The following is a 53973-nucleotide window of genomic DNA, read 5'->3' as shown; positions in this document are numbered from 1 at the left end:
TCGCTCCGATCTTCGTAGCATTGGCCAGAGTCGATTTAAGCGCTTCGACGACGTCGGTCGCAACCGGACGGCTCAGTCCGTGAGCGTGATCCGGACCGGCTGGCCAGGGCGTAGCTGGCTCGCCCGGTCCACGTCGGCGTCCAGCAGCACGGCGACCACCGGGTAGCCGCCGGTCGTCGGGTGATCGGCCAGGAACACCACGGGCTCGCCGCCCGGTGGCAGCTGGATGGCGCCCCGGGTCAGGCCCTCGCTGGGAATGCTCCCGGCGGCCGCGTCGACCGCGACGGTGTTCCCGGTCAGGCGCATGCCGATCCGGTCGGTCCGGGTGCCGACGACCCAGCCGTCTCGCTGGAGCGCGCGGGGATCGACGAGGAACCGGTCGCGGGGGCCCCGGATCGCGCGCAGGGTCACCGGTCCGCTGGGTGGTGGGGCGACCGGCGCCAGGTCGGTCACCGGCCAGGCCGAGGGCTCCGGGCCGACGGGGAGCACGGTGCCCTCGGTCAGCGGGTCCGGGCCGATGCCGGACAGGGTGTCGCGGCTGCGGGAGCCGAGAATCGGGGGCACGTCGATGCCGCCGCGAACCGCCAGGTAGGTGCGCAGGCCGCTGGGCGGCGAGCCGAGCCGCAGCCGCTGGCCGGCTCGCAGGGTGAACAGCGAATGGTGGCCCACCGGGGTGCCGTCCACGGTGGCGGGCGCCGGTGCTCCGGTGACCGCCATCCAGACCTGGCGCAGGGCCCGCACGGTGAGGCCGCCGAGGAGGCTCTCCACGGCCGCCGCGTCGTCGGGGTTGGCCACCAGGCGGTTGGCGAGGGTGAGGGCGGCCCGGTCCGCCGCGCCCGAGCGGCCGACGCCGACCGCGGCGAACCCGGGCCGGCCGAGGTCCTGAATCGTCGCCAGCGGTCCCGGCGCGAGCACCTCGATCACGCCGCCACCTCGAACTGGACCCGGTCGCCCGGCTGGAGCAGGGCGGGTGGCTCGCGGTCGAGGTCCCACAGCGGCGCCGACGTCGTCCCGATCAGCTGCCAGCCGCCGGGCGACGGGCGGGGATAGACCGCGCTGTATCGCCCGGCCAGCGCCACGGACCCGGCCGGCACCGACGTGCGCGGCTCGTCGCGGCGGGGCACGGCCAGGGCCGGGTCGCCGCCGACCAGATAGGCGAACCCGGGCGCGAACCCGCCGAACGCCACCTCCCAGGTGCCGCTCGTGTGCCGCCGGACCACCTCGTCCGGTGTCAGCCCGGTCAGCCGCGCGACCTCCGCGAGGTCCGGCCCGTCGTAACGCACCGCGATCCGGGCGAGCCGTGCCGCCTGCACACTGGTCTCCCCGTCGAACCGCAGGCCGGCGAGCTGCCGGCGGACCTCGGACGGATCGGTCCGGGTGTCGAGCGTGAGCAGGACGGTCTGCGCGGCGGGCGTGGCGTCCAGCAATCCGTCGACCTGGGCACGGCAGGCCCGGGCGAGCGCGGCGGGCGGGACCGCGCCGGACTCGAGGTCCACCAGCAGCGCCCGATCGCCGTAACGGAGCACCCTCACGACCACCAGCCTATGGATTGTTCAACAATTCAACAAGGGTAGGGTATCGCTCGTGGAGTCCGTGCTGGCCGCCCTCGCCGCAACCCGCGTCGCCGCCGCCTCGTCGACCGCCGACCGGGTCGCCGGCGCGATCCGGGAGCAGATCGCCGCGGGCCGGCTCGCTCCCGGCGCCCGGCTGCCGGAGCAGGCCTTCGCCGAGGCGCTCAAGGTCTCCCGCAACACGATCCGGGAGTCGTTCGGGCAGTTGGTCAGCGAGCGGATCCTGGTCCGCGAGCAGCATCGCGGGGTCTTCGTGGCGATCCCCGGCCCCGGCGACGTCCGCGACGTCTATCGGGCCCGCCGGCTGATCGAGCCGGCCGCGATCCGCTCCGGCGACCTGGCCGGCGACCCGGCGGCGACCGCCCGCGTCGCCGCCGCCGTCGCACGGGGCCGGGGCGCCGCGGCCGCCGGGGACTGGTCCGCCGTCGCCGACGCGAATCAGGAGTTCCACCGGGCCGTGGTCGCGCTGGCCGGCAGTGCCCGCCTCGACCGGCAGATGGACCTGCTGCTCGCCGAGATGCGGCTGATCTTCCACCGGATGGGCGCGGTCCGCGAGTTCCACGAGCCCTACCTGCACGAGAACACCCGGATCGCCGACCGGCTCACGGCCGGTCGGCGCGCGGAGGCCGCCGACGAACTGGCGGCCTACCTGGCCGCGGCCGAAAATCAGATCGCTGCCCGGCTCCCCGTCGATAAGCTCGCCGGACAGTGACCGTCGGGGGGTGTGGATGGTGCGGCAGCGCATGAGTTCGCAGCGGGCGCCCGATCGCGGGCCGGCCCGGCCCACCCTGGGCGTCGACGTCGGCGGCGTGATCGTCAGGCTGGCCGGGCGGGACGAGGACACCTCGTTCTTCGGCACCCGCCCGCTGGAGACCCCCGAGGTCGACGGCGTGTTCGAGACGCTCGCCGCGCTGACCGCGGCGCCGTTCGCCGGCCGCGTCCACATCGTCTCCAAGGCCGGCCCGAAGGTCGCCGCCAACACCCGCGCCTGGCTGGTCCACCACGACTTCTTCGCGCGCACCGGCATCCCCGAGGCGAACGTGCACTTCGTCCGCGAGCGCCGGGACAAGGCCCCGGTGTGCGAGCGGCTCGGCGTCACCCACTTCGTCGACGACCACCTGGCCGTGCTGGCCCATCTCGACTCGGTCGAGCACCGCTACCTGTTCCTGGGCGGCGCCGACGAGCCGCCTCCGCCGGTGATCCCGCCGTGGGCGACCGTCGTTCACACCTGGGGAGAGCTGGCCGGGGCATTCCACGGCCGATCGGCTCAGAACGGCAGCACGCCTCGCTCGTCCTGAAGCGTCCCGGTCGGGCCGTCCGGGCCGAGCGTGGCCAGCCGCACCACGACCGCCGCGCTCTCCGCCGCCGGCCGTCCGATGCCGAACGCGGCGGTCATGTCGGTGGCGGTGGGGCCCGGCTCCACCGCGTTGAACCTGATGCCCGGCTGGGACTTGGCGTACTGGATGGTGAGCATGGTCGCCGCCGCCTTCGAGGCCGCGTAGAGCGCGAGCGGCAAGCCGGACTCCGGCCGTTCCGGGTTGGTCACCGCCCAGAACGAACCCATGCTGCTGGACACGGTGACCACGGCCGGGTTCGCCGACTTGCGCAGCAGCGGCAGGGCCGCCTCGGTGACGCGGACCAGTCCCACCGCGTTCACGTCGAAGGCGCGCAGGGCCGCCGGACCGCTGGGCGCCTCGTCCGCCAGGATGCCGGCGTTGTTCACCAGAACGTCGAGCCGGTCCTGCTCGGCACCGATCGCCGCCAGCGCGTCGGCCACCGAGGCGTCGTCGGTCACGTCGAGCTGCACGAAACGGGCGCCCAGGGTCGCCGCGGCCCGCTCGCCGCGCTCGGGGTCGCGTGATCCGACGTACACGGTGTGACCCCGTGCCAGAAGTTGCCGGGCGGTCTCGAAACCGATGCCCTTGTTGGCGCCGGTGATCAGGGTGACGGTCATCGTCGGATGTCTCCTGTCGCGTGATGGGCCCCGTTCGAGCCACGTCACGGACGTTAGAAGCGGCCCGTGGCCGGAACCAGAGCACTGCGGTGCCAGGGGTATCTCAGGGCCCCCGCTGTGCCCCGGGCGGAGATCTACGCTGGGCTGGTGGCGGAGACGACGAATGCGCTCGGGGCGTACCTGCGGGCCCGGCGCGAGCTGGTGACGCCGGCGCAGGCCGGTATTCCGGATGGGGGCGTGCGGCGCGTGCCGGGACTGCGGCGCGAAGAGGTCGCCATGCTCGCCGGGATCAGCGCCGACTACTACCTGCGGCTGGAGCGGGGCCGCAATCGCCATCCGTCGGTGCAGGTGCTGGAGTCGATCGCCCGCGTGCTGCGCCTCGACGAGGAGCACTTCGCCCATCTGCTGGCGCTGGCGTGCGAGGCTCCGCGGCGGCACCGGCGCCGGCCGCGCAGTGCGACCCCGCCGCCCGGGGCCCTGAAGCTGATGGAGTCCCTCGTCCAGCCCGCCTTCATCGAGGATCGGTACTTCGACGTGCTGGCCTCGAACAGCCTGGCCAGGGCTCTGTCGCCGGGCCTGGCGGCGGGCGGCAACCAGCTGCGGGACCTGTTCCTCGACCCGGCCGAGCAGGCACTGCTCCCGGAGTGGGAGGCCGTCACCGAGTGCTTCGTCGCCAACCTGCGCCAGGCCGTGGGCAACGATGTCGACGATCCCCGATTCATCGAGCTGACCGGTGAGTTGTCCCTGGCCAGCCCTCGTTTCCGCGAGCTCTGGGGCCGCCATGAGGTGCACGGGCAGCGCGGCGGCCCGATCCGGCTCGACCATCCGCAGGTCGGTGAGTTGTCGCTGAACCGCGAACGCTTGCGCATCGACGGCACCGACACCCTGATGCTCGTCGTCTACCACGCCGAGGCCGGCAGCAGCGACGCGGAGAAACTGGCGCTGCTGGCCTCCCTCGCCGTCAGGGCGGCGGCTCCGGGCGTACCGAAAACCGGAGTTGATCTTCAAGGCCTCGCGTGACATGGCGTCGTTTCCGTGCCAGTGTTACCCATCGGTAACTTACGGATGGAGGCGGCATGACGGTGGCGACAGATTCCCCCGAGCCGGCGGTGGTGGAGCCGGCCCTCGCGCGCCGGGCGTGGCGGGCGGCCGAGCCCCTGCACGGCATGATCTACTTCGTGCCCGAGGCGCACGAGCGGTACGCGGCGCTCGGCCTCTCCACCCGGGCCGGCTATTTCGCCTCACGGGCGGCGGCCCTGGGCCCGGTCGGCGCCGAGCCGGTCACCGCCGCCTTCTTCAACTTCAACCCGCGCCTCGTCGCCGGGGCGTTGCCCGCCGCCTGGGACCGCACGACGCCGGCCGAGGTCCTGGCCGCCCGGCTGGCGGCGGCGGACGCGGCCCTGACCCGCGCCCTCGGTGACGCGGTGCACGGCCCGGAGGTGGCCGAGGCCGCCGGGCTGGCCCGCCGCGCCGCGGAGTCCGCCGCCGGCCGCCCGCAGGGCCGCGTCCTGTTCGCCGCCCACGCCGCCCTGCCCTGGCCGGAGCAGCCGCATCTGGTCCTCTGGCAGGCCCAGACGGCGCTCCGCGAGTTCCGTGGCGACGCGCACGTCGCGGCCCTGCTGCTGGCCGGCCTGACCGGGCTGGAGGCGCTGGTCCTGCACGCCGCCTCCGGCGAGGTGCCCGAGCGTTTCCTGCGCCGCAGCCGCGGCTGGAGCGAGGAGCAGTGGGCCGGGGCCGTCGACGACCTGCGCCGCCGTGGGCTGATCGAGGGCGACGAACCGGTGCTGAGCGAGGCAGGACGAACGCAGCGCGACGAGATCGAGGCGGCCACCGACCGGCTCGCCGCACCCGCGTACGCGGTCCTCGGCACCGAGGGCTGCGCCCGCCTGACCGAGCTGGCCCGGCCGCTGAGCCGGGCGATCGTCGCGGCGGGACTGCTCAACCTGGACAACGGCGCTCGATGACTGTTCGCCCGGTGTCCGCGGGCCACCGGGCGGCCTAGCGTCGACGGTGACCGGCTTCCCGATTCAGCCCTGGGAGGTGCCTCATGCGAATGTCGGTCGGCAAAACTCTGATCACGGCGGTCCTCTGCGTGGCGCTCACCGCCTGCGGCGCCGGTCCCGCCGCCGAGCGGGCCATGACGGGTCCGGTGGCGGCCCGGGCGGCGGCTCCCTACTGCGGGATCACCTGGGGCAGCGGCGACAAGGCCGCCGGTGTCCTCAGCACGGCGCAACTGCTCACCGCGGAGACCGGCCGGCACGACTGCTGGGACCGGGTGGTCTTCGAGTTCGGCGGCAGCGCACTCGGCTACGCGGTGCGTTACAGCGACCAGGTGCCGACCGAGGGGCAGGGCGTGGATCTGGTGCCCTACACCGCGGGCGGGGCGTTCCTCTGGGTCACCCTGCGCGCGCCGGCGTCGACGTTCGGCGCCGTCGCCGGTCAGCACGTCGCGACCGTCGTCTCCTACGACACCCTGCGGGACGTCGTCTTCGGCGGCACCTCGGAGGGGTACACGACCTTCGCGGTCGGGGTGCGTGCCCGGCTTCCGTTCCGGGTGCTGACGCTGGCCGGTCCGGGCAGTCACTCCCGCGTCGTGGTGGACGTGGCGCACTTCTGGTGATCGTTCCCGTGTGAAGGCGCGATGAACGGGTAGGCGATCGGCGTGACCGACCGCATCACCGACATCTGGGGGACCGGCACGCCGCATGCCAGGGGCACGGCGTGGCCGGTCCGGGTGGATCAGCATCTGGACGAGGGGATCACCGAGGACCAGGTCGATCGCTGGGTGCCGAGCGCCTGCGTGCTGTGCAGCAACGGCTGCGGCTGCGACATCGCGGTCAAGGACGGCCGGATGGTCGGCGTCCGCGGCCGGGCCGGTGACGCGGTCAACCACGGGCGGCTCGGGCCGAAGGGGCTTTACGGCAGCACCGCGTGGTCGCGTTCGGCCGACCGGCTGACCCGGCCGATGATCCGCGAGGGCGGTGAGCTGACCGAGTGCGACTGGCCGGCCGCGATGGGCCGGGTCGTCGAGGTGTCGCGGCGGCTGATGCGGGAGAAGGGGCCGCTGTCGCACGGCTTCTACACCAGCGGCCAGTTGTTCCTGGAGGAGTACTACACGCTCGCGGTGATCGGCAAGGCCGGGCTGGGGACGCCGCACATGGACGGCAACACCCGGCTGTGCACGGCGACCGCCGCGGCCGCGCTGAAGGAGTCGTTCGGCGCCGACGGGCAGCCCGGCTGCTACGCCGACATCGAGCAGTGCGACACCATTTTTCTGTACGGCCACAACCTCGCCGAGACACAGACCGTCCTGTGGAGCAGGGTCCTGGACCGCACCCGCGGCCCCCACCCGCCCGTGCTGGTCTGCGTCGACCCGCGCCGCACCCGGGTCGCCGAGGAGGCGCTCCGGACCGGTGGCGTACACCTGACCCCGCGCGTCGGCACCAACCTGGCACTGATGAACGGGCTCGCCCGGGAGCTGTTCGAGCACGGCTGGATCGACGAGAAGTGGGTGGCCGGGCACACCCTCGGCGTCGACGAGTTGCGGGCGATCGTCGACGCGTACACCCCGGACCGGGTCGCCGAGATCTGCGGGGTCGCGCCCGACGACCTGCGCCGGGCCGCGCGGATCTTCGGGACCGCCGAGCGCGTGCTCTCCACCGTGCTGCAGGGCTTCTACCAGTCCCATCAGGCCACCGCGGCGGCCGTGGCGGTGAACAACCTGCACCTGCTGCGCGGCATGATCGGCCGGCCGGGCGCCGGGATCCTGCAGATGAACGGGCAGCCGACCGCGCAGAACAACCGGGAGTGCGGCGCCGACGGCGACCTGCCCGGCTTCCGCAACTGGGACGACGAGCGGCACATCCAGCAGCTGGCCGAACTCTGGAACGTCGACCCGCTGAAGATCCCGCACTGGGCCGACCCGACGCACGCCATGCAGATCATGAGCTACGCCGAGGAGGGCTCGATCGGCTTCCTGTGGATCTCCGCGACCAACCCGGCGGTGTCCATGCCGGAGTCCGCCCGGATCCGCCGGATCCTCGCCGATGATCGGTGCTTCGTGGTGGTCCAGGACCTGTTCCTGACCGAGACCGCCCGGCTCGCCGACGTGGTGCTGCCGGCCGCGGGCTGGGGCGAGAAGACCGGCACCTTCACCAACGCCGACCGCACCGTGCACCTGTCCGAGAAGGCCGTCGACCCGCCCGGCGAGGCGCGCAGCGACCTGGACATCTTCCTGGCCTACGCGGACGCCATGGACTTCCGGGACCGGGACGGCGCCCCGCTGATCAAGTGGCGGACGCCGGAGGAGGCGTTCGACGCGTGGCGGGCGGCCAGCAAGGGCCGGCCGTGCGACTACAGCGGACTGTCGTACGAGAAGCTGCGCGGCCCGACCGGGATCCGCTGGCCGAACGGCGCCGAACGCCTGTACACCGACGGGGTCTTCCCGTCCGCCACCGAGTACTGCGAGACGTACGGTCATGACCTGGTCACCGGGGCCACGGTCACCCAGCTGGAGCACAAGGCGCTGCGCCCGGACGGCCGCGCGTTCCTCAAGGGCGCCGACCAGACCCCGCCGCACGAGCCGGTCAGCGACGAGTATCCGCTGCTATACACGACCGGGCGGACCGTCTACCAGTTCCACACCCGGACCAAGACCGGCCGGGCCGAGCCGCTGCGCCGGGCCGCGCCGGGCATGTGGGTGGAGCTGTCCGCGGCCGACGCGGAGCGGCTCGGGATCGCCCAGGGCGACCTGGTGCGGGTCGAGTCGCCGCGCGGCTGGATCGAGGCGCCGGCCCGGATCGGGCAGGTGCCGCCGGGGACGGTGTTCGCGCCGTTCCACTACGGCGGCGCGGACCGGCAGGCGAACGAGCTGACCATGACGGTGTGGGACCCGGTCTCCAAGCAACCCTGCTTCAAGACCGCCGCGTGCCGGGTCCGCAAGGCCGGAGGCCGGGGATGAACCTGGTCATCTATCTCGGACTGGCGCGCCACGCCGAGCAGACCCTCGCGGAGTCGTTGCGGACCGTGGGGGAGGGCCACGCCCAGCATCCCGACGTGCTGTTCACCTGCCGGACGCTGGCCGGGATGAGCGAGGAGCACGTCCGGCGGCTGAGCCCGATCGTGGACCGGTACGGCGCCTCGTCCGCCGGGGACGTGCGGGAACCGGAGCGGCTGCACGCCGGTGGGCTGGCCCAGGTGCGCAGCGGGCCGGTCGGCCTGCTGCGCGACCTGCAGGACCTGCACGTGCTCGGCACCCTGGCGCAGACCACCTGGACGGCGGTGTACCAGGCGGCCCAGGCCCTGCGGGACACCGAACTGATCGAGCTGTGCCGGCACGCGTCCGGCCACAACTCGCGGCAACTGTCCTGGCTCAACACCCGCCTGAAGGCGGCCGCGCCACAGTCGCTGATCGCCTCCTGACCGCCGTCGCCCCGGCCGCCGGGAAGCCGTGCGCGCGGGCGGCGACCACGATCACCAGCACCGGGACCAGCATCAGCGCCACACTGCCCGGCAGGGCGCCCGCACCCAGGGTGTCGAGCAGGATGCCGCCGACGATCCCGCCGGCCGCCATCGCGACGTTCCAGAGCGTGACCAGCATCGCCTGCACCGCGTCGGCGGCCTCCCGGCCGGCGTCCGCCGCGGCCGTCTGGAGCAGCGTCGGCACCCCGCCCCAGCCGAGACCCCACAGCACCGCCGCCGGGTAGACCAGGACGCCGCTGCCGAGCAGCACCGCGGCGCCGCCGACCAGCAGGACGCTCGCGACACTCAGTGCCCGCAGCCGCCGGTCGATCTGGGCGCCGGTGAGCCAGATGCTGCACAGGGAGGCGACGCCGAACGCGAGCAGCACCAGGTCGGTGGCGTCGCCGAGGCCGAGGTGGCCGAGGAGCGGGGCGATGTAGGCGTACAGAATGGTGTGCGCCAGCACGAAGACCAGGGTCACGACCAGGACCGGGACGACCCCGGGCAGGCCGAGCGCCTGGCGGGCCGGGGCCGGGACGGTGCCATGCCGGCCCGCGAAGTCCGGTACGGCCACGGCGATCCAGCCGAGCAGCACGACAGTCAGGACGGTCATCGCCAGGAACGCGGCACGCCAGCCCAGCGTCTGCCCGAGGAAGGTGCCGGCCGGAACGCCGAGCGACAGCGCGACCGGGATCCCGGCCATCGCGACGGCGACGGCCTTGCCTTGCAGGTGCGGCGGAGCCAGCCGGCGGGCGTATCCGGCCAGCAACGCCCAGGCGAGCCCGGCCGCCACCCCGGCGACGAATCGGGCCACCATGGTGACCGGATAGGCGGACGAGACCGCGGTGACCGTGTTGGCCAGGGCGAACGCGGCCATCGCGGTGAGCAGCAGCCGCTTGCGGCGCCACCCGGCGGTGGCGGCGGTCAGCGGGATGGCGGTCAGCGCGGTGCCGAGCGCGTAGATCGTCACCGCCTGGCCGGTGGCGGACTCGCTGACGCCGAGACTGTCGCTCATCGCGGGCAGGACACCGGCCGGCAGGGTCTCGGTCAGGCTGGTCACGAAGACCGCGGTGGCCAGCGCCAGCAGCGCGGGCATCGGGAGACTCTTCATGCCCGTATGCTCAAACCCTCACATACATGTGAAGGTCAACGCTGCCCGGGATGAGGTGGGCCACATGCGCATCGGTGAGCTGTCCGCTCGCACCGGCACGTCACGGCGGCTGCTGCGATATTACGAGGAGCAGGGACTCATCGTCTCCCAGCGCTGCGCGAACGGGTACCGCTCCTATGACGACCGGCTCGCCGATCGGGTGCTCCAGATCCGCGGCCTGCTCGACGCCGGCCTGCCCACCCGAGTGATCAAGCAGATCCTGCCGTGCCTCGACAAGCCGCGCGCCATCGTCTTCGCCGACGCCACCCCGGAGATCATCGAGACGCTCGGGCAGGAGCTCGACCGGATGGACCGCCGCATCGACACCCTGACCCGCAACCGCGACGCGGTGGCCGAGTACCTCCAGGAGGTCCGCGCTCAGAGCCGGTCGGCGTAGGCCTGGACGGCGGCGGCGAGCCACTCCGGCAGGTCCGGGTCCACGGCGGCCACCATGGCCCGCTGCTCCGGGTTGCCCACGATCAGGTCGCCGAGCGCGTGATAGGCCGCGGCGTCGGCCGGCCACACCGCCCGGACCTGCCGGTAATGCTCGGCGGTCAGGGCTTGCGCCGCGGGCTCGGTCGGCGTGACCCCGCCGGCCCGGGCCCGCGCCATCCGGGTCAGCAGTTCGCGGCCCTGCTCGGCGGCCTGTTCCTGCTGTTCCCGGGTCCAGTCGTGGGCGGCGACCTGGTCGGCGGCCCGATCGCCGTATCGGGCGCGCAGGCCGTCGCCGAGGCGCCGGCGGGCCCGCGCCAGCCCGCGCAGGAAGTCCTCCGACTGTTCGCCGGCCAGGTTGGCGATCGTCCGGTCCACGGTGTCGATGATCTCGTCGAGGCGCTCGCGTTCGGCCACCAGCTGGGCCCGGTGGTCGCGTAGCGCCGTCACCTCGTCCCCGTCGCCGGCGATCGTCGCGGCGATGGCGGCCAGGGACAGGCCCAGACCGCGCAGCAGCAGGATGCGTTGCAGGCGGAACAGCTGCGGGCGGTCGTACCAGCGGTAGCCGTTCGCGGCCACCCGGGCCGGTGTCAGCAGCCCGATCTCGTCGTAGTGGCGCAGGGTCCGCGAGGTGACCCCGGCCATCCGGGCCACCTGGTTGATCGAGTACGCCACGCCGGAAGTCAACGCTGGACCTTGCCGTTACGTCAACTTCTACGCTCCCCGGCATGGAGATCTTCACCATCGCCCATGCCCGGATCTTCGACGGCCGAGAGGTCGTCCCCGCCACCCACCTGCGGGTCGAGAACGGGCTGGTGGCGGCGATCGGGGACGCGTCGATCGCCCGCCCCGGCGACGTGCTGGTGGACGGCAGCGGCGGCACCGTCCTTCCCGGACTGATCGACGCCCACGTGCACCTGCTGCCGGGCTGCACGCGGCTCGCCCCGCTGTTCGGCGTGACCACGCTGATCGACCAGTTCAGCAAGCCGGACGTGATCGAGAAGGAGCGGGCCGCCGGTCCGGTCAGGGCGGATTTCCGTACGTCGGGCGTCGGCGCCACCGCACCCGGCGGGCATCCGACGATCGCGTACGCACCCATCCCGTACCTGACTGGGCCGGACGCGGCTTCGCCGTTCGTCGAGGCGCGGCTGGCCGAGGGCGCCACCCACGTCAAAATGATCTACGACGACGGCTCCGGCGCGATGCTCGACATCCCCAGCCTGGACCCGGCGACCATCGACGCGCTGGTGACCGCCGCGCATCGGCACGGGCTACCGGTGGTGGCGCACGTGTCGACCGCCGCCGGGGCGGTGCACGTCACCCGGCACGGCGTCGACGTCCTGGCCCACGTGCCGTTCGACCGGATGCGCGACGCCGAGGTGCGCGAGGTGGCCCGGTCCGGTGTCGCGGTGATCGCGACCCTGGACATCGTCGACGGCTTCCCGGGGCCGGACGGGCTGCTGCCGTTGCTGGCCGACCCCGGGCTCGCCGACCGCCTCACGCCTCGCTGGCGGCGCGTGCTGCGGGCACAGTCCCGCCGGTGGATGCCGCCGTTCGTCCCGGACGGCGCCGCGGCGAGGGAGAACGTGCTCGCCCTGCTGGAGTCCGGCGTCCGGATCCTGGCCGGCACCGACGCCCCCAACCCGGGACTGGTGCACGGGGCGAGCCTGCACCGGGAACTGGCCCACCTGGTCCACGCCGGCCTGCGCCCGGCCGAGGCCCTGGCCGCCGCCACCAGCCTCCCTGCCGAGGTGTTCGGCCTGGCCGATCGCGGCTGCCTGCGACCGGGCGCCCGCGCCGACCTCGTCCTGGTCGACGGGGACCCGACCACGGTGATCGAGCAGAGCCGGTCGGTGCGGCACACCTGGATCGGCGGCCGCCCGGTCGTGCCCGGCCGGTACCCGGGCAGCCCGGCCGAACGGAACGGCATCGCCTGGCTGCGCGCCTCGACGGACGCCATCACGGCGGCCATCCGTGAGCGGTGGCCGCAGATCCCGGCCCCGGAGCAGGTCGTCCGCGAGGACGGCGAGATCGTCGGCCGCCTGGTGCCGACGGCGGGCGGCTGGCAGGCCGAGACGGTGTTCGGGGCGCCGCTGGGCGACCCCCAGTCCAAGGACGACGCTCGGCGCCTGCTGCTCACGATCGGCCTGAGCGTGCTGGCCGAGCCCTGGTGGATCCGCACGCCCGATGGCGGACCGTGGCGTGAGGCGTCCCTGGTCGAGGTCCGTTCCGACCGGATCCGCCTGCGCTGGACCGATCACACGGTCGCGTCGTACGACCCCCGCGACCTCGACTTCACCACCCGCCCACCGGCAGTGATACAAGATCATCGTGCGTACGCTGCGTTGCCACCGGAGAGTTCCGCTGCCCCCGCTGGATGACGGGGACGACACGAGCCGGTCACTCTGACCGATCCGGCCGGCCGATGAGGAGGTTCGGAGTGGTCGGCACCCGGGGCAGCCGCCTGTTGGTCCGCACCGCCCGGCACCTCCTCGAAGCCGACCTCGCCCTACCCCGAGACGCGGCGGCGTAGCTCCGCGACCCCGTCCCCGGACAGGTCGTCGAGGGCGGGCCGGCGGCCGGTCAGGGCCAGCATCACCGCCTCGCCCGTGCCGCGGACCAGCGGACCGTCACCCCAGGTCCAGCCCAGGTCGGTCGCCTCCCAGCGCAGCCCGAGCGGCCTGCGCCGCGGCACGAAACCGATCGCGCGACCGCCCACCAGGAAGTCCAGCGACGCCCGCAATCGCTCCGGCCGAAGCTCATGGGGCAGCCCCAGCGGCCGGCGGATGTCCTGCCCGTGCACCTGGAGATCGGTGAGCTGCCCCGGATACCCCACGATCGGCGGCCGGAACGGGCTCTCCGCGTGCGCCCGCAGCATCGCGGCGAGCTCGCCGGCCGGGCGGGCCGCCATCCGGGTGGCCAGCATGGCATTGGCCCTGTGCAGCCGGAAGCCGCTGCGGATCAGGATCGGCAGCGCGGACGACTTGGCCGCGGCGACCGCGGCGACCAGGTGACCCACCACCTCCTTGACCGTCCAGGCGCCGCACAGGCTGGGCGTGCGCAACTGCTCGGCGGTCAGCGACTCGACGAGGCCGGCCATCCGGCGGCGCTCGTCGGCGATCATCTCCCTGATCTCCACAGCGGCACGGTACTTGATCTGGAGCGCGCTCCAGGTCCTACGGTCGTCATCGAGACCGGAACTGCGGGGAGATGGACAGTGGAATATCGGGACTTCGGGCGGCTCGGCCGGATCAGCGCGCTCACCCTCGGCGGGGGCGGCATCGGCGGGGTGTGGGGGAGCACCGACCGGGCCGAGGCGACGGCGACGGTGTACGCCGCGATCGACGACGGGATCACCATGCTCGACCTCGCGCCCAGCTACGGCGCGGGCGCGGAGGCCGAGCAGCTGGTCGGCGCGGCGCTGCGCAAACGGCCCGCGCCGGACGTGGCGATCACCTCGAAGGTGCAGCTCGCCGACGACGAGCAGGGCGACGTCGCCGGCCGGATCCGGCGCAGCCTGCACGACAGTCTCACCCGGCTGGGGCGTGACCATCTGGACCTGCTGCTGCTCCACACGCATCTGCGGCCGGACGCGGTCCCGCCGACGCCGTGGACGACGACCTGGAGTGCGTACCGGGACGAGATCGTGCCCGAGTTCGAGCGGCTGCGCGCCGAGGGCCTGGTACGCGGCTGGGGGATCACCGCGGTGGTGCATCCGGACGTCCTGTTCGCCGCGTTCCGGGAGACGCACCGGCCGGACGCGGCCCAGGTCATCGTCAACGCGATGGACCTCGACGGCGGCAACTCGGCGTTCCACGGCACCCCGCCGGCCGGCGACGCCATCGTGCGGGCGGCGAACGCCCACGACGTCGCGGTGATCGGCATCCGTGCCGTGGCGGCCGGGGCGCTGACCTCGACCCTGGACCGGGTGCTCCCGGCGGACGATCCGGTGGCCGGCGACTTCGTCCGGGCGGAACCGTTCCGCAAGCTCGCGGCCGACCTGGGCCAGACGCCGGCCGCGCTCGCCCACCGCTACGCGCTGAGTGTCCCCGGCGTCGCGACCGTGGTCCTGGGCGTGAAGAACCGCACCGAGCTCGCCGAGTGCGTGACCGCCGAGGCGCTCGGGCCGCTGACCGCCGAGGAACTGGCCGCGATCAGCGCCATCCGGTGAGGCGCCACGGCTCACCGACCGTGTACGCCTCCGCCTCACCGGAAACCACGAGGACGGCACCGGAATCCGTTCGCACGTGCAGCGCTCCGGTGTCGTCGACCAGAGCCTCCTCGACGGTCCGGTCGTGCAGGGCGAGGGCCGCGGTCAGCCAGGCCACGTCGTCGTCCGCGGTGCCACTGACCTCGCCGATCGTCCAGGTGGCGTCGATGTACAGCCGCGCCTCGACGGCCGGCGTGGGCCGGTTGTCGCAGAAGACGAGGACCGGCCAGGCCCCGCGATACCCGATCTCCGCCACGAACGTGCCGGCCAGCCGTTCCACCTCCACGCGGGCAGTCTATTTCTCGCCGGGGTGCACCAGGGGGTTCGTCCCGGCGAGCCAGCCGCGAACCGTGGCGGCGTGCTCGTCCACCGTGGGCGGCGCGGCCGGTGGCGGCAACGATCCCGACGAATACCGGACCGGGTGCCGAATCTGCCCGTCGACCAGCGGCGCAAGGCCGAGCGACGCGGCCCGGTCGATCGCCTGCCCGATGTCCCGCACCACCCCGGCGGCAACCCCGGCCGCGGTCAGCCGTTCCTCCCACACCGCCGCGGAAGCCCCCGCCAGCGCTTCCTCCAGCAGGGCGACGAGCGCCTCCCGGTGCGCCACCCGCGACGGATTGTCCCGGAATCGGGCATCCCCGGCCAGCGACGGAATGCCGAGCACCTCGCAGAGCCGGGCGAACTGCCGGTCGTTCCCACAGGCCACCGCGATCGGCACGTCCGCACACCGCAACGTCTCGTAGGGCGCGATCGACGGATGCCGGTTACCCATCCGCCCCGGCGCCACCCCGGTCGCCAGATATCCGGAAGCCTGATTCACCAGCCCGCCCAGCAGACTGGACATCAGGTCGACCTGCACATGGTCCCCGAGACCGGTTTCCCGCCGCCGATGCAATGCCGCCAGGATGCCGATCGTCGCGTCCTTCGCGGTCAGCACGTCGACCAGGGCCACACCGACCTTGAGCGGCTCGCCGCCGGCCTCCCCGGTGATGCTCATCAGCCCACCGACGGCCTGCACCAGAAAGTCGTATCCGGGCAGATCCGCCTCCGCCCCGAACCCGGTGACCGAGCAATACACCACGCCCGGATTGACCGCCGCCACCGATTCATAATCCAGGCCGAAACGAGTCAACTTCAGGTTCTGTACGACCACATCGGCGCGTTCCGCCAGCGCGAACGCCGTCGCCCGGTCCCCGGGGTCGAAGAAGTCCAGCGCGATGCTGTACTTGCTGCGGTTCAACCCTTCGAAATACGACGACGAGCGCGCACCCCAGGGCGGCCCCCACGATCGGGTGTCGTCCCCGGACCCGGGTCGCTCGACCTTGATCACCACGGCGCCCAGATCGGCCAGGGTCATGGTGGCCAGCGGCCCGGCGAGCACCCGGCTGAAGTCGGCCACCACCAGCCCGGACAGCGGCCCGCTCACCCGCGCACCTCCCGCCGCGGCACACCCCAAGGGTTGTCGTCGCGCAATGCCGGCGGCAGCGCCGCGGCCGGAACGTCCTGATAGGTGACCGGCCGCAGGAACCGCCGCAGCGCCCCGGCCCCGACCGACGTGTGCTGCGGCGCGGTGGTCGCCGGCCACGGCCCGCCGTGCTGCTGCCCCCACCCGACGACCACGCCGGTCGGCCAGCCGTCCACGATCACCCGCCCGGCGATCCCGGACAGCGCCGCCACCAGCCCCGGCACCTCCGGGTCGTCCGGACCGCCGCCGTGCACCGCCGCCGCCAGGCTGCCCGGCAGCTGCGGCAGCACCTCGGCGAGATCGGTGTACGAGGCGACCAGCGCCACCGGCCCGAAGCACTCCTCGAGGAACGGCCCGATCGCGTCGACGCCCAGCACCGTGGGCGCCGCCGCCCATCCGCCGTCGGCCGGCGCGGTCGTGGCGAGCACCCGGGCACCCGCCGCCCGCAGCGAGGCGACCCCGGACGCGTAGCTCGCGGCGATCCGCTCGGTGAGCATCCACCCCTGCGGCGCGGCGTCGGTCAGCGCCCGCGCGACCCGGGACTCCAGGTCGCTGCCGGCCGGGACCAGCAGCAGCCCCGGCTTGGTGCAGAACTGGCCCATCCCCTGGGTGAACGACGCCACGAACCCGGCCGCGATCTCGTCGGCCCGCCGCGCCGCGCCCCGGGCGGTCACCACGACCGCGTTGACCGTGCCCATCTCGGCGTACACCGGGATCACCCGCTCCCGCGCCGCCGCCTGCCGCCACAGCGCGAGGCCGCCCTGCTGGGAACCGGTGAAGGCGACCGCGCTGATCGCCGGGTGGTCGACCAGGCGACGGCCCGCGTCGTACCCCGCAATCAACGACAACGCACCGGGCGGCGCGGCCGGGGCCGCGAGCGCGAACAGCGCGGCGGACAGGCGCGGATGCGCCGGATGGGCCTTGACCACCACCGGGCAGCCCGCGGCCAGGGCGGTCGCCGTGTCGTGCCCGAGCACCCCGAACCCGAACGGGAAGTTGCTGGCCCCGAAGACCGCGACCGGACCGAGCGGTACCTGAACCTTGCGCAGTTCAGGACGCCCGGGTCCGGTTTCGATCACCGCCTCGAGCCACGAGCCCTCCCGCGCCACCCCGGCGTAGAACCGGAACGCGGCCGCCGCCCGCTGCGCCTCCCCGGTCAGGCGCGGCATCCCGAGCGCGACCTCCTCGTCGGCCAGAGCGGCCAGCTCGGTCCGGTTCGCGTCGAGCGCGTCCGCAATCGCCTCCAGCCAGCCCGCCCGTTCCTGCGGCGACGCCGCGGCAACGGCCGGGGCCGCCGCCGCGGCGGCCGCGACAGCCGTGTCGACCTCGTCCGGCGCCGACTCCGCCGGAGCCGGCACGGACCGCCCGGTCCGCGGATCAAAAGACCATGCCTCGGTCACTGAGCGTTCATCCTCACGCAGATTTCCGGTACGTCCATCGCCTCGTCCACCAGCCCGACCAGCTGTTCACCGCCCCTGTCGACGTGCGGGCGCCCGCTCGGCGTACCCCGCTCGCGCTCTTCGATCCGATCTTGCCATCTTTGCGTGAAACGTCCGCTCTAATGTGATGAGTCTTCGGGCCCGACACCATGCTCCGCGTAAGCTGGAATGCCCCTGACCTTGGCGGTGACGGCAGTCCTGATGCGACGAGATAGGCGTTCAGATAGGTATCCGTCTAATTCATCCATGGCAACGAACCTTGCTTCTGACAGTTCGCCGTCATTGAAGCTGATCTCGGAGTGTCGCGGAAGCCGGCCCGCGTCGAAAATAAATAGTATTTTGTCACCCTCGTTTTCTGCCGGAGCCCAATCGATAACCAGGTGGTTCTTCACAGATACCGATACCCCGAGTTCTTCCTGGATTTCACGGATGCAAGCCGCTCTCGGAGACTCGCCTGACTCGACATACCCACCAGGAATATCCCACCCCTCCTTGTAGGTGGGCTTCACTAGCAGGACGCGTCCGGCTTCATCGAAGAAGAGAGCGCCAGCGGCTACGCGCGGAGTGGCCAATCGAGGAATTTCCGGGGTCGTCACATCGAGCAGCGTAGAGCGGGTGGGTCAGTCCAGCACGCGTAGACGCCGCGCCAGGCCTACCAACTCTGTGGAAGGCTTGCCGCGCTGCTGTCTGATCCAGGTGAGGACGAGTTGGCGACCGAGGTAGTGGTGCCGGACCTGTTCGGGGGCCATCTGCTCGGCATCGAGCAGGACGGACAGCGCTTCGTCCCGGCGGTTCCACGCGCCGTAGGCCCGGGACATCTCCAGGGCGTGACGGACTCGGCGCTCCATCGGAAGGCCGGTGGTGTTCACCCGCGGTCCGAGGTCGATCGCGACCTGGACGTTCCCAAGCTCTCCGGCGGCGGCGACTCGGTGGATCGCTACGTTCGTCGGTCCGAAGGCCGTCCACAGGTGGTTGGCATCCGTGCCGAGCCGGCCCGCGGCCTCGTCGGCGGCAGTGAGGAAGGTTCGGGCTGTTCCGGCGTCGTTCGCCCGGGCGGCGGCAACCGAACCGCCCAGCAATAGGGTCCCGTAGACGGACAGCAACTCCGGCCCGGATTCGGTTAGGTGCTGGTCCAGGTAGTCGGCGGCGTCGGTGGTGAGTCGCACGGCGTCCTGGTAGCGCCCGGTGGACAGCAGCGCATGACTGACCGAGCGGAACAGCGACCCGGTGATCGCCGGGTCTCCCACGGGGCGGACGACAGAGAGACCGCGGTCGGCCGCGATCCACGCGAGGTCGCTTTCGCCCAGCTTGGTGAGCTGCGTCGCGGCCAACTGGTAGGTGAGGCCAAGCAAACTGCGGCCTTCCTCCTGCTCGCGGCCGTCCAGCTCGTCGGCGGCGGCCTGTGCTTGGCGAAGTAGACCGGGAAGCTGACCGGTGACGAACCCGAACCTGGACGCCTGATAGGCGTTCCAGAGCTTCGCAGTCTCCTTGCGTAGGTCGTCCAGGTCGGGCGGAACGGAGCTGTCGCCCCGGGCGCCGAGAGCGGTGATCGTCCGGTATTCCGTGAGGGCGGCACGCAGTGCTGGCACCGTCTCCATCCCGCTGTCCGCGGTCCATTCGACCAGTGACGGCTCGGCGAGCAGGTCGCCGAGCGAGACGTCCAAGACGTCGGCGAGTGACTTGATCACCGAGAGGCGGTCAAGCTCGATGCGGTTGTTCTCGATCTTCCCGAGCCAGTCCGCGGTGCGGCCGATGAGGCCGGCAAGCACCTCCTGAGACAGGCCCCGCCTGCGGCGATACCAGGCGACTCGCTCGCCGATCGTCAGTTTGGTGGTCATGCCGTGCATCCGCTGACCTTCCCCGCATGGAGATCGGCGACCCCGGAATGATTTTCCGGGGTCTGGGGCGGTTTTGGCCACAGCCTGTCTCCATGACCGTTCTCAGCCCTTCCGTCCCGGACGGTGCCTTCCGCTCGTGCGCCGGCGTGGGCTGGAAGTACACGAGCCATCGGACCGCCCTGCGGATGGTGGCGCAGACCTGCCGGGACTCCCGGATCACGGCCCAGCGCTCCGGCATGGACTGCGGCGGGCGTGGCCATCTGGCTGGGACGGCCTCATGAGCTGGCACCGGGGCGGGTGCCGGCTCTGAAGCCCGCCCGCCTCGGTGTCCTCCGATCTGGTGGGGGAGGATCCGTGATTCCGCGTCCTGGGGATGTCGTGATCGTGGACGGCAAGGCGTCGGTGCAGTTCGCCGATACACGCGGGCTGTTGTTCCGAGTGATCTCCGTCAGTGATAGGTCGACCTACGAGGGCTGGACCTGGCTTCAGGGCTACTCGATAAACAGCGCGGGCGTCGCGATCGAGCGCCGCGAGATCTTCGTTCGTCATGACGGCCTCCGGCATTACCAGGCCCGACCGGTCCGTCCGAGCGTGGGGAGCGGCAAGTGAGCGTCTTCCTGCCCGCCGGCGGCCGTGAGCAACTGGAGTTCGCGCAAGCTCAGCTTGGCCGGGTGCCTCGACCGGAAGAGGTCGGGACGCCCAAGGGGTGGCCTGGCTGGCTCCAGGCGTCGTCCGCGATCCCGTTGTCTGTTCACCGCCCGGGGCAGCTGTCAACCAGCCCCCGGCGGTGACGAATCAGACCGGCTCGATCGCGAGGTCGGTGATCTTGTCGTGCTTGATGGCGAACATGAGTGCGAAGGACAGCGGCCCTCCGGGGAAGTCGCCGTCGCCGGAGGCGATCAGCCGGTCGCCGGCGAACGAGGTCGGCGTGAGCACGACCTTGGGGTCGATCAGATGCCCCTGGATCCACTCGCGAAGTTCGGCTTCGCCGGTCCAGGTCTTCCCGGCGTCGCGGACCGTGGCTGTGTCGCTGAAGACCGTGGCCAGCGAGGTGGCGTCGTGTGCGTTGGTGGCCGCGATGAAGTCGCCGACGGCCTTGGGCAGAGTGATGACGCTCATGGTGTTCTCCGGTTCTCCAGGGTGCCAGGACGCGGGGGCGTGCTGGCATGTGTCCCGGTAGGTCAGAAGTCCGCGCTGCGCGAAAGCTTCTCGTTCGCGCGCAGCTCGGCGAGTGCTTTCTCGTGCATCGCGACCACGGCGTCGTAGCCGGAGTTGCCGAGCACGATCCGGTGCGGCGGAACGGGTGCGTTCATCGCGCTGATCACGGCTTGCACGCCACGAACGGGGTCACCTGCCTGCTTGCCGTCAGCGTCCACGAACGCCGCCCTGACGGCCTCGACCATCGGCACGTAGGCGTCGACGGTCTCGTTGACGGGCTCGTTCTGGAAGTAGGAGAAGGCGCTGGTACGGAATGCGCCCGGCTCCACGACGAGCACGCGTACGCCGAACGGCTCGACTTCCTGGCGCAGTGTCTCGGACAGTCCTTCGATCGCGAACTTCGCCGCCGCGTAGTAGCCGAACCCCTGTGCGCCGACGAGGCCGGCCACCGACGACATGTTCACGATCCAGCCGTCGCCGCGTGCCCGCATACCCGGCAGGACCGCGCGGATCACCTCGGCCACGGCGAACAGGTTGAGGTCGAACGTGCGGCGGATCGTCTCGTCGGGTGCCCCCTCGATCGAGCCGTACCAGCCACGGCCCGCGCTGTTGACGAGCACGTCGATGCCGCCGAACCGCTCCTCTGCCGTCCTGACCGCGGCGCGCACCTGGTCGGCATCGGTGACGTCGAGCTGAAGGACCAGGACACGGTCACCGTGCGGTCCGGCCCACTCGCGCAGCTCCGCCGGCCGGCGGGCGGTCACCATCACCTGATCGCCCTGGGCCAGCGCAGCCTCGGCATAGGCCGATCCGAATGCTCCGGGCGTGCCGCCGGTGATGAACCAAGTCCTCATGGACTTCTCCTTCCGCTATACAGAGCACTGTAGCGCTATGTAAGCTACTATAGCAAGCATGCGGAATGCACGGGATCGACTCCTGCTGGCCACGGCGGAGTTGCTGGAGAGCGGCGCGGCGGTGTCCACGAGAGCGGTGTGCGATCGCGCCGGGGTGCAGGCCCCGACGCTGTATCACCACTTCGGCAACAAGCAGGGCCTGATCGACGCGGTGGCCAACCACGGCTTCACCCAGTTCACGGCGGTCGAGAGCTCGGGCGACCCGCTGGACGACCTGCGCGAGGGCTGGGACAGGCACGTGCGGTTCGGGCTGGAGCACCCGTCGTTCTACGGGCTGCTGTACGGTCGCGCCGAGCCGGGAAAGCCCTGCGCCGTCACCGCTCCCGCACACGCCGCGCTGCGCGAGCGATTCACCGCTGCCGCCGCCCGGGGGCTGCTCAAGGTGCCGGCGGCCGACGCCGCCGAGCAGCTGTTCGCCGCCAACATCGGCATCACGCTCACCTTGATCAGCCAGCCGGAGCCGGACTTCGGGCTCTCCGCCCGCGTCCGCGAGGCCGCGCTCGCCGGAGTGCTGCACACGCCTTCCACCGAGGCCTCGACCACCCGTGCCAGCGCGGCGCTGACGTTGCGCGCCCTGGTCGACGACGACCCGGGCGACCTCACTCCCGGCGAACGCGGACTGCTCGGCGAGCTGCTGGAGCGCCTGGCTCGCTAGGTGGTGTCTTCAAAGGATCATGGCCGTGGACGATGTACGGCGTGGTCCGCCGCCGATGCCGCTCCAATCGCAGCAGGAACCGGACGCCCTGCGCTGCGTCCTGGTGGGTGCCGATCGGGTCCTCGGGCAGCGCTTCGGGTAGCCAGGACTGCCACCACCCGTTCTCATGGCCGGAGATCGGGGCGATGTAGCCGATGAACGTCGTGTGCTTGCCGGGATGGGTGTCCGGTGCGTCGTCGCTGTTGGTGCGGCCATCGTTAGGTGTTTCCTGACCTATGCCGGTACGTCAACCACCGGCCGGTCCAGCCCGCCAGATCGCGCATCCACCCTGCGGTGCTCTGGCTCGACTTGAACGCCCACTTCTCGGCGTTCTTAGCCGCGAAATCGTCGAGGACTGAGGCGTCGGCCTTGCTCCAGGCCGAGTGCTGGGCCAGCCAGGTCTCGGCTTGTCGCGAGGTGTGGCCGCTGCCGATCAGCCAGGGGACGAGCATGGCCAGCTCGACCCACGGCGCGGCTTTGGTTGCCATCGCCCAGTCGACGATCCGCAGGCCGTGCGGGGTGATGATGAGGTTGGCCGGTCCTAGGTCGGTGTGCACGAGCGTGTCGCCGTTCATCGCCGGGTGCTCGAACCCGAGCCGCCCTTTCGGGGTGAACAGCCCCACGTCCGGCGCCGGCGTCTTACCCAGCACCGTTAGGGCTTCGCCGAGAAGGTCCAGGTCGGGGCTGCCCGGGGACAGGTCGGCGTGCGGGCCGTCGCAGTGCTCGAACCCGACGACGAGCCAGCCGGCCGTCTCGAAGTGCCACCGGACCGCGGGTGAGTGCGGCACGCTGACGGCCTCACTCACTCGCAGCTCGAAGCGCAGTGACCGAACCCCGAAGTCACTGTGAGCAGCCTTCACGAACACCTTTCCAGCCGTTCCGGTGACGGTGGCGGCTATCTCCGCGTGGTCACCGGTGCTGGCCGGGATGGCGTGAGTGCCGCCGACCCGGTCGGCGACCTCGTTCGTGACGGCCTCGGGTAGCGAGGTCCAGTCGATGCGCATCGGTCAGGTGGCCTTTCAGATCCCGGGGTTCGGTGGGCAGCAGGACTTCGCTTCGCTGTCCCAGAATTCGGGGTCGATGTAGTAGCCGGTCGCCTTGAGTGCCTGGCGGGTGTATTCCATGGAGGAGCCGTCCGTCATGCCCTCGGTCAGGATCGGCACGTGGTGTACGAAGTCTCCCGCGATCTGTTCGCAGGCGGCGGCGTACGGCTCGGTGTGTTACGGCGACACGTGCCAGGCCGCGTCGACCGGTTCGGTGGGGACGACGCGGTAGGAGCGGCCGTCGGGCAGCAGGCGGCCGAAGTCGGGGTCGTGCCGCGAGACGGTGTAGCCGGCCGTGGTGCGCTGACGTTCGACGAACAACAGCCCGCGGTCGAGGTCGACGGCCACCCATGTGAGGCCGCAGAGCTCGCCACGCCGCAGGCCGCGGAGCGCGGCGAGCCACCAGAACGCGAACAGGGAGTCCTCGACGTTGGTCTCCAGGAACGTGGCGAGCTGTTTCGCGGTCCACACGGCGACTGTCGGGTGTTCGCCGGTGAGTTCCCAGTGCTCGACGCGGCCGTCGGTCCAGACCTGGGCGTGCGGGCGCCGGTAGCCGGCGATCTCGATGTGCCGGGCCGGGTTGCTGCCGATCAACTCCTCGCGGACGGCGAGGTTCAGCGCGGCTCGCAGGGTGGTGTGTAGATGGTTGAGCGCCGACGGTGACTGCGGCAGACCCTTGGCGCTAGTGGTCTGCGCTATCTCGGCGAACACCGCGCGCAGCAGCGGGCCGTCGAGATCACTGAGCCGGTAGTGGCCGAGGCGAGGGATCAGGACGGCGTGGGTCTAGTTGCGCAGGGTCTGGGAGGGGGTGGTGCCGTAGGTGTGGTGGTAGGTGGCGGTGAAGCGGCTGTGGTTGGCGAAGCCCCAGCGTTGGGCGACGGCGAAGACGGTGGTGGTGGTCGGATCGGCGGCTTGCAGGTCCTGGTGGACGTGGTGGAGGCGGACACGGCGTAGGTAGGCGGTCGGGGTGGTGTCGAGGTGGCGGCGGAAGGCGAGCTGGAGGGTGCGGATGGTGACGTGGGCGGCGGCGGCGATGTCGGCGGCGCTGATGTCGCGGTGGGCGTTGTCGTCGATGAAGCTGATGGCGCGGCGCAGGCATTCGGGGTGCGCGTCGTGGCGGTCCTCGATGGTCGGGTCGGTCAGGGCGGTGTTGGCGAAGGTGGTCAGGGTGGCCGTGGCGAGCAGTTGCGCGGCGTTGCCGAGCACGAGCGGGGTGACGGCTTCGGGGTTGCGCAGGACGTCGGCGAGATAGCAATAGGTGTCCCACCAGTACGCGGCGACTGCGGGTGTGGTCGGGTCGAGGCTGGTGAAACGCAGCGGTGCGGGTCGGCGGCCGGGGGCGGTGGCCGCGACGCGGGCCAGCAGGCCGGAGTCGAGGGCGGCGGAGAAGATTTCGCTGGGTAGCCACCGCACCGTGTAGGGCAGATCGGGGTCGGTAGCGATGTACAGGTCCCCGGGGCCGTAGCGCTGCTCGACACCGCCACAGGTGCGCTGCATGCGGCCGGTGGCCATTCGGTTGATCGCGATGGTGTGCAGCGGTGCGGCGCGGATGTCCAGGATGGCGGCGGTTTGTTCGAGGGTGTCGAGGGTGAATGCTCCGGCGTCGGTGCGGTCGTAACGCAGCCGGGGCCGGTCGGTGTCGCTGTGCAGGCGCATGCCCGTGTATGCGTTACTGAGGAATTGTTCGATCGCGTCCGCGCCGGTGAGCGTGTACGTGCTGGTCTGCAGGGCGGCCTGGTCGGTGGTGGTCATGGTGGCGTCTCCGGTCAGGTGCGCAGGGTGTGGCTAGGTGTCTGGCCGTAGGTTTTGCGGTAGGCGGCGGTGAAGCGGCTGTGATCGGGGAAGCCCCAGCGGCGGGCGATGCCGGCCACGGTGGCCCCGGTGGTCGGGTCGGCGGCCTGCAGGTCGCGGTGGGCGTGTTCGAGACGGACCTTTAGCAGGTAGCCGGTGGGGGTGGTGTCGTAATGGCGGCGGAACCCGGCTTGCAGGGCGCGGGCGCTGAGCCCGGCGGAGGCGGCGATCTGGTCGACGGTGATCGTTTCGGCGGCGTGGGCGTCGATGTAGGCGACTGCCCGACGGATGGCGGTCGGGGTGACCCGGCCGGGCCCGGGGGTGTAGTCGACGGTCATGGTGGTGTTCGGAAAGACGCTCAGGGCGGCGGTGGCGGCGGTGTCGATCGCGGCGTCGAGTAGCAGGGCGGGGATGCTGGCATCGGCCGGGCCGGCAAGGAGCCGGGTCAGGTAGGCGATGGTGGCCAGCCACTGCCGGTTACCGGCAGGGTTCGTGGCGGTCATCGCCTCGAACCGGAAGTGCGCCTCGGCGGCGCCGGCCCGGGCCGCGAGGCGGGTCACCGTCGATAAGGGAAGGTGCAGGACCTGATGGGTCATCCGGTCCATCACCACGTCCAGACCGACGTCGGGCGGGTACAGCAGCACTTCGCCGCGAGCGACCCGCGCGTGTTGCCGGCCGGCGGTCACGTCGAATCGGCCGTCGAGAAGGCTGACGATCAGCAACGACTGGAACGGCACCGTTTTCATCGCCAGGCAAGCCTGGTAGGTGAGTTGATCCACGGCCAACGTGCCGGCGGCGGCCGACGCGGAGCGGAACTCGAACCCGTCGGCGCTGCCCACCACCCGGGTGTGGTGCTCGACGTAGCGCCGGCTCATCAGTTCCTGGACCTCGCCGAGATTGTCCGACTGCAGCGAGGCCCGGGTGATCGGCACTGACGTCAGGGACACGGCCGTCCTCCGTTCTCGCGCTCGCGCCGATCGGTCGACCGCGACGCCGGGCTTACGCGAATTCCGTCGCAGCTACCCGAACAACGATGCCGCAAACGGCGCTGTGTTGACGCCTCGTCCCTCGCACGTGTGCATGAAAAGGTGGAAGACGCAACCGGTCCGTCTCCGGCCCTGGAACGGGCCCTGGCGCTGCGCGCCGAGGTCGCCCGCGCACACGCCCGCGCCCTCGAGCACGCCGCCGTTGCCGGTCAGATGTCCGATCGCGCCGCCGCTGCCCGGCACGATGCCGTACTGGCCGGCGAGCGTGCCCGTCAACTGCGCGCCGATCAGCTGCGTCGCGCAGGGCTCATCCATTCGCTCATGTCCTTCGCCAACCACTGCAAGCACACACGTCAAGACGAACGCCGGCCGTGCTGCTCACCCTGGGTAAGCCGGCTTCCGAGGCTTGACGTCCTGCTGGAGCGTGCAGGGTGGCTGAGCGGCAACGATCCCGCGATGATCGGCGGGTGATCGGATGTCGGCGGCCGTTGCAACACGGCGGCGGCTGAATCAGCACGTTCGTCATGGTGCCGCGGGCCGCGCTGCCCGGGGCATCCAGCACTCGGCAGGGCGGACTGCTCGGCTCGCCGTCGCGGCGGTACTGACCGCGGCCACCAGTTCACCACTCTCCTCGATCGGGCGGATCGCCCTGCTGTTCGCCGGCATCTGCCCTCGCTTGCGCATACGGTGACCGATACGGACATCCGTATGCTGCCGATATGGATCCGTCGGTAGAGGTGGCGCTGTCCGGGATGCTGGCGGCTGCCGAGGCGGCGACACCAGTGAACGCGGTGGAGGCCGTCACCCGAGAACTCGGTGCGGCGCTGCATGCCAGGAGCGTTTCGTTCTTGATCACCGACCTCAGCGGCCGGGCTCTGGTCCGGCTGGCCCACGTTCCGCTCGGTCCGGTGGACGGCCGCCGTGACGGCGGCGAGGTGGCGACGGTGTTGCCGTTCGACGGCGGCCCGCAGGAGAAGGCGTTACGCACGCAGGCGGTGCAGGTCACCGGCGGCGACCCGGCATGGACGGTGCTGGCGCCGGTGACCGAACGCGGCGAGGTGATCGGCCTGCTGGAGATCGTCGTTCCGGCCGAGCCCACACCTCAGGCGCTCGCGGAGATCGCGCGGACCGCACACGCCCTCGCGTTCGTGGTGATCGCCAACCGCCGCCACACCGATCTGTTCGAGTGGGGACAGCGCACCACCCGATTCAACCTCTCCGCCGAAATCCAGCGCCGGCTGCTTCCGAGCGCGTTCACCTGTGAAGGTGGCTCGTTCACCCTGTCCGGCTGGCTGGAGCCGGCGGCGAGCATCGGCGGGGACACCTTCGACTACAGCCTGGCCCGCGACGCCCTGCACTTCAGCGTCACCGACGCGATGGGCCACGGTGTGACCAGCGCGCTGATCGCCACCCTGGGCGTGGGCAGCCTGCGTAACTCCCGGCGCGCCGGGCACAGCCTGATCGAGCAGGCGGACCGGGCGGGCGCCGCGATCGCCGAGCACGCTCCGGTCCGGGGCGCCTTCATGACTGCCGTCCTCGGACGTCTTGATCTCACCAGTGGCCGGTGCGAGTTCGTCAACGCCGGGCACGTGCCGCCTATTCTGATCCGCCGCGGCCACCCCGAGGAGTTGACGCTGCCCCGCAACCTCGGCATCGGCATGTTCCCCCAGCGCGAGATCCGCGCTGGTGCGGTGACGTTGGAACCCGGCGATCGCCTGGTCGTCGTCACCGACGGCATGCTCGAACGCAAAGCCGCTGCCCTCGACCTGCCGGCCCGTCTTCGGTCACTGACCGCCCTGCATCCCCGTGAGGCCGTACGTGCTCTGGCCGACGGAGTGCTGGACGTGGCCGGTCCCACGTTGGAAGACGACGCCACCCTGCTGATCATCGACTGGCACGGACATCACGGACGGCCACGCCGTACCAGTGCCGGCGCGGACGTGTCCGCCGCGACCTCGGCCGACGGCCGCTGACCGCACTGCGCGCTCACGCCGCCATGCCCCCTCGGTCGCCTCCACCGCGTTGTAGATGTCCGCAGGCTCGGGCTGCGCCGATGTGCCTGGGTCAGGGAGTTTGCTGGCGTGGCGCAGGTCGCGCGTAGTTCGGCGCGTTGGACGGTGCCGGACCGATTCTCGCGGGGGCCTTGGACGCCAACAGACTCGATGGTCAGGCGCAGGTGATGCAGAAACGGGCGAAGGGGCGGGCGGCGAGGCGTTCCGCGGCGATCGGGCGGCCGCACCCCTCGCAGATGCCGTAGGTCCCGGCGTCGCATCGGGCCAGCGCGTCGTCGACCTCGGCGATCCGGTCCCGGGCGGCGGCCAGCAGCGCGGTCAGCTGGGCCCGCTCGAAGCCGATCGTCGCGCCCTCCGGGTCGTGCTCGTCGTCGGCGTTCGAATCCCGGGAGGCCGCGAACAGCGCCTCCAGATCGCCGGCCAGCGTGGCCGCCTCGGCTTCCGCGCTCGCCCGCAACCGCATCAAATCGTCCCGGACCATCTCCCCATCCTGGCCTACGCTCAGGCGATGGGTGCCGGGGTCAGCGGGAGAACCACGGCCGGTCCCGCCCGGAACGCACGGTTGGCGAGGTCGGCCTCACGCATGTGGGGTGCGATGTCATGGGCTTGCAGCGCCTCGGCCGAGGCCCACTCCTCGATCAGCACGAAGCGGTCCGGGTCGCCCTCGACGGCGTGCATGTCGTAACGCAGGCAGCCGGGCTCGGCCCGGACCAGCGGCGCCAGCGCGGTGTACGCGTCCGCCTGATCGGCGCCCCGGCCGGGGAGGGTTTCGATGAGGACGATGACGCGCAGTGGGTTCGACATGTGACGGAGCCTAGGAGAGATCAGCGGGACCGCCACCGAATACTCATGCGCTGAACGGCGGCCGGACCGGATCATCCGCTGGGCATGAGGACTGGCCGCGGCATGGTGGGTGACGGTGGCGGGATGGACGCGATTCTGGGATCACTGACCGAGGCGGAACTGGCGCTGGTGCGTGAGGCGGAACCGAAGCGCCTGGCGAAGCTGGACGAGGACGCCCTGATCGACCTGCACACCCGGGTGCGGCGGGCGCGGAACAAGCTGGTCAAGAACTACCGCCGCCGGGCCGCGAACCGGGTGGAGGAGACCGGGGGACGGGGCAAGGCGTTCGCCCGCAACGCCCGTAGGCGGGCCAAGGCCGAGGTGTTCGAGGATCTGTTGTCCACCGTGAGCACTCGCCTGGCAGTCCTGGCCCTGGAAGCCGCCGAGGCGCTGCGGTCCGAACGGCTCGCCGAGGCCGCCCGCCCGACCGTGCCGCCCCCGCTGCCGAAGAAGCTCTCCGCTCAGCGCTCGGACCGCCGCCCGGACACCCCGGACCGCCGTAAACGGCACGCCTCCACCCGCGCCGCCGGCGCCCGCCGACAGGCCCGCCGCGACAGCCGCTGACCAGCCCCCGCGGCTCGCCGGGAGTGGCGGGGACGGGCGCCCCTCGACCGGTTCACCGGGAGCGGGCGTTCGCCCAGCCGCAGGCGTGCGCCACCCGCGTGGTGTCGTGCCCCTCGGCGAGGAGGACGAGCGCGTGCGCGACCCGCAACTGGGTGCGCCACTCGTAGAAGGTCATCCCGAGTTCGTCGTGAAAGAGCCGGCTCAGCGTACGCGCGCCCGCGCCGACCCGCTGACCGAGAGTGGCCAGCGGGCTGTTGTCCGCCGGATCGTCGTCCAGGATGCGGGCGACGGCCCGGAGCCGGTCGTCGTGCGGCTCCGGCAGGTGCAAGGGCTGCTCGGGCGCCTCCCGGAGTTCGTCGGCCAGGACCCGGTGCAGGCGGGCCCGGGGAACGCGGTCGAGGCGCCGGGTGCCGGACGCCGGGCTCGTCGCGGGGTCCGCGGTGAGGGCGAGCAGCACCTCGCGGGCCAGGCTCGACGCAAGCAGGACCGCCGGACGGTCCGGCACGAGCCGGGCCAGCGCCGGCGACAGGAAGACGATGCGCATGTCGGTGTCACCGTGCGCGCGATGGTGATGGGTGGCATCGGCCGGGAGCCAGGCCACCCGGTTGGCCGGGACGATCAGGGTGCCGCGTGCGGTGTGGACGGACAGGACGCCGCTCGCCGCGTACAGGAAATGTCCTCGATCGTGGGTGTGTGCCTCACCGGTCGCGCCCGACGACCACAGGTGGACGCCGCCGGACGGCCAGATCCGGGACTGGCGGGCTACGGCCATGAAGACGCATTTCAGGGGCCCATGCCGGTCCGCTCGATTGACTACAGTGGCTGGATGGGGGAAAAGGATGACATCGGCCGATTGAGCACCTCTCGCCGCTACAACCAGTGGCTCGGCGGCAAGGATCATTACGCGGCCGATCGCGAGTCGACCGCCACCATCGTGGGCGCCCTGCCCAGCGTGGTCGTCGCCGCCCGCGAGGGCCGGGCCATGCTGCTGCGTGCGGTGCGCCACCTGGTCGCCGACCTCGGCATCCGGCAGATCCTGGACATCGGCGCCGGTCAGCCGATCACGCCGAACGTGCACGAGGTCGCCCAGGCCGCGGACCCGGGCTGCCGGGTCCTCTACGTCGACAACGACCCGCTGGTCGGCGTCCACCATCGGGGCACGATCGTCAGCAGTCCGGAGGGCGCCGCCGAGTTCGCCGAGGGTGACCTGCTGGACGCGGAGAAGGTGATCGAGGCCGCCGGTGCGGTGCTGGACCTCGACCAGCCGGTCGCGGTGCTGCTCAGCAGCGTGCTGCACCTGATCGACGACGACGCGCGGGCGCACGAGGCGGTCCGGACGCTGATCGCTGCCCTCGCCCCGGGCAGCTACCTGGTGATCGTGCACGGCACCTTCGACACCCTGCCCGCCGAGGTGCAGGCCAAGGCTCAAGAGATCATCGACGGCCGGCAGCACGGTGTCTACCGGGCGCGCAGCCGGGCCGAGGTGGCGGCGTTTGTCGACGGGCTGGAACTGGTCGAGCCCGGCCTGGTCTCCAGCGTCGAGTGGCGTCCCGGCCCGGACATCGTGACAAGCGTCACCGACGCCATGTGCTGGACGGTAGTGGCACGTGTTTCCTGATCACGGGCCTGGCATGCTGTCCCGATGATGTCGTCGCCGCGTTCCGTAACCCCACGCCGGGGCGCGGAGATACCACCGGTCCTGCGGCGATGGTGGCGACCCGCGCTCGGGCTCGTGGTCACCGTCGCCATCCTGGTCACCCTGCGTGACCAGTTGCCGGATCTGGGTTCGCTGCTGACCGTCTGGCAGGAGCTCGACCTGGGCTGGGCGGCCGCCGCGGTGGTGGCCGGGTTCGTCTCGCAGGCGGCCTTCGCCGAGCAGCAACGGCTCCTGCTGGCCGGCCTCGGCGTGCGGCTGCCCCGGGACAGCGCGATCGCGCTCACCGTCAGCGGGGCCGCGGTGAGCATGGCCGTCCCGGCAGGCGCGGCGGTCGCGACCGCCTTCACCTTCCGGACCTTCCGGCGGTACGGCGCCACCACCCCCGTGGCGACGGCCGTCACCGTGGTCTCCGGCGTCGTCTCGATGCTCAGCCTCGCCCTGCTGTACGCGTTCGGCTGGCTGATCAGCTCCGACCTGGAAACCGTCCCGTGGCGCCCGGCCGTGATCGCCCTCGCCGTCGCGGCCCTCGGTTACGTCCTCTGGCGCTTCCGCACGGCCCTCTCCCCATCACCCGGCTCCCGCCTCGGCAGGTTCGTCGCCGCGGCCGCCCGCACCACCGCCGAGATGGCGGCAATCCCGTCCCGCCGCTGGTTCTCGATTTTCACGGCCGGTCTGGCCAAGTGGGTTCTCGACCTGTTCTGCCTGGCCGCCGCGGCCACCGCCTGCCACGCCACCCTCGACTGGTGGCGGATCGCGGTCATCTACCTGGGCATCCAGATCGTCCGGCAGATCCCGCTCACCCCGGGCGGCACCGGCCTGATCGAGGTGGTCATGCTCGCCGCCCTGGTCACCGCCGGGTGCAGCCACCCGGTCGCCGCCGCGATCGTCGTCCTCTATCGCCTGATCAGCATGTGGCTGGTCCTGCTGATGGGCATCCCGGCATACCTGTGGCTGCGCCGCGACCTACGCTGACGGCACGGTCCCGAAGCGGTGCAGCGTCTCCTGCGGGAAGGCCTTCGCGATCTGGGCGAGCCCGGTGACCACCGCGGTGGACTCGGCCTCGGTCAGCACGCCGCTGCCCGGGACGGTGACGAAGAGCAGGTCCTGCCCGTGCACCCGCCAGTGGGTGATGCCGGTTCGCACCGAGGCCTCGATGACCTCGGGCGTGACCATCGCCTCGGCGAATCCCGGCACGTCGGCCTCGGCGACCAGCCCGGTCCCCGGATCGTCGAGGTTCTCCAGGGTGCTGTTCGCGTGGGCCCGCAGGACCAGGTCGCAGTTCCACGGCGGCTCCGAGGCGACGGGCGGGAACTCGCCGGCCTCCCACTCGTCGCGCAGCCGGGGCCGCAGCCGCAGGTCCGGCAGCACCACGGGCAGGTGGACCAGGCACACGTTCCGGGTGGAGGCGGCGAGCTGGAGCAGGCCGCCGGCCAGGTCCGTGGTGGTGAACACGGTGAACGCGACCCCGTCGACGGTCCCGGTGGTCACCGCCGTCGGCGTGAGCTTGTCCGCGGCGGCGCCGTAGGCGGCCCACCGCTCCAGCAGCGCCGCGCGGAACTCCCGGTTGGGCACCGTGGTCCGGGCGACCGGCTCACGGCCGTCGTCGTCGCCGGCCACCCGGGCGGCGATGAACTCGCCGTCCGGTGACGACGGGTGGCGCTGGTCGTGCGTCGCCCAGCCGAGTTGTACGAACAGGGCAATCACGCCGAGGATCCCGAGCACCCAGACCACGGTGGTATGGCCGCTGGTCCACAGCTCGGCTCCGGCGGCGATCAGGCCGATGACCCAGTACCAGAACCAGGCGCGCTGGACCGGCACGCTCTGTTGCAGGTGCTCGCCGGTGACCACCGGTCCCTGCGGTGTCTGCCGGGTGTTGATCGCCCGGCCGACCAGGATCTGCGCCGGCACGCCGATGACGACGTTGTACACCGCGAACCAGACGAGCAGGTGATCCGGGCTCGTCGCCACCGCCAGCGCCAACGCGAGAAGCGGCACGGTGAGCCACAGCAGCACGCCGATCCAGCCCCGGCCCGTCCATCTGAACATGTCCGCTCCCAGTGTCGATGCCGGCGACCGTACTCCCGGCGCGCGACCCGCGCCGCCCCGTGCCGTCCCGATCGGGACTCCTACCAGGAGGTCAGCACCAGATGATTGACCAGCAGAGCGGTGCCGGCCTGCGCCAGCAGCCAGCCGCGGCGGTCGCGGGACGGCACCAGGGCCGCGGCGGCGGGCAGCCAGATGGCGAACGGCAGCCAGATCCGCTCGGTCTCGGCCTTGCTCAGCCCGGACAGGTCGGCGGCGACGACCGCGGCGGCGGCGCCGAGGCAGAGCAGGACGGCGGGGGTGCGGGTCGTGACGACCGCGGCCGCCGCGCGGCGCAGCATGATCGCGGCGGCCGGTCCGGCACAGATGGTCAGGGCCGCCAGGTTCGCCCAGACCCAGTACGCGTACGGCCTGGCGCTCGCCAATCCTTGGTAATACCGCTGCTGGACCAGCTGGTAGCCGTCCCACCAGTTGAAGCCGAGCAGGGTCATGACGGTCACCACCACGCCCGCGCCCAGCCCCGCCCACGCCAGCAGCGGGAACCGCCGCAACCGCAGGACGATCACGGCCGCCGCGGGCAGCGCCAGCAGGACGAGGCCGTAGGAGAGGTAGGCGCAGGCGGCCAGCCCGGCCCCGCCCGCGACCAGGCACCAGCGCGACGGCCGGGACAGCCCGATCGCCAGCAGCGCCAGCGCGCCGGCCGCCACCCCGGCGAACATGCCGTCGGCGGAGACCCCGATCCACACCGCACCGGGGAACAGCACCAGGAACGGGATCGCGGCTCGGGCCGCCTCCTCGTCGCCGAGCGCGCGCAGGGTCACCGCGACCGCCACCACGGCGCCGGCGCCGGCGAGCACGCAGAGCAGCGCGGCCCAGCCACCGCCGCCCAGCCCGAGCCGGTCCAGGGCGACGAAGACCAGCAGCGGGCCGGGCGGGTGCCCGGAGACGTGCTCGGCCCAGTTGTCCACCGAGTGCAGCAGGATCCGGCTGGTGAAGCCGCGCAGCATGGCCGGCACGTCGGTGACACCCGGCACCTCGCTCAGGTACTCGAACCGGGTGGTCAGCCGGCCGGCCACGCCCCGCTGCCAGCCGTCCACCAGGGCGAGCGCGAACGTCCAGGCCACCGCCGTCAGCCAGGCAGCGGTCAGGAGCCGCCGCCACGGGAGCCGCTCGGCCAGCTCCGGGCCCCAGCGCAGGACCGCCCAGGCGATCAGGACCGCGAACGGGGTGCCGGGACCGGCGTGCGGCAGCACGTGGGCGAAGAGCGGGGCGGCCGGGGCGCGTACCGGGTGGTCGATCCAGCCGAGCGCCGCGCCGACCAGGATCGCCACCGCGACCAGGCCCAGCGCCGCGACCAACGTCCGCCGGTCGGCCCGCGACGAGGGCCAGGACAGCCGGGACCGGGTGGTCAGCCGCGCAACGGCACGCACGCGAACTCCCGCAGACCGCTCGCCGGCAGCACCGCCGCGCGGAACCCGAGCTCGGCGGCCGCCCGGGCGGGCGAGGCCACCACGTGCCGGACGTCACCGAGCCGGAACTGCCCGGTCACCACCGGCGGCGGGCCCCCGAAGGCGTCCGCCAGCACGGCCGCCATCCCGCCGACGGTGGTCGGGTGGCCCGAGGCGACGTTGTACGCCCGGAAACCCGGCCCGGCGTGCAGCGCCAGCACGTTCGCCGCCGCCACGTCCCGCACGTGCACGAAGTCGCGCCGCTGGCCGCCGTCCTCGTACACCAGCGGGGCGCGCCGGCTCTCCAGGGCGGACCGGAAGATCGCCGCGACCCCGCTGTACGGCGTGTCCCGCGGCATCCCCGGCCCGTACACGTTGTGGTACCGCAGCGCGGCCACCGCGCCGTCGCACTCGCGGGCCCAGACCGCGGCCAGGTGCTCCTGGGCCACCTTGGTCGCCGCGTAGACGCTGCGCGGGTCGACCGGCGCGTCCTCGGTGACCAGGCCGCCGGTCAGCGGCTCGGCGCAGTCCGGGCAGGGCGGCTCGAAGCGGCCCGCGGCCAGCTCCGCCACCGCCCGGGGCGCCGGGCGGACCGGGCCGTGCCGGTCACACGCGTAGGCGCCCTCGCCGTACACCACCATCGAACTGGCCAGCACCAGCCGCCGGACACCGGCCTCGGCCATCGTGGCCAGCAGCACGGCGGTGCCCAGGTCGTTGCAGCCGACGTACTCCGGCAGGTCGTCCGGCCCGGCGCCGAGCCCGACCAGCGCGGCCTGGTGCACCACGGCGTCGACGCCGCGCAGCGCGTGCCGGACCGCGTCCCGGTCGCGGACGTCGGCCCGGTGCAGGACCACCCCGTCCGGCACCTCCACGGGCCCGGCGTGCGCGGCCGGGTGGGCACAGTCCAGCACGGACACGTCATGGTCGGCGGCCAGCAGCGCGGCGGTCACGTGCGAGCCGATGAAGCCCGCCCCGCCGGTCACGAGGATGTGTGTCACGACTGCGACCGTAGGGCCGCGAACCCGGCCGGACAGCACCCGGCGTCGATCCGTCAGCGGTTCGTAAGAACTGTCGCCGACGTCCCGGCTTCGTAAGATTTAGCAGCTCTGAGCAGGGCTAACTTCCGAGCCATGACCGATGTGGTGCTGCCCTGCCTGAACGAGGCCGCCGCCCTGCCGTGGCTGCTGGACCGGATGCCGGACGGCTACCGGCCGATCCTGGCCGACAACGGCTCGACCGATGGTTCCACCGACGTCGCCCGCCGGCACGGCGCCCGGGTGATCGAGGTGCCGGAGCGCGGCTACGGCGCCGCCGTGCACGCCGGACTGCTGGCCGCGGACCCGTCCGACGGCGTGGTGTGCGTGCTGGACGCCGACGGGTCGTTCGACCCGGCCGACCTGCCACGCCTGGCCGCCCCGGTCCGGTCCGGCGACGCCGACCTGGTCTGCGGTCGCCGCCGGCCGGTGACCGCGGGCGCCTGGCCGGTCCACGCGCGACTCGGCAACGCGGTGCTGGCCCGCCGGATCCGCCGCGACACCGGGCTGCCGGTGCACGACATCGCGCCGATCCGGGCCGCCCGCCGTGACGCGCTGCTCGCCCTCGACCTGCGCGATCGACGTTTCGGGTATCCGCTGGAGCTGCTGCTCGGCGCGGCCCGGGCCGGCTGGCGGGTGCGGGAAATCGAGGTGGCGTACCACCCGCGGGCGGCCGGCACCCGGTCCAAGGTGACCGGCACGGTCCGCGGCACGCTGCGCGCGGTGTACGACATGCGGGCGGTGCTGACCCGATGATCCAGCTGCTGGTGATGGCGAAGGCGCCGGTGCCCGGCCGGGTGAAGACCCGTCTCTGTCCGCCGTGCACCCCGGAACAGGCGGCGGCTCTCGCGGCGGCGGCTCTCGCGGACACCGTCCGGACGGTCAGCCGGGTTCCGGTTGTGCGGCGCACGCTGGTGATCGACGGAGATCATCCGGTACCGGCGGGGTGGACGGCGGTGCCGCAGCGCGGGGACGGGCTGGGGGAGCGGCTGGCGCACGCGTTCGCGGACACGGCTGTGCCCGGTGTCCCGGCCCTGCTGATCGGCATGGACACCCCACAGGTGACCGCCGGCCTGCTGGCCGCCGCGGCTGCCGCACTCCACCGCTCCGGCGCCGTGCTCGGCCCGGCCGACGACGGCGGCTGGTGGGCCCTCGGCCTGACCGACCCGGCCGCCGCGGCGGTGCTGGCCACCGTCCCGATGTCCACACCGGAAACCTGCTCCCACACGCTCGCCGCCCTGCACGGCCGGGACGTCCACCCAGCCGCACTGCCGAGCCTGCGCGACGTGGACACCGCCGACGACGCCCTCGCGGTCGCGGCAGCGTGCTCACCCGGCAGCCACTTCGCCGCGGCGGTCGCTGAGATGACGGCATTGGCAGAGGCGGTTGTGGGGGTGGTGGCGTGACCGCCCCGGCTGTGGTCTGCCCGGCTGCGCTCGACCTCTACGACCGGGCCCTGCGCCTGGCGGCGGCCGGTGTTCACAGCCGGCTGATCCTCCGCGGTCCCGACGGCCAGGAGACCCGGGCCGACGCCGCGCTGTGGTGCCGCGACCATCGGCCCGGCGACACCGGACTGCTGCGCCGATGCACCGGGCCGACCCTCGACGTCGGCTGCGGGCCGGGCCGGCTCACCGCCGCGCTGCTGCGCCTCGGGCGTGCCGCGCTCGGCATCGACGTGAGCGCGGCGGCGATCCGCCTGGCCCGCGCTCGCGGCGCGATCGTGCTGCACCGGGACGTGTTCGCGCCGCTGCCCGGGCACGGCCGCTGGGAGCACCTGCTGCTCGCCGACGGCAACCTCGGCATCGGCGGTGACCCCGCCGCCCTGCTGCGCCGGTGCCGGGAGCTGCTCGCGCCCGACGGCCGGGTGCACGCCGAGCTGGAACCACCCGGCACCGGCACCTGGTCCGGGCCGGCGACCCTGCACGCCGCCGAGACCGGCGCGGGCGCGCCGCTGCGCTGGGCGCGGGTGGCCGCCGACGACCTGGACCCGCTGGCCCGCGCGGCGGGCCTGATCCCGGAAGCGACCTGGACCGAGGAGGGACGATGGTTCGCCACACTGCGACCCGGCTCGGGCGCACCCTGACGTGGCTGGCACCGCTGGGCCGACTGCGGCGCGACTCCGCGACCCGGCTCCGGACTGCCCTGACGTGGCTCAACCAGCCGTTGCCGGCGCCGCCGGAGCGGCTGCGGCGGGGGCCCCTGCGGGCGGGCGCCTTCCAGGCCGGGCCACGGTCGACGCGGCTGACCGCGCAGCTCGGCGTCGCGCTCGGCGTCGCCTTCGGGGTCTGCTTCGCGACCGGGCTGCTCAGCCACCTGATTCAACATCCGCCCGGATGGTTCTGGTGGCCGTCGCGGCCGGCCGGGCTCTACCGGTTCACGCAGGGGCTGCACGTGGCGACTGGGCTGGCCGCTGTGCCGCTGCTCGGCGCGAAGCTGTGGTCGGTCTATCCGCGCCTGTTCACCTGGCCGCCGCTGAGCGACGTGGCACACGCCGCCGAGCGGGCCTCGGTGGCGGTGCTGGTCGGCGCCGCGCTGTTCCAGGTGGTCAGCGGGGTGTTCAACATCGCCCGCTGGTACCCGCCGATGCCGTTCTTCTTCACCGCCGCCCACTACTGGATGGCCTGGGTCGCCGCCGGCGCGCTGCTGGTCCACATCGGCGCCCAGCTGCCCCGGATCCGGAACCCGCAGGACGGCCCCGGCCGCCGCCGGTTCCTGGCCGCCGTGGCGGCCGCGGCCGGGGTCGTCACGCTGAGCACCGTCGGCCAGACCGTCCGGCCGCTCACCCCGGTCTCGCTGCTCGCGCCCCGCCGTCCCGGCACCGGGCCGCAGGGCGTTCCGGTGAACCAGACCGCGACCGGCGCCGGAGTCCGCGACGCCGCGCTCGACCCCGGGTACCACCTGACCGTCGCCGGATTCGGCCGCGTCGTCGAGCTGAGCCTGGCCGACCTGGCCGCGCTCCCGCAGCACACCACGGTCCTGGCCATCGCCTGCGTGGAAGGCTGGAGCTCGACCGGCACCTGGACCGGCGTGCGGCTGCGCGACCTGGTCGCCCTGCTCGGCGCCGACCCCGGAGGCTGCACGGCGCGAGTCGAGTCGCTCCAGGCCGGCGGCCGGTACCGCGCCTCCGAGGTGGCCACCCCGCACCTGACCGACGAGCGGACCCTGATCGCGCTGCGGCTCGGCGGCGAACCCCTGGCGCTCGACCACGGCTACCCCGCGCGGCTGATCGCGCCGAACCGCCCCGGCGTCCTGCAGACCAAGTGGCTGAGCCGGATCACCGTCCGGAGCGCCGCATGAGACGCGCGCTGATCGGCACCGGGTTACTGCTCTTTTCGTACGCCCTGAGCGGCCTGCTCACCGACGCCGACGTGAACCTGCCCGGGGTGGTCATATTCGGGCTCGCCGTCCTGGTGCTGCACGACGCGGTGCTGCTGCCGCTGATCCTGGCCGGCGGAGCACTGCTGCGCCGGGTGGTGCCCCCGCTGTGGTGGACAGCGGTGCAGTTCGGGGCGATCGCCGGGCTGACGCTGCTCGTGATCACGGTGCCGTTGCTGCTCGGGCCGGGGCTCCTGGCGTACGGAAAGAGCTTGATTTTGATCTTGGGGGTGGTGGCCGTGACGGTGCTGGGTCGTAAGGGATTCGAAAGCATTGCGTCGCGCCGCTCCGGATAGCCTGCTGGGGTGAGTCATCAGGTGCTGGTCGTGGACGACGATCCGACGGTGAGCGACGTCGTGCGCCGCTATCTGGAGCAGGACGGCTGCCGGGTGCGGCTGGCCGCCGACGGTCTGGCCGCGCTCGCCGCCGTCGACGCCGAGCGGCCCGACCTGGTCGTGCTGGACCTGATGCTGGGCGGGCTCGACGGCCTCGAGGTGTGCCGCCGGTTGCAGCGTGACCAGCCGGGCCTTCCGGTGGTGATGCTGACCGCGCTCGGCGAGGAGAGCGATCGGGTGCTCGGCCTGGAGGTCGGCGCGGACGACTACGTGACGAAACCGTTCAGCCCCCGGGAGCTGACCCTGCGGGTGCGGTCGGTGCTGCGCCGCACCGCCCCGGCCGCGCCGCCGCGCCCGGCGCTGCTGCGCGACGGCGACCTGGTCGCCGACACCGGCCGGCGCACCGCGGAGCTGGCCGGGCAGGCGCTGGCGCTGACCGTGCGCGAGTTCGACCTCCTCGAATTCCTGCTGCGGCACCCGGCACGGGCGTTCTCCCGCGCCGAGTTGCTGGAGAAGGTGTGGGGCTGGCGGTTCGGCGACCAGTCGACCGTGACCGTCCACGTGCGGCGGCTGCGGGAGAAGATCGAGGCTGACCCGGCGGCCCCGGCCCGGCTGGTCACCGTGTGGGGCGTCGGCTACCGCTACGAGCCCGCCGATGCATGACATCCTGCTGATCGGCGCGTACGCGCTTGTGGCCGGCACGGTGGTCGGCCTGCTCGGTGCGGCCGGCCTGCGGCTGCTGCGCGGACGGTCGATCGCCGTGCACGTGAGCATGTTGCTGGCGATCACGGTGACCTCGGTGGTCGCCGGGGTGGCCGCGGTCGCCAGGGCGATGTTCCTGTCCCCGCACGACCTCCAGGTGGTGCTGGTGACCGTGGCGGCGTCGGCGGTGGTCAGTCTGACCCTCGGCATCGTCTTCGGCCGCCGGCTGGCCGCGGCGGCGATGTGGGCGGCCGTGGCCCGGGAGCAGGAGCGGCGGATGGAGGCCGGCCGCCGGGACCTGGTCGCCTGGGTGTCGCACGACCTGCGGACACCGCTGGCCGGGTTGCGGGCGATGACCGAGGCGTTGCAGGACGGCGTGGTCGCCGATCCGGCGAGCGTCGCCGAGTACCACAGCCGGATCCGGGCCGAGACCGACCGGATGAGCGGGCTCGTCGACGACCTGTTCGAGCTGTCCCGGATCCACGCCGGGGCGGTCCGGCTGACCCCGGCCGACCTGGCGCTCGGCGACATCGTGTCGGACGCGGTCGCGGCGGTCGCGCCACTGGCGTCCGGGCGGGGGATCGCGCTGGTGGCGGCCGGGGAGAGGTGGCCGGTGGTGACCGGCGGCGCGGCCGAGCTGAACCGGATCGTGAGCAACCTGCTGACCAACTCGGTGCGGTACACGCCGGCGAACGGAACGGTGCGGATCGAGGCGGGGGAGGACGCCGGGGAGGTGTGGCTCGCGGTCTCGGACAGCTGCGGGGGGATCCCGGAGGACGATCTGCCGCGGGTGTTCGAGGTGGCGTTCCGGGGGAGCCGGGCGCGGACGCCGGACGGTGGGGCCGGGGGAGGGCTCGGGCTGGCGATCGTGCGGGGGCTGGTGGAGGCGCACGGGGGGCGGGTCCGGGCCGGGAACATCACTGGCGGGTGCCGGTTCGAGGTGCGGCTGCCGGCCCACCCGGCCGGGGTGGCGGTGCGATAACCGGGCGGTCAGAATCTGTTTCGAGTCGAGCCCGCGTCTCGTCGATAAGCGTCGGTGTCGGCGAACTTGAGGTTGAACCGGAAATTCATCTTCTGCAAAGGCCACAACTCGGGCCCGAACTGCTGAGTCATCCGTTCCCGCAGCGCCACGGCTGTGCTGAGGCCGCCCGCCTTCGGAGCGAGTCCCAGGGCGGCCCCGATGGCCTCGTTCGCGATGCCGAGCCCGACGCATGTCAGCATGTCGGCGGGATCCGCCGGCATGTCGCGATTGCCGCCGAACACCTGATCGGGGTTGTGCAGCGGTTGCAGGTTCTTCGTCGTCACGGCCAGGCCCTCCCACATGCCGCCGGGCCCGGAGTGCTCCTCGAGCAGTCGATCGAAATCCTCTGCATGCGCCCTGGCCCATGCGGTCTGCGTGTTCGAGCGGCCGCCGTAATACTGATTCAGGGACGACGTGACGGATCCGGCGAGCAGCTTCCGGATCTGGCCGGGTTTGCCCCGTGCGTTTTTCAGGTTCTGCAGCGCTTCCTTGTATCCGAGGTCTTTGCTGCCGGATGCGGTGCCTTCCGCCTCCAGCCTATTTATCAAAAATTCATTCACCCGGTTGACGTAATAGTCAGGTCGTTCTCCCAGGTCGGACCAGTCCACGTTGCCGGCCTGACTGTGTTTGAACAGGTCGGTCCGGATGAGCCAATTCTGCAGGGTCAGGTCGTTGACCGCCTCCTGCTGGTTTCTCCACTGCCGCTCGACCTCACTCCGGAATCGCTGCCGCAGAACGGGGTTCGAGCGGAGATGCGCCGGCACCTCAATTTTCATCTCGACGTTCTGCTCCGGCATCGGTTTCACCGTGGACAGGTCGAGGAGCCCGGCGAGATCGGCGACCTGCGTCTGCGTCATGAGATCCCGCAAGGCTTGCGCGGTTCGCGTGCAGGACGGCTCGTTCGCCGGATTCTGCTGGTTGGCGGCCTGCTCTTTCTGAACGGTGGCGAGGACCTGATCGATCTTCTGGCGCAGGAGCGGGGAAGTCTGTTCCAGCCGATTGCGCAATTCGGTCAGGAGGGTGACGACCGGCTGCCCCGTCGCGTCGACGAACGTGGCGCTCCGCTCGGACAGGTGCAGTTCGAAGTCCGGGATCTGATATTTCACGAGAAGGCGAGTGCGCTCGGCGCCGCCCTCGGCCGTGCCGGGCTTGCCGCCTTTGATCAGGGTCGGGAGATTCTCGGGTGTGGCCGGCTTCTGCTGCTGCACCGGGAAGTAGCTGGTGATCGACCCTCGACGGGCTGGTTCCACCCTGGTGATCGGTTCCGTGCTGTCGGGCTGCTTCTTGACCAGGTAGCTGGTGATCGACCTCTGCATCAGCGGTTTCCCGCTGTCGGTCCTCTGCTTCTTGGGGGCGTTCTTGGTCGAGGTCGTCGTCGACTCCGGGTTGGTGCCGCGTTTGATGCCGCTGGAGTTGGGCCCGCTCATGGGAGATCCCCTTCGTGTCAGCTCCGTCACCTGTGGGGACGACGCGAGGATCCGGGTGGCCGATACGACGGGTTCCCGACAGTCTTGGTGAAACCTCCCGTTTCGCGATAGGGAGGGGGAATGCGAATTCTGGTGACCGGGGGGACCGGAAACGTCGGCAGGCTCGTCGTCGAGCAGGTGGCGCGGCACGGCGCCGACGTGCGAGTGGTGAGCCGCAACCCGGGAGACGGGATGATGCGGGGCGACCTGGCCGACCCGGAAACACTCGTCCCGGCCCTGCGCGGCGTCGACCGGATGTACCTGTTTCCGTGCCCCGGGACCGCCGCCGAGGTGGTGCGACTGGCCCGGCAAGCCGGTGTACGCCGGATCGTCACGCTGTCCTCCGGTGCCGTGACCACCGGCTACGACACCGACTTCCACCTGCCCGTGGAGCGGGCCGTCGAGGCGTCCGGGCTGGAGTGGACACACGTGCGCCCGGCCGAGTTCATGCTCAACAACCTGTGGCTGTGGGGGCCGTCGATCCGCGCCGAGCGGACCGTGCGGGAGCCGTTCCCGGACCGGACCGGCCAGCCCGTCCACGAGCGTGACATCGCCGAGGTGGCGGCCGCCGCGCTGCTCGGCGAGGGCCATCACGGGGTCGCCTACACGCTGTACGGACCCGAGCCGATCAGTCGCCGGGACCAGGTCCGGGCGATCGGTGAGGCGCTCGGCGAGGAGGTGCGCCTGGAGGTGGTGAGCCCGGCCCGGGCTCGCGAGATGTATCTGGCGCAGGGCGGGTTCGCGGCCGCCTCGGCGGACTTCCTGACCGGCTTCCAGTCCTACTCGGCCGGAACGCCGGACCCGGTGCCCGCTCCTGCCGGGCAACCGGCGGCGCCGGTGCGGATGCCCACCGCCGAGGACGTCACCGGCAGACCGGCCCGGACGTTCGCCGAGTGGGCCCGCGATCATGCCGAGGATTTCGGATAGGTTCGGATCATGACGTATCCGCCGCCGCTGTATCACGGGGAGTCGGGCGAGGTTTCCGCGACCTATCGGCCCAACGACAGCAAGCCCGAACTCGTCTATCCGAACGGGACCCGCATTCATTACCTGTCCACCGGGGAATCGACCGGCGGACTGTTCGGGCTGTACCGCTGGGAGTGCGGGCCGGGCGTGACCGGACCGGAGCCGCATTATCACCGCAGCCTGGCCGAGTCGTTCTACATCCTCACCGGCGTCATGAACATCTACGACGGCAACCGGTGGATCGAGGCCGAGCCCGGGGACTGGGTGCACGTCCCGCCGGGCGGCATCCACGGGTTCAAGAACAAGTCCGGTGAGCCTGCCTCGATGCTGCTGCACTTCTCCCCGGGCGCGCCGCGGGAGGGGTACTTCGAAGGGCTGGCTCACCTGGACGAGATGAGCGAGGAGGAGCGGGTCGCCTTCTACGCCGAACACGACAACATCTGGATCTGACCGCTGTCAGCCCGTCCCGACGATCATGGCGCCGAGGGCGGGTGCCGACGCATGTCCGCCACGATCCGGGTAGCGGCCGGTACCGGTTCCAGCAGATGGCCCGATACCGGACGGCGATCGTGACGCACCGGGCATCGCTCGATGATCGGGCTCGGTACGATCGCCGCCCATGGGGCTTGACGCATACCTCGGCTATGAGTGCACATACCGGCCCGGCGGCGCGATTTCGCAGCTCACCGAGCTCGAGTATCTGGCCCGGGTCAGATCGCTGATGGATCAGCACGGCGTTCCGTCGGTGACGCTCCAGGTGGGTGGTGCTCAGGGGGTCGAGACGCGCACCATCCACCGTGCCGAGGTCGAGCAGGCCGCGGGCGCGAGCCAGCACCTGCGGCAGTTGTGCCTGACCTGCCCGGTGAGCGATCAGCGGGGGACGCCCGGCTGCCAAGCCCGGCTCAATTACCCGGTCGACGAACCGGCCCTCACCGTCATGCGGGAGGCCCTGGGCGAGGGCTCGATGCTGTTCGACGTGGACGCCGATCCGGAGATCGACAGGTTCGTCCGGACGCTGGCGCGGGACGGCTGGGACGGGCGGCGGATGGAGCAGCTCGTCCGCCGGCTGGGGGAGGAGCCCCGCGCCGTCGGCTCCGAGGCGGTCGCGTTCGATCTCGACGACATGACGGTGTGGGTCACTCCGTACATGGTCCTGGAGTACCTGTGCTTCCAGACCCGGTTCGATCCGGCGGAGGTGCGTGCCGCGAGCACCTGGTACAGGTGGTTCCACATAGCCGTGGGCAACCGGATCGGGTCCGCTGCCGATCCGCATGCGGCGGCCCGGGACCTGTTCGGCGGCTCGGCGTCGCTGCGTGGCCTGGCCGCTCTGGCCCAGTTGAACAAGCGAGCCGAGGAGCACGGTCTCGGCCTCCTCCTGGACGGGTGACCGGAGAGGCTTCCGGCAGCCGGCTTGTACGATTCGAGGGTGTTGAATCGATCTTGGGAAGTGGTGCCCGGGCAAGGTGCCGGCCCGCTGCGGTTCGGTGCCTCTCGTGCCGAGTTGCAGGCGCTGCTCGGACCGTCCCGGGCGTTCCGGCGCAGCCCCAGGTCGGAGCTGGCCGACCAGTATGAGGCCGGCCTGCTCATGCTCACCTGTTCCGAGGCTGAGGGACTCCATCTGATCGAGATTCCGGACCCGGACGGGGTGCACTATCGCGGTGTTCCACTCAGCGGTCCGGTCACCACGGTGCTCGACGACCTTCGGGCCGCGGGAATCGAGGTCACCGCCGACGAGTCCGGCTGGGTGCTCGCCGACGGCGCGATCGCCCTGTACACGCCGTCCTCGGAGCCGGACGCCCAGGTCGACGCGGTCACCGTGGCCGGACCGGGGCACGAGTTGCTGGGCGAGATCGTGTTCTTCCCGGCCGGCGCGGACGCGATGCCGGCGACCTCGTCGTACCTGGTCACCCCGGGAGTGGGCGTCGGCCCGATCGCGCTGGGCCGGCATCGCGACGACGTCCGGCGGCGATTGAACGGTGGTCTCTGCACGCAGCACGTGGCGGGCTCCCGCGAGCCGGAGGAGGACGACTTCTTCCACGACCACCTGGCGGTCCGCTACGGGCCGGATCTGCTGGCCGAACGCATCTTCGTCGCCAGGGCGGACGCCGTGCTGCTGGACGGGATCAACCTGCTGCCGCCCTACCCGGCGACGATCGAGGACGTGCGTCTGCTTCTCGCGGAAGCCGGCCACCCACTGATCGACCTGGAGGCCGGCATCGAGATCGCCGGCGTCGGCATCCAGCTGCTGACGATGCGGCCGTCGCCGTCCCCCGACGGCCGGTTGCCGGTGGCATGTGTCGCCGTGTTCGCCGGCACCGGTTCACCCGGCGGCGACCGCGATCAGCCTTTCGACCTGTTCACCTAACCGACCGCCATGCGCTGGGTGCCGATCACCGAGAGCAGGCGCAGGGCCTGCTCGGACGGCGACCCCGGCTCGGCCGTGTAGATGATGACCCGCTGGTCGCGGTCGGTGATGTCGAGGACGTCGCAGTTGACCGTGATCGGGCCGACCTGCGGATGCCGGAACGTCTTGACCAGGGTCGGCTCGGCGGAGACGTCGTGCGACTCCCACAGCTCGCGGAACCGGGCGCTGCCGGCGAGCAGATCGCGCACCAGTTCCGCCAGCTCCGGGTCGTCCGGGTATCGGGCCACCGTGGCGCGCAACCGCTGGGCGGACTGTGTGGCGAACCGGTCGGCGTCGGACACGCCGAAGAGCCGGTGGCCGTCGCGGTGCGGCCCGAGGAAGACCCGCCGGACCAGGTTGCGGTCGCGCCGCGGGGTCGCCGAGAAGTCCTCCATCAGCGCGGCCGCGAGATCGTTCCAGGCGATCACCTCGAAGCTCGCGGTGAGCACCGTGGCGGCCGCCTGGGGAAGCCGGTGCAGCAGGTCGAGGATGCTCTGCCGGACCTCCCGGGACGGGCCGGCGGGCGGGGCAGGCGGTGCGCCGGCCAGGTGGTGCAGGTGGGCGCGCTCGGGGTCGGACAGGCGCAGGGCACGGGCCAGGCCGGACAGCACCTCGCGGGACGGGCACGGGGCGCGGCCCTGCTCCAGGCGGGTGTAGTACTCGGTGGAGATGTACGCCAGCTGGGCCACCTCCTCGCGCCGCAGCCCGGGGGTGCGGCGGCGCGGACCGGCGGGCAGACCCACGTCGGCGGGACTGATCCGCTCGCGCCGGCTGCGCAGGAAATCGGCAAGCTCTCGTCGATCCACGTCACCCAGTCTGCGCGGCCGGGCGGCGCCCAGCCAGGTACCGCTGATGCCTGGATAGCGGCCGGACCGGCGGCGGAGGGTTGCCGCATGACTCTTCTGCTCGACGACAAGGTCGCGTTCGTCAGCGGCGCCGGCCGGGGGATCGGCGCGGCGGCGGCCCGGCTGTTCGCCCGGGAAGGCGCCCGGGTGCTGCTCGCGGCACGGACCGAGGACCAGCTGAAGGCGGTGACCGAGGAGATCCGGTCGGCCGGTGGGGTCGCCGACCACGTGCTGTGTGACCTCGCGGATCCGGACAGCGTGCGGGCCGCCGTCGACCGGGCGGTGACGCTGCACGGGCGGCTCGACGTGGCGTTCAACAACGGGGCGACGATCACCCCGCCCGGCCCGATGGATCAGGTGACCGTGGCTGACTTCGATCGGCTGTACGAGGTGAATCTGCGCAGTGTCTGGCTGGCGATGGCCGCCGAGGTGGCGGCGATCCGGGCCACCGCCGGCTCCGGAGCGATCGTGAACAACTCCAGCGTCGGGAGCCTGCGCGGCAATCCGCAACTGCCGGCGTACGGGGCGTTGAAGCGCGCCGTGAACAGCCTGACCGAGTCGGCGGCGGTGACCTACGGCCCGGAGGGCATCCGGGTCAACGCGATCGCGCCCGGCAACACCGCCACCGAGATGATCGACGCCTGGCAGGCGCGGTCGCCCGGGCTGGTGGAGCGGCTGGTGGCGGCCACCCCGCTGGGCCGGCAGGCGGCCCCGGACGAGATCGCCGAGGCGGCGGCCTGGCTGCTCAGCGACCGCGCGTCGTTCGTGACCGGCGCGGTCCTCCCGGTCGACGGCGGCGCCCGCGCCTGACCGTCACGCTGGTCCTCGCCCGGCGTCAGGAAACGGTCCTCGGTCCGGGACCAGGTAGGTCCGGACGGCATGGCGGTGGACCCGGTCCGGGCCGGTGAGCAGCGCGGGATCCTCCCCGGGCAGCAGCTCGGTCGAGGTGACCGCGGTGACCACCGCGTCGAGACCCGCCGGTGAGGTGGCCAGGTGGATGACGGCGAACCTCCGGTCGTCCGGATCCCACAGGATCAGGGTGCGGAGCAGCGTCGGCAGCCGCTTCAGCACCGGCCCGACCCGGTCCCGGCCGGCCCGGGTGGCCGCCACCACCCGGGCCGGGGTCAGCGGCCCGTCGAAGTAGCCGACGAGCGCCGCCCCCGGGGCACCGGTGGCCGCACCGGTGATGTCGTCCGCCACCTCGTAGATGTCGTCGCTGAGCAGCGTGACCGGCCGCGGGCCGTGCGCCCGGGACCGCTCGGAGGCAAGCTCGGCATCCTCCCGGCTCTGCCAGAGCGTCACCATCGCGCCGCCACCCGCGGTGTCCTCGAGAAGGATCAGGCCGGCGAAGCCCGGATGTCCTGAAACCAGCTCGGTGACCCGTTCGACCAGGCTGTCGTCCTGGGGCCGCGCGGCAACGGTCTGCATTCGTGCGAACATGGTGCCCACCTCCGAGTCGTCGATACCGACCATCGTGGGGCCGGAGCGGGTGCGGCCGAATCAGTGCTGCCACTGACCTCAGGCACGCACCCGGCCGGTCGATAGCTGCTCGGTGTGAGCAGTGTGTTGCGGACCACCGACCGGGCGATCAGCGAGCTGCTCGCCGGACGACACGTGTTTCCGGTCTTCCAGCCGATCGTCGACCTCGCCACCGGAGGCGTGGTCGGCCTGGAAGCGCTCGCGCGCGGCCCGGCCGGCAGCGCCCTGGAATTCCCGGACCGCCTGTTCACCGCCGCGCACGAGGCCGCCCGGCTCGGTGAACTGGACATGCTCTGCGCCGAACGGGCCCTGGAGTGCGTCCTCGCGGTGCCGAACCCGCCGCCGCTGCTGTTCGTCAACGCCGAACCGAGCGTTCTCGACCAGGAACTCTCCCCGCGCCTGGGCGAGCTGCTCTACGGCGGGTTGCCGTTCCGGATCGTCCTGGAGTTCACCGAACGGGCGCTGCCGGCCGTACCGGGAAGCCTTTTGCGCATCTCCGGGCAGGTCCAGCAGATCGGCAACGGCCTCGCGCTCGACGATGTCGGGGTTGATCCGATGTCACTGGCCTTCCTGCCGATCATCGAGCCCGAAGTGATCAAGCTCGACATGAGCCTGGTGCGCAATCCGGAGGCGGCGAACACCCGGCGGGTGTGCGAGGTGGTCCGCTCCGAGGCGCGCCGGACCGGCGCGATGGTGATCGCCGAGGGCATCGAGACCGAAAAAGATCTGCGCGCGGCCCGGGAGCTGGGCGCGCAGTGGGGGCAGGGCTGGCTGTTCGGCCGCCCGGGCCCGATCGAGCGGGCCGACCATCGCTACCAGCCCGCCGAGGTTCGCGCGCCCCGCCCCGGCTTCCACCAGCCGGCCGGCACACCGTTCGCGATCGCGGCCGCCCACGGTCCGGTCGGCCCCGCCGACCCCGCGTCGATCGCCGCCTTCCTGGCCGGTCTCGGCGACACCGCGCTGCTGCTGATCTCCGGCGACCCCGGCCGCCCGCTGCCCGACCTGGCCGAACGTGCCGGCAGCCTGATCACGATCGACGACCCGGCCCCCGGCGAACTGACCGTGGTCGCGCTCGGCGAGGGCCACGGCCGCGTCCTGACCGCCCGAGCCGGCACCGGCCTGGTCACCTCCGACGACCTCCCCACGGTGGCCGCCGTCGCCCGCGCCCTTCTGACCCGCTACAAATAGAAAAACCCGATTTGGGTACGCCCAGAGCACGGTGAAATCGCGCTGCCCTCGACCGGTCGCTCTGCCAGGCTGACCGCTATGGATACGCGCAGGTTCCTCGATCCTTCGACCCGGTTGTACGCGCTCGCCGCGGACGACATCGAAGTGGTGTGCCCGCGCTGCGCAGCCCGGGCACTGGTCGTCCCGCAGCGGGTCGACGGGACGAGCGTGCTCTCCTGGCCGCGGCGGCTCATCTGCACGTCCTGCGCGTCGACGGCCTCGTGGTCGCCGAGAGGGCAGGCCTCCCACTGGGGCGCTCCGGTGGATCCGTTCTTCCAGCTCCCGCTGTGGCTGCAAGCGGACTGTTGTGGACGCACCCTGTGGGCCTTCAACGAGGCGCACCTGACCCTGCTGCACGACTATGTCGCGGCCCACCTGCGCGAACGCGCCCGTGCCGACCCGGGTCTGACGCTGGTCGCCCGCCTGCCGCGCTGGGTGAAGGCGGCCAAGCACCGCGACGAAGTGCTCCGCACCATCACCCGTCTCCGGCAGTCCCGCGAGCCCGCACGGACCTCCGTTCAGCGACCGTGACCTGGATCGGATGGCCTTCGAACCCGACGAGGTCACCGCCCGTCAACCTGCCCGGCCGTCGGCGGGTGCCCAGGGACTTGGAGCGGGTCGAGCGGGTCCCGGCCTCCGGCATTTCTCATCGTCTGACGCGCCCGTGGTCGCGTACCGAAAAAGAGCCGTGCGGGTCAGGCGGACAGGTCGCGGGTGGAGATTTCTCGCATTTCCACCTTGCGGACTTTTCCGGTGACGGTCATCGGGAAATCGTCGACTATGCGGACGTAGCGCGGGATCTTGTAGTGCGCCAGCTTGCCGGAGCAGAAGGCGCGCAGGCTTGCCGCGTCGAGCGGGGTGGTGGCCGGCTTCATGCGGATCCAGGCCATCACCTCCTCGCCGTACTTGTCGTCCGGGACGCCGATCACCTGGGCGTCGAGGATGTCCGGGTGGGTCAGCAGGAACTCCTCGACCTCGCGGGGATAGATGTTCTCGCCGCCGCGGATGACCAGATCCTTGATCCGGCCGGTGATCCGGAGGTAGCCGTCGGCGTCCATCACCGCCAGGTCGCCGGTGTGCATCCAGCCGTCGGCGTCGATGGACTCGGCGGTCTTGTCGGGCTGCTCCCAGTAACCGAGCATCACCGAGTAGCCGCGGGTGCACAGCTCACCGGTCTCGCCGACCGGGACCGTCGCGCCCTGCGGGTCGACGACCTTGACCTCCAGGTGCGGGCCGGCGCGGCCGACGGTGGCGACCCGGCGCTCCAGGCTGTCGTCGGTGCGGGTCTGGCAGGAGACCGGGGACGTCTCGGTCATGCCGTAGCAGATCGACACCTCGGTCATCCCCATCCGGTCGATGACCTGCTTCATCGTCTCGACCGGGCAGGGCGAGCCGGCCATGATGCCGGTGCGCAGCGACGACAGGTCGAAGGTGTCGAAGTCGGCGTGGTGCAGCATGGCGATGAACATGGTCGGGACGCCGTACAGCGACGTGCAGCGCTCGGCGGCGACCGCGCGCAGGGTCAGGCCGGGGTCGAAACCGGGGGCCGGGATGACCATCGTGGCGCCGTGGCTGGTGGCCGCCAGGTTGCCCATCACCATGCCGAAGCAGTGGTAGAACGGCACCGGGATGCAGATCCGGTCCGCCTCCGTGTAGTCGATCAACTCGCCGACCAGGAAACCGTTGTTCAGGATGTTGCGGTGCGAGAGCGTCGCGCCCTTGGGGAAACCGGTGGTGCCGGACGTGTACTGGATGTTGATCGGGTCGTCCGGGCCCAGCGTCGCCTCGATCTCGTCGAGCACCGCCGGGTCGCCGCCCGGCGCGGTCAACTCGGTCCAGGACGGCTCGCCGATCAGCACGACGTCGCGCAGGTCCGGGCACTCGTCGCGGGTCTCGGCGATCATCGCGGCGTAGTCCGAGGTCTTGAAGGCTCGCGTGGCGACCAGGGTGCGGATGCCGGACTGCTGGAGCACGTAACGCAGCTCGTGGGTGCGGTAGGCCGGGTTGATGGTGACCAGGATCGCGCCGAGCCGGGCGGTCGCGTACTGAAGGAGGACCCACTCCGGACAGTTCGGCGCCCAGATGCCGACCCGGTCACCCTTGGTCACGCCGAGCCGGCGCAGGCCCAGCGCGACGTCGTCGACGGACGCCTTGAGCTGCGCATAGGTCCAGCGGCGGCCGGAGGTGCAGTCGACCAGGGCCTCCCGGCCGGCGTGCCGGGCGACGGTGGCCAGCAGGTCGGCGCCGATGGTGCGCTCCAGCAGCGGGGGAGCGGCCGGGCCGATGCTGATGCTGGTCTGTGAGTCCACGGCCTCATCCTGACCCGCCGGGCACCGGATTGTTAGACCCAAATAACGGCGGTGTGCAGGATCCGACGCTCGTGCCGGCCACCGCCCGCGACCTCCGGATTTCGGCCGTCAGGCGTTGAGATGGCGAGTGTGCATCGTCAACAGCGTTGAACCGGCGGCTCGCTGTCGGCGTTCACCACTTCGAGGGGGCCACGGCGGCTCCGGGCAGTGGGACGACCAGGACCTCAGGGACTGGCAGGCCTACAAGTCCGATCACGGCATGAGCACGGTGGGCAACGCTGCCACCCACGCGGGTGAGGCCTATCAGAACGGTTACGAGTGGGCGGGAGACATCCTCAAGTGAGATGGCTGAAGGCGCTCGCCGCGACAGGCGTCGCCGTGACCCTGGGTCTGGCGACGGCGGGCTGCACCGACGACGACCCGGGCGGGGACACCGCACCGTCGGCAGCGGCGCCGGCGAGTGCCGCGCCGTCGATGACCTTCGACGAGGCGTACCAGAAAGTGCCCTTGGGCGGCACCAAGGTCCTGCCGATCACCTGGGACCTGGCCGGGGCGCCGGACACCGGCGAGGTTCTTGCCGCCCGGCGAACCCTTGCATACAGCTACGGGTTGGATCAGTCGACCGACTGGGCCACCAGCATCCCGCTCGGACGGTACTTCTACACCGATGCCTACTTCGAGAAGGTCCTGGCGCCGTTCGTGACGGGGACCAACGATAATCCGTCGATAGGTCCGCTCTGGGTCAAGGTCATGGGGGTCGACCGGGCCGGCCCGGACCAGGCAACGGTCACCTTCTGCAACGACATCGGCTACTGGCATCGCGCCGACGAGAAGAACGCCAAGATCCGCAAAAACCGGGCGAACCTCGAGTCGTACGTGATGATGAACGTCGAATCGGGGGACGGCGAGCACCATTGGCTCGCCGACCGGGTGTTCGATCCGGATGGCGACCGCCAGGCCAAGTACGGCGCCGAGTGCACGAAGTGGGCCCAGCACCAGCCCTGACGGGAGATGCACGACCTCGCGGAGATCATGATGGGGTGCGGGCCGCGGACGTCGATCGCGGGCACCGCGGCGGGTTCGGACGAGCCGTGACCGGTAGCGGAGGAAGACGATCGTCAGTCGCCGGCGGGACCGGGCCGGGCTGGTAGGTTGTGAGCGGCCGTGACGCTGTCCGAGGAGGTGAGACCCATGACCGTTGGAACGAGGTGGGTGCTCCCCCTTGCCGTCACGGCTGGGCGATCGGCTTAGGTGTCGCCGGGAGCGCCTCGATGACAAGGCACTCCTGGAAGGCGAACCTGTGGTTCAGAATGTTGCTCTCGTGCTCGGGGCCGGTGGGTCGGCCGGGCAAGCGTGGCAGGTCGGGGTCATTGCCGGGCTGGCCGAGGCCGGTCTCGACCTGACCGGCGCGGCGGATCTGGTGATCGGCACCTCGTCCGGGTCCACCACGGCGGTGTGGGTGCGCAGTGGCGTGCCGGCGGCCGAGCTGCTGGCCAAAGTGCTGGCCGAGCCGAGCGGCCGGCGGCCGTCTCCGCCTCCGCAGCCGACCGCGCTGTTCGAGCGGATGCGGGCGATCGGGGCCGCCGCCACCTCGGCCGCCGACCTGCAACGGGCAATGGGCGCGTTCGGGTTGGAAAGCGATCCGCTGCTCGGGCCCGAGGTGGCGGAACAGCGGCGGGCGATGGTCGCGGCCCGGTTGCCCCGGCACGACTGGCCGGAGCGGCCGATGATCCTGGTGGCTCTCGACGCGCACACCGGCGAGGTGGTCGCGTTCGACCGGGATTCCGGGGTCGAGCTGGTGGACGCGGCCACGGCGGCGATCGCGCTGCCGGGCGGGGCGCCGACGCACGCGATCAACGGCAAGCGGTACATCAACGGTGGGGTGCGCTCCGCCGACAACGCGGATCTGGCCGCGGGGTATGCGAACGTCGTGGTGCTGACGCCGTTCAGTGAGCGGCGCGGGCCGCTGCCGGACGGGCAGTTCGAGGGGCTGCGCAGGTTTCCGGGCACGGATCTGGCGAGTCAGGTCGAGGGGTTGCGTGCGCGGGGCAGCCACGTCGAGGTGATCACGCCGGACGCGGAGTCGCGGGCCGCGATGGGCATCAATCAGATGGACCCGGCGACCCGCATTCCGTCGG

At 72.0% G+C, this 53973-nt stretch carries 62 protein-coding genes (1 of these 62 only partly in view); 33 read left to right on the top strand and 29 right to left on the bottom strand.

Going from position 1 to position 53973, the window contains the following annotated elements:
* Nucleotides 1-72 precede the first annotated feature (72 nt).
* Nucleotides 73-924, bottom strand: coding sequence for a 5-oxoprolinase subunit C family protein (locus Aiant_RS44710; RefSeq protein ID WP_189335448.1), 852 nt, complete (start codon nt 922-924; stop codon nt 73-75).
* A complete protein-coding gene (locus tag Aiant_RS44705; protein ID WP_189335449.1) occupies nt 921-1532 on the bottom strand; it encodes a 5-oxoprolinase subunit B family protein in 612 nt (203 codons plus the stop codon). Before Aiant_RS44705 ends, Aiant_RS44710 begins: the two co-directional genes overlap by 4 nt.
* A 52-nt stretch (nt 1533-1584) precedes the next feature.
* On the opposite strand from Aiant_RS44705, the gene Aiant_RS44700 reads away from it, so the two are divergent.
* On the top strand, nt 1585-2283 hold the full coding sequence (locus tag Aiant_RS44700) for a GntR family transcriptional regulator (RefSeq protein WP_189335450.1): 699 nt from the start codon (nt 1585-1587) through the stop codon (nt 2281-2283).
* 31 nt (nt 2284-2314) lie between these two features.
* Nucleotides 2315-2869 carry a hypothetical protein gene (locus Aiant_RS44695; protein ID WP_189335451.1) on the top strand — a complete coding sequence of 185 codons (555 nt, stop codon included), beginning with the start codon at nt 2315-2317 and terminating at the stop codon, nt 2867-2869.
* Here Aiant_RS44695 and Aiant_RS44690 read toward each other — a convergent pair.
* On the bottom strand, nt 2839-3525 hold the full coding sequence (locus Aiant_RS44690) for an SDR family NAD(P)-dependent oxidoreductase (protein ID WP_189335452.1): 687 nt from the start codon (nt 3523-3525) through the stop codon (nt 2839-2841). The two genes, Aiant_RS44695 and Aiant_RS44690, sit on opposite strands and share 31 nt — an antisense overlap.
* Nucleotides 3526-3672: 147 nt before the next feature.
* On the opposite strand from Aiant_RS44690, the gene Aiant_RS44685 reads away from it, so the two are divergent.
* The 5 genes from Aiant_RS44685 to Aiant_RS44665 all read left to right on the top strand — a co-directional run bounded on the left by Aiant_RS44685 (nt 3673) and on the right by Aiant_RS44665 (nt 8946).
* Complete coding sequence (locus Aiant_RS44685) at nt 3673-4545, top strand: helix-turn-helix domain-containing protein (RefSeq protein WP_189335453.1); 873 nt, start codon at nt 3673-3675, stop codon at nt 4543-4545.
* Nucleotides 4546-4601: 56 nt separating this feature from the next.
* The gene (locus Aiant_RS44680) at nt 4602-5489 is read left to right on the top strand and encodes an SCO6745 family protein (protein WP_212846858.1); all 888 of its coding nucleotides are present in this window, start codon (nt 4602-4604) and stop codon (nt 5487-5489) included.
* A gap of 83 nt (nt 5490-5572) precedes the next feature.
* A complete protein-coding gene (locus Aiant_RS44675) occupies nt 5573-6145 on the top strand; it encodes an AMIN-like domain-containing (lipo)protein (RefSeq protein ID WP_212846856.1) in 573 nt (190 codons plus the stop codon).
* Nucleotides 6146-6187: 42 nt separating this feature from the next.
* Entirely contained in the window at nt 6188-8485 is a 2298-nt protein-coding gene (locus Aiant_RS44670) for a molybdopterin oxidoreductase family protein (RefSeq protein WP_189335454.1), read from the top strand.
* A complete protein-coding gene (locus Aiant_RS44665) occupies nt 8482-8946 on the top strand; it encodes a hypothetical protein (protein WP_189335455.1) in 465 nt (154 codons plus the stop codon). Before Aiant_RS44670 ends, Aiant_RS44665 begins: the two co-directional genes overlap by 4 nt.
* Here the strand turns inward: Aiant_RS44665 and Aiant_RS44660 are convergent.
* Nucleotides 8897-10096 (bottom strand): MFS transporter, encoded by a 1200-nt coding sequence (locus Aiant_RS44660; RefSeq protein WP_212846854.1) that lies wholly within the window; start codon nt 10094-10096, stop codon nt 8897-8899. The genes Aiant_RS44665 and Aiant_RS44660 overlap by 50 nt on opposite strands.
* Nucleotides 10097-10160: 64 nt before the next feature.
* Here Aiant_RS44660 and Aiant_RS44655 point away from each other — a divergent pair, with 64 nt between their 5' ends.
* On the top strand, nt 10161-10532 hold the full coding sequence (locus tag Aiant_RS44655; RefSeq protein WP_189335456.1) for a MerR family transcriptional regulator: 372 nt from the start codon (nt 10161-10163) through the stop codon (nt 10530-10532).
* Here Aiant_RS44655 and Aiant_RS44650 read toward each other — a convergent pair.
* The gene (locus Aiant_RS44650; protein WP_189335457.1) at nt 10514-11254 is read right to left on the bottom strand and encodes a MerR family transcriptional regulator; all 741 of its coding nucleotides are present in this window, start codon (nt 11252-11254) and stop codon (nt 10514-10516) included. The two genes, Aiant_RS44655 and Aiant_RS44650, sit on opposite strands and share 19 nt — an antisense overlap.
* Before the next feature lie 41 nt (nt 11255-11295).
* Between Aiant_RS44650 and Aiant_RS44645 the strand changes: the two genes are divergently transcribed.
* Nucleotides 11296-12948, top strand: a complete 1653-nt coding sequence (locus tag Aiant_RS44645; protein ID WP_189335458.1) for an amidohydrolase family protein — start codon at nt 11296-11298, stop codon at nt 12946-12948.
* A gap of 128 nt (nt 12949-13076) precedes the next feature.
* On the opposite strand, the gene Aiant_RS44640 is transcribed toward Aiant_RS44645, so the two are convergent.
* On the bottom strand, nt 13077-13706 hold the full coding sequence (locus Aiant_RS44640; protein ID WP_189335459.1) for a maleylpyruvate isomerase family mycothiol-dependent enzyme: 630 nt from the start codon (nt 13704-13706) through the stop codon (nt 13077-13079).
* Nucleotides 13707-13784: 78 nt separating this feature from the next.
* Here Aiant_RS44640 and Aiant_RS44635 point away from each other — a divergent pair, with 78 nt between their 5' ends.
* The gene (locus Aiant_RS44635; protein ID WP_189335460.1) at nt 13785-14738 is read left to right on the top strand and encodes an aldo/keto reductase; all 954 of its coding nucleotides are present in this window, start codon (nt 13785-13787) and stop codon (nt 14736-14738) included.
* Here the strand turns inward: Aiant_RS44635 and Aiant_RS44630 are convergent.
* The 5 genes from Aiant_RS44630 to Aiant_RS44610 all read right to left on the bottom strand — a co-directional run bounded on the left by Aiant_RS44630 (nt 14722) and on the right by Aiant_RS44610 (nt 19519).
* A complete protein-coding gene (locus Aiant_RS44630; protein ID WP_189335461.1) occupies nt 14722-15063 on the bottom strand; it encodes a DUF6188 family protein in 342 nt (113 codons plus the stop codon). The genes Aiant_RS44635 and Aiant_RS44630 overlap by 17 nt on opposite strands.
* 9 nt (nt 15064-15072) lie before the next feature.
* Nucleotides 15073-16203, bottom strand: a complete 1131-nt coding sequence (locus Aiant_RS44625) for a CaiB/BaiF CoA transferase family protein (protein ID WP_189335462.1) — start codon at nt 16201-16203, stop codon at nt 15073-15075.
* A complete protein-coding gene (locus Aiant_RS44620) occupies nt 16200-17642 on the bottom strand; it encodes an aldehyde dehydrogenase family protein (RefSeq protein ID WP_189335463.1) in 1443 nt (480 codons plus the stop codon). The genes Aiant_RS44625 and Aiant_RS44620 overlap by 4 nt, the downstream gene beginning before the upstream one ends.
* A 158-nt stretch (nt 17643-17800) precedes the next feature.
* Nucleotides 17801-18277: an NUDIX domain-containing protein gene (locus Aiant_RS44615; protein ID WP_212846847.1), complete on the bottom strand. Its 477-nt coding sequence runs from the start codon at nt 18275-18277 to the stop codon at nt 17801-17803.
* 24 nt (nt 18278-18301) lie between these two features.
* Nucleotides 18302-19519, bottom strand: coding sequence for a helix-turn-helix domain-containing protein (locus Aiant_RS44610; protein WP_229831214.1), 1218 nt, complete (start codon nt 19517-19519; stop codon nt 18302-18304).
* A 92-nt stretch (nt 19520-19611) separates the two neighbouring features.
* Here Aiant_RS44610 and Aiant_RS44605 point away from each other — a divergent pair, with 92 nt between their 5' ends.
* Together Aiant_RS44605 and Aiant_RS44600 are read left to right on the top strand one after the other, a co-directional pair.
* Nucleotides 19612-19800 carry a hypothetical protein gene (locus tag Aiant_RS44605; RefSeq protein WP_189335465.1) on the top strand — a complete coding sequence of 63 codons (189 nt, stop codon included), beginning with the start codon at nt 19612-19614 and terminating at the stop codon, nt 19798-19800.
* Nucleotides 19801-19873: 73 nt separating this feature from the next.
* Nucleotides 19874-20128 (top strand): hypothetical protein, encoded by a 255-nt coding sequence (locus tag Aiant_RS44600; protein ID WP_189335466.1) that lies wholly within the window; start codon nt 19874-19876, stop codon nt 20126-20128.
* Between the two features lie 186 nt (nt 20129-20314).
* On the opposite strand, the gene Aiant_RS44595 is transcribed toward Aiant_RS44600, so the two are convergent.
* On the bottom strand, nt 20315-20638 hold the full coding sequence (locus Aiant_RS44595) for a nuclear transport factor 2 family protein (protein WP_189335467.1): 324 nt from the start codon (nt 20636-20638) through the stop codon (nt 20315-20317).
* A 62-nt stretch (nt 20639-20700) separates the two neighbouring features.
* The gene (locus tag Aiant_RS44590; RefSeq protein ID WP_189335468.1) at nt 20701-21531 is read right to left on the bottom strand and encodes an SDR family NAD(P)-dependent oxidoreductase; all 831 of its coding nucleotides are present in this window, start codon (nt 21529-21531) and stop codon (nt 20701-20703) included.
* 58 nt (nt 21532-21589) lie between these two features.
* On the opposite strand from Aiant_RS44590, the gene Aiant_RS44585 reads away from it, so the two are divergent.
* Entirely contained in the window at nt 21590-22246 is a 657-nt protein-coding gene (locus Aiant_RS44585) for a TetR/AcrR family transcriptional regulator (RefSeq protein WP_189335469.1), read from the top strand.
* A gap of 257 nt (nt 22247-22503) precedes the next feature.
* Here Aiant_RS44585 and Aiant_RS44580 read toward each other — a convergent pair whose 3' ends face one another.
* From Aiant_RS44580 to Aiant_RS44560, 6 genes are all read right to left on the bottom strand, one after another.
* The gene (locus Aiant_RS44580) at nt 22504-23289 is read right to left on the bottom strand and encodes a phosphotransferase (protein WP_189335470.1); all 786 of its coding nucleotides are present in this window, start codon (nt 23287-23289) and stop codon (nt 22504-22506) included.
* Between the two features lie 15 nt (nt 23290-23304).
* Nucleotides 23305-23448, bottom strand: a complete 144-nt coding sequence (locus tag Aiant_RS44575) for a hypothetical protein (RefSeq protein WP_229831217.1) — start codon at nt 23446-23448, stop codon at nt 23305-23307.
* Nucleotides 23449-23505: 57 nt separating this feature from the next.
* Nucleotides 23506-24039: a site-specific integrase gene (locus Aiant_RS46390; protein ID WP_229831219.1), complete on the bottom strand. Its 534-nt coding sequence runs from the start codon at nt 24037-24039 to the stop codon at nt 23506-23508.
* Between the two features lie 72 nt (nt 24040-24111).
* Nucleotides 24112-25080: an AraC family transcriptional regulator gene (locus Aiant_RS44570; protein ID WP_189335471.1), complete on the bottom strand. Its 969-nt coding sequence runs from the start codon at nt 25078-25080 to the stop codon at nt 24112-24114.
* A gap of 14 nt (nt 25081-25094) precedes the next feature.
* On the bottom strand, nt 25095-26066 hold the full coding sequence (locus Aiant_RS44565) for an AraC family transcriptional regulator (protein WP_189335472.1): 972 nt from the start codon (nt 26064-26066) through the stop codon (nt 25095-25097).
* Between the two features lie 72 nt (nt 26067-26138).
* Nucleotides 26139-26420 (bottom strand): hypothetical protein, encoded by a 282-nt coding sequence (locus tag Aiant_RS44560; RefSeq protein WP_189335473.1) that lies wholly within the window; start codon nt 26418-26420, stop codon nt 26139-26141.
* A 404-nt stretch (nt 26421-26824) separates the two neighbouring features.
* Here Aiant_RS44560 and Aiant_RS44555 point away from each other — a divergent pair, with 404 nt between their 5' ends.
* Nucleotides 26825-28078 carry a PP2C family protein-serine/threonine phosphatase gene (locus Aiant_RS44555; RefSeq protein WP_189335474.1) on the top strand — a complete coding sequence of 418 codons (1254 nt, stop codon included), beginning with the start codon at nt 26825-26827 and terminating at the stop codon, nt 28076-28078.
* 193 nt (nt 28079-28271) lie between these two features.
* Here Aiant_RS44555 and Aiant_RS44550 read toward each other — a convergent pair whose 3' ends face one another.
* Both Aiant_RS44550 and Aiant_RS44545 read right to left on the bottom strand, forming a co-directional pair.
* The gene (locus Aiant_RS44550; RefSeq protein WP_189335475.1) at nt 28272-28598 is read right to left on the bottom strand and encodes a TraR/DksA family transcriptional regulator; all 327 of its coding nucleotides are present in this window, start codon (nt 28596-28598) and stop codon (nt 28272-28274) included.
* 20 nt (nt 28599-28618) lie between these two features.
* A complete protein-coding gene (locus Aiant_RS44545) occupies nt 28619-28921 on the bottom strand; it encodes a putative quinol monooxygenase (protein WP_189335476.1) in 303 nt (100 codons plus the stop codon).
* A 123-nt stretch (nt 28922-29044) separates the two neighbouring features.
* On the opposite strand from Aiant_RS44545, the gene Aiant_RS44540 reads away from it, so the two are divergent.
* Nucleotides 29045-29524 (top strand): hypothetical protein, encoded by a 480-nt coding sequence (locus Aiant_RS44540; RefSeq protein WP_189335477.1) that lies wholly within the window; start codon nt 29045-29047, stop codon nt 29522-29524.
* A gap of 52 nt (nt 29525-29576) precedes the next feature.
* Here the strand turns inward: Aiant_RS44540 and Aiant_RS44535 are convergent, their stop codons facing one another.
* Nucleotides 29577-30296 carry an AraC family transcriptional regulator gene (locus Aiant_RS44535; RefSeq protein ID WP_189335478.1) on the bottom strand — a complete coding sequence of 240 codons (720 nt, stop codon included), beginning with the start codon at nt 30294-30296 and terminating at the stop codon, nt 29577-29579.
* A gap of 54 nt (nt 30297-30350) precedes the next feature.
* Between Aiant_RS44535 and Aiant_RS44530 the strand changes: the two genes are divergently transcribed.
* Nucleotides 30351-31142 carry an SAM-dependent methyltransferase gene (locus Aiant_RS44530; RefSeq protein WP_189335479.1) on the top strand — a complete coding sequence of 264 codons (792 nt, stop codon included), beginning with the start codon at nt 30351-30353 and terminating at the stop codon, nt 31140-31142.
* A 114-nt stretch (nt 31143-31256) separates the two neighbouring features.
* A complete protein-coding gene (locus Aiant_RS44525) occupies nt 31257-32153 on the top strand; it encodes a lysylphosphatidylglycerol synthase transmembrane domain-containing protein (RefSeq protein ID WP_189335480.1) in 897 nt (298 codons plus the stop codon).
* On the opposite strand, the gene Aiant_RS44520 is transcribed toward Aiant_RS44525, so the two are convergent.
* From Aiant_RS44520 to Aiant_RS44510, 3 genes are all read right to left on the bottom strand, one after another.
* Nucleotides 32145-33227: a hypothetical protein gene (locus Aiant_RS44520; protein WP_189335481.1), complete on the bottom strand. Its 1083-nt coding sequence runs from the start codon at nt 33225-33227 to the stop codon at nt 32145-32147. The two genes, Aiant_RS44525 and Aiant_RS44520, sit on opposite strands and share 9 nt — an antisense overlap.
* 80 nt (nt 33228-33307) lie before the next feature.
* Nucleotides 33308-34654, bottom strand: coding sequence for a hypothetical protein (locus Aiant_RS44515; protein ID WP_189335482.1), 1347 nt, complete (start codon nt 34652-34654; stop codon nt 33308-33310).
* On the bottom strand, nt 34633-35670 hold the full coding sequence (locus Aiant_RS44510) for an NAD-dependent epimerase/dehydratase family protein (protein WP_229831222.1): 1038 nt from the start codon (nt 35668-35670) through the stop codon (nt 34633-34635). Before Aiant_RS44510 ends, Aiant_RS44515 begins: the two co-directional genes overlap by 22 nt.
* A gap of 132 nt (nt 35671-35802) precedes the next feature.
* Between Aiant_RS44510 and Aiant_RS44505 the strand changes: the two genes are divergently transcribed.
* Genes Aiant_RS44505 through Aiant_RS44475 form a run of 7 tightly spaced genes read left to right on the top strand, consistent with a single transcriptional unit; the run spans nt 35803 to nt 41100 of the window.
* Nucleotides 35803-36462, top strand: a complete 660-nt coding sequence (locus tag Aiant_RS44505; protein ID WP_189335483.1) for a glycosyltransferase family 2 protein — start codon at nt 35803-35805, stop codon at nt 36460-36462.
* Nucleotides 36459-37112, top strand: a complete 654-nt coding sequence (locus tag Aiant_RS44500; protein WP_189335484.1) for a TIGR04282 family arsenosugar biosynthesis glycosyltransferase — start codon at nt 36459-36461, stop codon at nt 37110-37112. Before Aiant_RS44505 ends, Aiant_RS44500 begins: the two co-directional genes overlap by 4 nt.
* A complete protein-coding gene (locus Aiant_RS44495; protein WP_189335485.1) occupies nt 37109-37789 on the top strand; it encodes a methyltransferase domain-containing protein in 681 nt (226 codons plus the stop codon). Before Aiant_RS44500 ends, Aiant_RS44495 begins: the two co-directional genes overlap by 4 nt.
* Nucleotides 37750-39003, top strand: a complete 1254-nt coding sequence (locus tag Aiant_RS44490) for a molybdopterin-dependent oxidoreductase (protein WP_189335486.1) — start codon at nt 37750-37752, stop codon at nt 39001-39003. The genes Aiant_RS44495 and Aiant_RS44490 overlap by 40 nt, the downstream gene beginning before the upstream one ends.
* Nucleotides 39000-39377: a hypothetical protein gene (locus tag Aiant_RS44485; RefSeq protein WP_189335487.1), complete on the top strand. Its 378-nt coding sequence runs from the start codon at nt 39000-39002 to the stop codon at nt 39375-39377. Before Aiant_RS44490 ends, Aiant_RS44485 begins: the two co-directional genes overlap by 4 nt.
* A 9-nt stretch (nt 39378-39386) precedes the next feature.
* A complete protein-coding gene (locus tag Aiant_RS44480) occupies nt 39387-40079 on the top strand; it encodes a response regulator transcription factor (RefSeq protein WP_189335488.1) in 693 nt (230 codons plus the stop codon).
* A complete protein-coding gene (locus Aiant_RS44475) occupies nt 40072-41100 on the top strand; it encodes a sensor histidine kinase (protein WP_189335489.1) in 1029 nt (342 codons plus the stop codon). The genes Aiant_RS44480 and Aiant_RS44475 overlap by 8 nt, the downstream gene beginning before the upstream one ends.
* Nucleotides 41101-41108: 8 nt before the next feature.
* Here the strand turns inward: Aiant_RS44475 and Aiant_RS44470 are convergent, their stop codons facing one another.
* A complete protein-coding gene (locus Aiant_RS44470) occupies nt 41109-42566 on the bottom strand; it encodes a hypothetical protein (RefSeq protein ID WP_189335490.1) in 1458 nt (485 codons plus the stop codon).
* 120 nt (nt 42567-42686) lie between these two features.
* Between Aiant_RS44470 and Aiant_RS44465 the strand changes: the two genes are divergently transcribed.
* From Aiant_RS44465 to Aiant_RS44450, 4 genes are all read left to right on the top strand, one after another.
* Nucleotides 42687-43532 (top strand): NAD(P)H-binding protein, encoded by an 846-nt coding sequence (locus tag Aiant_RS44465; RefSeq protein WP_189335491.1) that lies wholly within the window; start codon nt 42687-42689, stop codon nt 43530-43532.
* 9 nt (nt 43533-43541) lie between these two features.
* Nucleotides 43542-44021, top strand: a complete 480-nt coding sequence (locus Aiant_RS44460; RefSeq protein WP_189335492.1) for a cupin domain-containing protein — start codon at nt 43542-43544, stop codon at nt 44019-44021.
* 169 nt (nt 44022-44190) lie between these two features.
* A complete protein-coding gene (locus tag Aiant_RS44455; RefSeq protein WP_189335493.1) occupies nt 44191-44958 on the top strand; it encodes a hypothetical protein in 768 nt (255 codons plus the stop codon).
* A 39-nt stretch (nt 44959-44997) separates the two neighbouring features.
* Nucleotides 44998-45936 carry a hypothetical protein gene (locus Aiant_RS44450; RefSeq protein ID WP_189335494.1) on the top strand — a complete coding sequence of 313 codons (939 nt, stop codon included), beginning with the start codon at nt 44998-45000 and terminating at the stop codon, nt 45934-45936.
* Here Aiant_RS44450 and Aiant_RS44445 read toward each other — a convergent pair.
* On the bottom strand, nt 45933-46781 hold the full coding sequence (locus Aiant_RS44445; protein ID WP_189335495.1) for a helix-turn-helix transcriptional regulator: 849 nt from the start codon (nt 46779-46781) through the stop codon (nt 45933-45935). The genes Aiant_RS44450 and Aiant_RS44445 overlap by 4 nt on opposite strands.
* An 87-nt stretch (nt 46782-46868) precedes the next feature.
* Here Aiant_RS44445 and Aiant_RS44440 point away from each other — a divergent pair, with 87 nt between their 5' ends.
* Nucleotides 46869-47630 (top strand): SDR family NAD(P)-dependent oxidoreductase, encoded by a 762-nt coding sequence (locus Aiant_RS44440; protein ID WP_189335496.1) that lies wholly within the window; start codon nt 46869-46871, stop codon nt 47628-47630.
* A 3-nt stretch (nt 47631-47633) separates the two neighbouring features.
* On the opposite strand, the gene Aiant_RS44435 is transcribed toward Aiant_RS44440, so the two are convergent.
* Nucleotides 47634-48260 (bottom strand): hypothetical protein, encoded by a 627-nt coding sequence (locus tag Aiant_RS44435; RefSeq protein ID WP_189335497.1) that lies wholly within the window; start codon nt 48258-48260, stop codon nt 47634-47636.
* 114 nt (nt 48261-48374) lie between these two features.
* Between Aiant_RS44435 and Aiant_RS44430 the strand changes: the two genes are divergently transcribed.
* Together Aiant_RS44430 and Aiant_RS44425 are read left to right on the top strand one after the other, a co-directional pair.
* Entirely contained in the window at nt 48375-49487 is a 1113-nt protein-coding gene (locus Aiant_RS44430; protein ID WP_189335498.1) for an EAL domain-containing protein, read from the top strand.
* 78 nt (nt 49488-49565) lie between these two features.
* Complete coding sequence (locus tag Aiant_RS44425; protein ID WP_189335499.1) at nt 49566-50057, top strand: TFIIB-type zinc ribbon-containing protein; 492 nt, start codon at nt 49566-49568, stop codon at nt 50055-50057.
* Nucleotides 50058-50221: 164 nt separating this feature from the next.
* On the opposite strand, the gene Aiant_RS44420 is transcribed toward Aiant_RS44425, so the two are convergent.
* The gene (locus tag Aiant_RS44420) at nt 50222-51835 is read right to left on the bottom strand and encodes an AMP-binding protein (RefSeq protein ID WP_189335500.1); all 1614 of its coding nucleotides are present in this window, start codon (nt 51833-51835) and stop codon (nt 50222-50224) included.
* 339 nt (nt 51836-52174) lie between these two features.
* Between Aiant_RS44420 and Aiant_RS44415 the strand changes: the two genes are divergently transcribed.
* The gene (locus tag Aiant_RS44415) at nt 52175-52840 is read left to right on the top strand and encodes a hypothetical protein (protein WP_229831224.1); all 666 of its coding nucleotides are present in this window, start codon (nt 52175-52177) and stop codon (nt 52838-52840) included.
* Nucleotides 52841-53135: 295 nt separating this feature from the next.
* On the top strand, nt 53136-53973 hold the 5' portion of the coding sequence (locus Aiant_RS44410) for a patatin-like phospholipase family protein (RefSeq protein ID WP_189335501.1). The gene runs 56 nt beyond the window's last position; the window shows 838 of its 894 coding nt (coding positions 1-838); its start codon is at nt 53136-53138; the stop codon falls past the right edge of the window.

The organism is Actinoplanes ianthinogenes (assembly GCF_018324205.1).
Classification (GTDB): domain Bacteria; phylum Actinomycetota; class Actinomycetes; order Mycobacteriales; family Micromonosporaceae; genus Actinoplanes; species Actinoplanes ianthinogenes.
The sequence above is the reverse complement of the archived record's forward strand: the minus strand, read 5'-3'. Positions and strand labels throughout refer to the sequence as shown.

What these genes read in the sequence shown, in the direction of transcription:
- Aiant_RS44695 (WP_189335451.1), top strand. Translation starts at nt 2,315, where the DNA reads ATGAGTTCGCAGCGGGCGCCCGATCGCGGGCCGGCCCGGCCCACCCTG.
- Aiant_RS44690 (WP_189335452.1), bottom strand. Translation starts at nt 3,525, where the DNA reads ATGACCGTCACCCTGATCACCGGCGCCAACAAGGGCATCGGTTTCGAG.
- Aiant_RS44680 (WP_212846858.1), top strand. Translation starts at nt 4,602, where the DNA reads ATGACGGTGGCGACAGATTCCCCCGAGCCGGCGGTGGTGGAGCCGGCC.
- Aiant_RS44675 (WP_212846856.1), top strand. Translation starts at nt 5,573, where the DNA reads ATGCGAATGTCGGTCGGCAAAACTCTGATCACGGCGGTCCTCTGCGTG.
- Aiant_RS44665 (WP_189335455.1), top strand. Translation starts at nt 8,482, where the DNA reads ATGAACCTGGTCATCTATCTCGGACTGGCGCGCCACGCCGAGCAGACC.
- Aiant_RS44660 (WP_212846854.1), bottom strand. Translation starts at nt 10,096, where the DNA reads ATGAAGAGTCTCCCGATGCCCGCGCTGCTGGCGCTGGCCACCGCGGTC.
- Aiant_RS44655 (WP_189335456.1), top strand. Translation starts at nt 10,161, where the DNA reads ATGCGCATCGGTGAGCTGTCCGCTCGCACCGGCACGTCACGGCGGCTG.
- Aiant_RS44645 (WP_189335458.1), top strand. Translation starts at nt 11,296, where the DNA reads ATGGAGATCTTCACCATCGCCCATGCCCGGATCTTCGACGGCCGAGAG.
- Aiant_RS44610 (WP_229831214.1), bottom strand. Translation starts at nt 19,519, where the DNA reads ATGACCACCAAACTGACGATCGGCGAGCGAGTCGCCTGGTATCGCCGC.
- Aiant_RS44605 (WP_189335465.1), top strand. Translation starts at nt 19,612, where the DNA reads ATGACCGTTCTCAGCCCTTCCGTCCCGGACGGTGCCTTCCGCTCGTGC.
- Aiant_RS44595 (WP_189335467.1), bottom strand. Translation starts at nt 20,638, where the DNA reads ATGAGCGTCATCACTCTGCCCAAGGCCGTCGGCGACTTCATCGCGGCC.
- Aiant_RS44590 (WP_189335468.1), bottom strand. Translation starts at nt 21,531, where the DNA reads ATGAGGACTTGGTTCATCACCGGCGGCACGCCCGGAGCATTCGGATCG.
- Aiant_RS44585 (WP_189335469.1), top strand. Translation starts at nt 21,590, where the DNA reads ATGCGGAATGCACGGGATCGACTCCTGCTGGCCACGGCGGAGTTGCTG.
- Aiant_RS44580 (WP_189335470.1), bottom strand. Translation starts at nt 23,289, where the DNA reads ATGCGCATCGACTGGACCTCGCTACCCGAGGCCGTCACGAACGAGGTC.
- Aiant_RS44570 (WP_189335471.1), bottom strand. Translation starts at nt 25,080, where the DNA reads ATGACCACCACCGACCAGGCCGCCCTGCAGACCAGCACGTACACGCTC.
- Aiant_RS44560 (WP_189335473.1), bottom strand. Translation starts at nt 26,420, where the DNA reads ATGGATGAGCCCTGCGCGACGCAGCTGATCGGCGCGCAGTTGACGGGC.
- Aiant_RS44555 (WP_189335474.1), top strand. Translation starts at nt 26,825, where the DNA reads ATGGATCCGTCGGTAGAGGTGGCGCTGTCCGGGATGCTGGCGGCTGCC.
- Aiant_RS44550 (WP_189335475.1), bottom strand. Translation starts at nt 28,598, where the DNA reads ATGGTCCGGGACGATTTGATGCGGTTGCGGGCGAGCGCGGAAGCCGAG.
- Aiant_RS44545 (WP_189335476.1), bottom strand. Translation starts at nt 28,921, where the DNA reads ATGTCGAACCCACTGCGCGTCATCGTCCTCATCGAAACCCTCCCCGGC.
- Aiant_RS44540 (WP_189335477.1), top strand. Translation starts at nt 29,045, where the DNA reads ATGGACGCGATTCTGGGATCACTGACCGAGGCGGAACTGGCGCTGGTG.
- Aiant_RS44535 (WP_189335478.1), bottom strand. Translation starts at nt 30,296, where the DNA reads ATGGCCGTAGCCCGCCAGTCCCGGATCTGGCCGTCCGGCGGCGTCCAC.
- Aiant_RS44530 (WP_189335479.1), top strand. Translation starts at nt 30,351, where the DNA reads ATGGGGGAAAAGGATGACATCGGCCGATTGAGCACCTCTCGCCGCTAC.
- Aiant_RS44520 (WP_189335481.1), bottom strand. Translation starts at nt 33,227, where the DNA reads ATGTTCAGATGGACGGGCCGGGGCTGGATCGGCGTGCTGCTGTGGCTC.
- Aiant_RS44505 (WP_189335483.1), top strand. Translation starts at nt 35,803, where the DNA reads ATGACCGATGTGGTGCTGCCCTGCCTGAACGAGGCCGCCGCCCTGCCG.
- Aiant_RS44500 (WP_189335484.1), top strand. Translation starts at nt 36,459, where the DNA reads ATGATCCAGCTGCTGGTGATGGCGAAGGCGCCGGTGCCCGGCCGGGTG.
- Aiant_RS44490 (WP_189335486.1), top strand. Translation starts at nt 37,750, where the DNA reads ATGGTTCGCCACACTGCGACCCGGCTCGGGCGCACCCTGACGTGGCTG.
- Aiant_RS44485 (WP_189335487.1), top strand. Translation starts at nt 39,000, where the DNA reads ATGAGACGCGCGCTGATCGGCACCGGGTTACTGCTCTTTTCGTACGCC.
- Aiant_RS44475 (WP_189335489.1), top strand. Translation starts at nt 40,072, where the DNA reads ATGCATGACATCCTGCTGATCGGCGCGTACGCGCTTGTGGCCGGCACG.
- Aiant_RS44470 (WP_189335490.1), bottom strand. Translation starts at nt 42,566, where the DNA reads ATGAGCGGGCCCAACTCCAGCGGCATCAAACGCGGCACCAACCCGGAG.
- Aiant_RS44465 (WP_189335491.1), top strand. Translation starts at nt 42,687, where the DNA reads ATGCGAATTCTGGTGACCGGGGGGACCGGAAACGTCGGCAGGCTCGTC.
- Aiant_RS44460 (WP_189335492.1), top strand. Translation starts at nt 43,542, where the DNA reads ATGACGTATCCGCCGCCGCTGTATCACGGGGAGTCGGGCGAGGTTTCC.
- Aiant_RS44455 (WP_189335493.1), top strand. Translation starts at nt 44,191, where the DNA reads ATGGGGCTTGACGCATACCTCGGCTATGAGTGCACATACCGGCCCGGC.
- Aiant_RS44440 (WP_189335496.1), top strand. Translation starts at nt 46,869, where the DNA reads ATGACTCTTCTGCTCGACGACAAGGTCGCGTTCGTCAGCGGCGCCGGC.
- Aiant_RS44435 (WP_189335497.1), bottom strand. Translation starts at nt 48,260, where the DNA reads ATGTTCGCACGAATGCAGACCGTTGCCGCGCGGCCCCAGGACGACAGC.
- Aiant_RS44425 (WP_189335499.1), top strand. Translation starts at nt 49,566, where the DNA reads ATGGATACGCGCAGGTTCCTCGATCCTTCGACCCGGTTGTACGCGCTC.